This window comes from Bartonella sp. JB63, assembly GCF_002022665.1.
Taxonomy (GTDB): Bacteria; Pseudomonadota; Alphaproteobacteria; order Rhizobiales; family Rhizobiaceae; genus Bartonella.
In genome coordinates this window covers 1,424,748-1,482,418 of sequence record NZ_CP019788.1, presented here as the reverse complement: position 1 = coordinate 1,482,418, position 57,671 = coordinate 1,424,748, and the positions used below count along the sequence as shown (strand labels likewise).

At 35.8% G+C, this 57,671-nt stretch carries 40 protein-coding genes, 1 tRNA gene and 3 pseudogenes (1 of these 44 only partly in view); 22 read left to right on the top strand and 22 right to left on the bottom strand.

Translation table 11 applies throughout. From position 1 onward, the window contains the following. The first annotated feature begins 425 nt into the window (after window positions 1–425). Window positions 426–1,115, top strand: a complete 690-nt coding sequence (locus BJB63x_RS06425; protein ID WP_078719680.1) for a Fic/DOC family protein — start codon at window positions 426–428, stop codon at window positions 1,113–1,115. A gap of 54 nt (window positions 1,116–1,169) precedes the next feature. Here BJB63x_RS06425 and BJB63x_RS06420 read toward each other — a convergent pair. Then, window positions 1,170–1,732 (bottom strand): annotated as a pseudogene (locus tag BJB63x_RS06420) (Smr/MutS family protein). Between the two features lie 57 nt (window positions 1,733–1,789). Then, window positions 1,790–2,476, bottom strand: coding sequence for a Tim44/TimA family putative adaptor protein (locus tag BJB63x_RS06415; RefSeq protein ID WP_078719475.1), 687 nt, complete (start codon window positions 2,474–2,476; stop codon window positions 1,790–1,792). Window positions 2,477–2,650: 174 nt separating this feature from the next. Between BJB63x_RS06415 and BJB63x_RS06410 the strand changes: the two genes are divergently transcribed. After that, entirely contained in the window at window positions 2,651–3,139 is a 489-nt protein-coding gene (locus BJB63x_RS06410; protein WP_078719474.1) for an FxsA family protein, read from the top strand. A gap of 116 nt (window positions 3,140–3,255) precedes the next feature. Continuing rightward, window positions 3,256–3,732, top strand: a complete 477-nt coding sequence (gene secB / locus BJB63x_RS06405) for a protein-export chaperone SecB (protein WP_078719473.1) — start codon at window positions 3,256–3,258, stop codon at window positions 3,730–3,732. 67 nt (window positions 3,733–3,799) lie between these two features. Here the strand turns inward: secB and BJB63x_RS06400 are convergent, their stop codons facing one another. After that, the gene (locus tag BJB63x_RS06400) at window positions 3,800–6,118 is read right to left on the bottom strand and encodes an NADP-dependent malic enzyme (protein WP_078719472.1); all 2,319 of its coding nucleotides are present in this window, start codon (window positions 6,116–6,118) and stop codon (window positions 3,800–3,802) included. Between the two features lie 211 nt (window positions 6,119–6,329). On the opposite strand from BJB63x_RS06400, the gene mutS reads away from it, so the two are divergent. After that, entirely contained in the window at window positions 6,330–9,062 is a 2,733-nt protein-coding gene (gene mutS, locus BJB63x_RS06395; protein ID WP_078719471.1) for a DNA mismatch repair protein MutS, read from the top strand. 614 nt (window positions 9,063–9,676) lie between these two features. Here mutS and BJB63x_RS06390 read toward each other — a convergent pair. Together BJB63x_RS06390 and BJB63x_RS06385 are read right to left on the bottom strand one after the other, a co-directional pair. After that, window positions 9,677–9,752, bottom strand: a tRNA-Ala gene (locus BJB63x_RS06390). Window positions 9,753–9,856: 104 nt separating this feature from the next. Further along, window positions 9,857–10,234: a TIGR02300 family protein gene (locus BJB63x_RS06385; protein WP_078719470.1), complete on the bottom strand. Its 378-nt coding sequence runs from the start codon at window positions 10,232–10,234 to the stop codon at window positions 9,857–9,859. Window positions 10,235–10,470: 236 nt separating this feature from the next. On the opposite strand from BJB63x_RS06385, the pseudogene aroA reads away from it, so the two are divergent. The 5 genes and pseudogenes from aroA to pncB all read left to right on the top strand — a co-directional run bounded on the left by aroA (window position 10,471) and on the right by pncB (window position 24,336). Further along, window positions 10,471–11,744 (top strand): annotated as a pseudogene (gene aroA, locus BJB63x_RS06380) (3-phosphoshikimate 1-carboxyvinyltransferase). Beyond that, the gene (cmk, locus tag BJB63x_RS06375) at window positions 11,741–12,388 is read left to right on the top strand and encodes a (d)CMP kinase (RefSeq protein WP_078719468.1); all 648 of its coding nucleotides are present in this window, start codon (window positions 11,741–11,743) and stop codon (window positions 12,386–12,388) included. The pseudogene aroA and the gene cmk overlap by 4 nt, the downstream one beginning before the upstream one ends. 134 nt (window positions 12,389–12,522) lie before the next feature. After that, the gene (gene rpsA, locus BJB63x_RS06370; RefSeq protein ID WP_078719467.1) at window positions 12,523–14,223 is read left to right on the top strand and encodes a 30S ribosomal protein S1; all 1,701 of its coding nucleotides are present in this window, start codon (window positions 12,523–12,525) and stop codon (window positions 14,221–14,223) included. A 156-nt stretch (window positions 14,224–14,379) separates the two neighbouring features. Next, a complete protein-coding gene (locus tag BJB63x_RS06365; protein WP_078719466.1) occupies window positions 14,380–22,905 on the top strand; it encodes a GH36-type glycosyl hydrolase domain-containing protein in 8,526 nt (2,841 codons plus the stop codon). Window positions 22,906–23,031: 126 nt separating this feature from the next. Beyond that, window positions 23,032–24,336: a nicotinate phosphoribosyltransferase gene (gene pncB, locus BJB63x_RS06360; protein ID WP_078719465.1), complete on the top strand. Its 1,305-nt coding sequence runs from the start codon at window positions 23,032–23,034 to the stop codon at window positions 24,334–24,336. 285 nt (window positions 24,337–24,621) lie between these two features. On the opposite strand, the gene BJB63x_RS06355 is transcribed toward pncB, so the two are convergent. The 10 genes from BJB63x_RS06355 to nth form a co-directional block, all read right to left on the bottom strand. Next, window positions 24,622–25,008, bottom strand: a complete 387-nt coding sequence (locus tag BJB63x_RS06355; protein WP_078719464.1) for a YbaN family protein — start codon at window positions 25,006–25,008, stop codon at window positions 24,622–24,624. Between the two features lie 401 nt (window positions 25,009–25,409). Next, window positions 25,410–26,315 (bottom strand): metal ABC transporter permease, encoded by a 906-nt coding sequence (locus BJB63x_RS06350; RefSeq protein WP_078719463.1) that lies wholly within the window; start codon window positions 26,313–26,315, stop codon window positions 25,410–25,412. After that, on the bottom strand, window positions 26,312–27,175 hold the full coding sequence (locus tag BJB63x_RS06345; RefSeq protein WP_078719462.1) for a metal ABC transporter permease: 864 nt from the start codon (window positions 27,173–27,175) through the stop codon (window positions 26,312–26,314). The genes BJB63x_RS06350 and BJB63x_RS06345 overlap by 4 nt, the downstream gene beginning before the upstream one ends. After that, window positions 27,172–28,002 (bottom strand): manganese/iron ABC transporter ATP-binding protein, encoded by an 831-nt coding sequence (locus BJB63x_RS06340; RefSeq protein ID WP_078719461.1) that lies wholly within the window; start codon window positions 28,000–28,002, stop codon window positions 27,172–27,174. Before BJB63x_RS06340 ends, BJB63x_RS06345 begins: the two co-directional genes overlap by 4 nt. Next, a complete protein-coding gene (locus BJB63x_RS06335; protein ID WP_078719460.1) occupies window positions 27,999–28,907 on the bottom strand; it encodes a metal ABC transporter substrate-binding protein in 909 nt (302 codons plus the stop codon). The genes BJB63x_RS06340 and BJB63x_RS06335 overlap by 4 nt, the downstream gene beginning before the upstream one ends. A gap of 175 nt (window positions 28,908–29,082) precedes the next feature. Continuing rightward, window positions 29,083–31,497, bottom strand: a complete 2,415-nt coding sequence (gene pheT / locus BJB63x_RS06330) for a phenylalanine--tRNA ligase subunit beta (RefSeq protein ID WP_078719459.1) — start codon at window positions 31,495–31,497, stop codon at window positions 29,083–29,085. Between the two features lie 31 nt (window positions 31,498–31,528). After that, window positions 31,529–32,614, bottom strand: coding sequence for a phenylalanine--tRNA ligase subunit alpha (pheS, locus tag BJB63x_RS06325; protein WP_078719458.1), 1,086 nt, complete (start codon window positions 32,612–32,614; stop codon window positions 31,529–31,531). A 92-nt stretch (window positions 32,615–32,706) separates the two neighbouring features. Then, window positions 32,707–33,108: a 50S ribosomal protein L20 gene (gene rplT, locus BJB63x_RS06320; protein WP_078719457.1), complete on the bottom strand. Its 402-nt coding sequence runs from the start codon at window positions 33,106–33,108 to the stop codon at window positions 32,707–32,709. Window positions 33,109–33,141: 33 nt separating this feature from the next. Further along, entirely contained in the window at window positions 33,142–33,345 is a 204-nt protein-coding gene (rpmI, locus tag BJB63x_RS06315; RefSeq protein WP_078719456.1) for a 50S ribosomal protein L35, read from the bottom strand. A gap of 142 nt (window positions 33,346–33,487) precedes the next feature. Continuing rightward, window positions 33,488–34,228: an endonuclease III gene (gene nth, locus BJB63x_RS06310; RefSeq protein ID WP_078719679.1), complete on the bottom strand. Its 741-nt coding sequence runs from the start codon at window positions 34,226–34,228 to the stop codon at window positions 33,488–33,490. A 485-nt stretch (window positions 34,229–34,713) separates the two neighbouring features. Between nth and BJB63x_RS06305 the strand changes: the two genes are divergently transcribed. Beyond that, window positions 34,714–34,965 carry a DUF1150 family protein gene (locus BJB63x_RS06305; RefSeq protein ID WP_078719455.1) on the top strand — a complete coding sequence of 84 codons (252 nt, stop codon included), beginning with the start codon at window positions 34,714–34,716 and terminating at the stop codon, window positions 34,963–34,965. Window positions 34,966–35,192: 227 nt separating this feature from the next. Here BJB63x_RS06305 and BJB63x_RS06300 read toward each other — a convergent pair whose 3' ends face one another. Together BJB63x_RS06300 and BJB63x_RS06295 are read right to left on the bottom strand one after the other, a co-directional pair. Continuing rightward, window positions 35,193–35,780: a transglycosylase SLT domain-containing protein gene (locus tag BJB63x_RS06300; RefSeq protein WP_153300770.1), complete on the bottom strand. Its 588-nt coding sequence runs from the start codon at window positions 35,778–35,780 to the stop codon at window positions 35,193–35,195. 102 nt (window positions 35,781–35,882) lie between these two features. Beyond that, window positions 35,883–37,061 (bottom strand): DNA recombination protein RmuC, encoded by a 1,179-nt coding sequence (locus BJB63x_RS06295; protein ID WP_078719453.1) that lies wholly within the window; start codon window positions 37,059–37,061, stop codon window positions 35,883–35,885. Between the two features lie 109 nt (window positions 37,062–37,170). Between BJB63x_RS06295 and def the strand changes: the two genes are divergently transcribed. The 4 genes from def (at window position 37,171) to lepA (ending at window position 41,579) form a co-directional block, all read left to right on the top strand. After that, window positions 37,171–37,704 carry a peptide deformylase gene (def, locus tag BJB63x_RS06290; protein WP_078719452.1) on the top strand — a complete coding sequence of 178 codons (534 nt, stop codon included), beginning with the start codon at window positions 37,171–37,173 and terminating at the stop codon, window positions 37,702–37,704. Window positions 37,705–37,716: 12 nt separating this feature from the next. Further along, entirely contained in the window at window positions 37,717–38,646 is a 930-nt protein-coding gene (gene fmt / locus BJB63x_RS06285) for a methionyl-tRNA formyltransferase (protein WP_078719451.1), read from the top strand. Between the two features lies 1 nt (window position 38,647). Then, entirely contained in the window at window positions 38,648–39,391 is a 744-nt protein-coding gene (gene truA, locus BJB63x_RS06280) for a tRNA pseudouridine(38-40) synthase TruA (RefSeq protein WP_078719450.1), read from the top strand. A gap of 382 nt (window positions 39,392–39,773) precedes the next feature. After that, window positions 39,774–41,579: a translation elongation factor 4 gene (gene lepA, locus BJB63x_RS06270; protein ID WP_078719448.1), complete on the top strand. Its 1,806-nt coding sequence runs from the start codon at window positions 39,774–39,776 to the stop codon at window positions 41,577–41,579. A 60-nt stretch (window positions 41,580–41,639) separates the two neighbouring features. Here lepA and dapD read toward each other — a convergent pair whose 3' ends face one another. Further along, entirely contained in the window at window positions 41,640–42,488 is an 849-nt protein-coding gene (gene dapD / locus BJB63x_RS06265; protein ID WP_078719590.1) for a 2,3,4,5-tetrahydropyridine-2,6-dicarboxylate N-succinyltransferase, read from the bottom strand. Between the two features lie 836 nt (window positions 42,489–43,324). Here dapD and BJB63x_RS06260 point away from each other — a divergent pair. The 6 genes from BJB63x_RS06260 to BJB63x_RS06230 all read left to right on the top strand — a co-directional run bounded on the left by BJB63x_RS06260 (window position 43,325) and on the right by BJB63x_RS06230 (window position 49,678). Continuing rightward, window positions 43,325–43,639, top strand: a complete 315-nt coding sequence (locus BJB63x_RS06260; RefSeq protein ID WP_078718837.1) for a TrbC/VirB2 family protein — start codon at window positions 43,325–43,327, stop codon at window positions 43,637–43,639. After that, window positions 43,640–43,948, top strand: a complete 309-nt coding sequence (locus BJB63x_RS06255) for a type IV secretion system protein VirB3 (protein ID WP_078718838.1) — start codon at window positions 43,640–43,642, stop codon at window positions 43,946–43,948. A 9-nt stretch (window positions 43,949–43,957) separates the two neighbouring features. Further along, the gene (locus BJB63x_RS06250; RefSeq protein ID WP_078718839.1) at window positions 43,958–46,312 is read left to right on the top strand and encodes a VirB4 family type IV secretion/conjugal transfer ATPase; all 2,355 of its coding nucleotides are present in this window, start codon (window positions 43,958–43,960) and stop codon (window positions 46,310–46,312) included. Next, window positions 46,309–46,743 carry a type IV secretion system protein gene (locus BJB63x_RS06245; RefSeq protein WP_194284788.1) on the top strand — a complete coding sequence of 145 codons (435 nt, stop codon included), beginning with the start codon at window positions 46,309–46,311 and terminating at the stop codon, window positions 46,741–46,743. Before BJB63x_RS06250 ends, BJB63x_RS06245 begins: the two co-directional genes overlap by 4 nt. A gap of 5 nt (window positions 46,744–46,748) precedes the next feature. Further along, on the top strand, window positions 46,749–47,744 hold the full coding sequence (locus BJB63x_RS06240; RefSeq protein ID WP_078718841.1) for a type IV secretion system protein: 996 nt from the start codon (window positions 46,749–46,751) through the stop codon (window positions 47,742–47,744). A 260-nt stretch (window positions 47,745–48,004) separates the two neighbouring features. Then, complete coding sequence (locus BJB63x_RS06230) at window positions 48,005–49,678, top strand: BID domain-containing T4SS effector (RefSeq protein WP_078719446.1); 1,674 nt, start codon at window positions 48,005–48,007, stop codon at window positions 49,676–49,678. A 165-nt stretch (window positions 49,679–49,843) separates the two neighbouring features. Here the strand turns inward: BJB63x_RS06230 and BJB63x_RS06225 are convergent, their stop codons facing one another. From BJB63x_RS06225 to dnaK, 4 genes are all read right to left on the bottom strand, one after another. After that, entirely contained in the window at window positions 49,844–50,758 is a 915-nt protein-coding gene (locus BJB63x_RS06225; RefSeq protein ID WP_078719589.1) for a DMT family transporter, read from the bottom strand. Window positions 50,759–50,801: 43 nt separating this feature from the next. After that, window positions 50,802–51,707, bottom strand: coding sequence for an acetylglutamate kinase (argB, locus tag BJB63x_RS06220; RefSeq protein ID WP_078719445.1), 906 nt, complete (start codon window positions 51,705–51,707; stop codon window positions 50,802–50,804). A 238-nt stretch (window positions 51,708–51,945) separates the two neighbouring features. Then, on the bottom strand, window positions 51,946–53,073 hold the full coding sequence (gene dnaJ / locus BJB63x_RS06215; protein ID WP_078719678.1) for a molecular chaperone DnaJ: 1,128 nt from the start codon (window positions 53,071–53,073) through the stop codon (window positions 51,946–51,948). Between the two features lie 155 nt (window positions 53,074–53,228). After that, a complete protein-coding gene (dnaK, locus tag BJB63x_RS06210; protein ID WP_078719444.1) occupies window positions 53,229–55,118 on the bottom strand; it encodes a molecular chaperone DnaK in 1,890 nt (629 codons plus the stop codon). A gap of 815 nt (window positions 55,119–55,933) precedes the next feature. Between dnaK and BJB63x_RS06205 the strand changes: the two genes are divergently transcribed. Both BJB63x_RS06205 and BJB63x_RS06200 read left to right on the top strand, forming a co-directional pair. Continuing rightward, complete coding sequence (locus BJB63x_RS06205; protein ID WP_078719443.1) at window positions 55,934–56,476, top strand: copper chaperone PCu(A)C; 543 nt, start codon at window positions 55,934–55,936, stop codon at window positions 56,474–56,476. A 673-nt stretch (window positions 56,477–57,149) separates the two neighbouring features. Next, window positions 57,150–57,671: pseudogene (locus BJB63x_RS06200) on the top strand (response regulator transcription factor) (it continues 202 nt past the right edge of the window).

The window sequence follows — 57,671 nt, the reverse complement described above, 5'->3', positions numbered from 1 at the left end:
TCACTCAAAAAATTGGACATTATTTAGAACTGTAAAGTTTTCAGAAGATGAAATTAAGAAGTATTAAACAAAAAAAACAATACGTACAAGCAGTAAAAGTAATAAAAAATATAAATATTCTTTAAATTTTCAAAAAATATTTGGAAAGATACCTTTAAAAGCTCTTTTTTATTTCATAATGATCCCTATAGTCTACCATTTGTGAGTAATCACTTTATGAGAAAAACTTTATATTAACAAATCAGTAAATAAGGAAAAAGAAAATTATTAGACAGATATAATGAGAAAACAGTTTTGAATATTCAGAATGAAATTGCTCGAAAATGATAATTGTGGTTTCTAATTAAAAATTTAATATAGGGAATTATTTGTTAGAAGAATTTAATACGCTTGGGAATAGCGTCACATTATTTAAAGAGGTTATCATGAACGAAAATGAACTAGAAGAGATAAATCTAGTTGATAATTATAATTATAACTATCCAAATACTTGCACATTGAAAAATATATTGAATATAAAAGATCCTGTAGAACTTGAGAGGAGATGTGAATATCATTCAGCATACGCAGCTTATTGTCTGAGCAAAGAGCCTTTACCAAAAAAATTTGATTCCAATTATCTGAAATATATTCACAAGTCTTTGTTTAAAAAAGTGTTTGAATGGGCTGGACATACTCGTGATGTTCCATTTAGGTTTTCGGATGGAACAATTGCTGCCCAACCAAAACTGAAAAAAGTAATTTCGAATACTTTTTTTGCAATCGGTAACGAAATTCAAAAAAATTTAAAAGAAATCGAAAAGACACTTGTCAGGAAGAATAATTTACAAAACTTATCGCGTGAAGAATTTATCAATGAAATAACACCAATATTTGCCTCTCTCAGTTACATACGTCCTTTCAAAAAAGGTAACAACTTAACGCAACAGATATTTTGTGAAAGACTCGCCCAAATTGCAGGCTACAAGCTTTATTTTAGAAAAGTGACAGAAGACCATATGCTAAACGTTTGTGTTAGTGCAATGCGAGATAAGGATTTAAATCCTATGCGGTCTATGTTCGAAGAGATCTGCAGTTGCAAAAAAATACAAAAGAGTAAGAGCGTTTGTGTATAATCAAAATCACAACACAATTCATATATGCATTAACTGACCTATATTCCTTTTCCTTTATGGAAAACGGCGTAACTTAATATAAAGAGCACCACCCCCCCATGTTTATGAACTGCTTGCTCAAAAGTGTGAACATAATATTGAAAAATAGGTGTTGATAGCCAATAAGGAACAAATCGACACAAAATGCCATCGCTACCGTGCGAACGACCTTTTCCTGTTATCACCAGAACACAACGCAATCCGCGCTGGTGAGAGGATTTTAAGAATTCTTTTAAACAACGATACGCTTCATCTTGTATCAAACCATGAAGATCGATACGTGCTTCTATACGACAGAGACCTTTTGCAATTTTACGATGCACTGTACGATCAAAACACTGCATTTTCTTTGCTTTCATTATTCCTCTCTCTTGTTCTTTAAATACCGTTGACTTTTGCTTCTTTTGACCTTCTTGATAAGATGGAAGAATTTGTATAGCTTTTAGCTTTTTATTATCAACATTTTCCTGCATAAGAGAAAAGCGATCATGAAACGGCACTGTCGTACGACAGACCTGCTCCCATAAAAAATAGTCTTGTAGAACCAGTGGTTTTGCTTTTCCTTTATCCTTAACCATTATATCTTTTAATCTCATGTAATCTTATGAAAAATTCTCCATAAGACAAAAACAATTTTAATTTTCATCTTCGGTTGCAAAAAGCTTCCAATTCGGGCTTTGGGACATAGTATCGCGAACAAAAGTCCAGATATCTCTAATTTCTATAATAGCTTCAGGATCACCATCTATACATTTCTCTTGTTCATTATAAGTTGCGGAAATCATTTCACTAACAATACGTACTGTTAAAAACGCTTCTTTTTTCTGCATTTCTGCTACAATAAATTCAATCCTATTAATCCCTATAAAAGTAAATTGAACTCTTTCATTATTTTTTTCACGTTGCTCAATAGCTGCACAAAAACTCTCAAAAACATCAGATGAAAGGTGTTCTTTAAGCCGCAGACGATCACCTTGAGCAAAAGCTGTCATAATTATTTCGTAGACAATTTTAACACCATTCGTAAAAAATTGAGGAGAAAAAGAAGGATCAGACTGAAGAATAGCACGCAAACCACTATTCAGTTTGCTCCCTTCTGATGCAATAGCATCAATTTCGCTAAAATCACTCTTTTGTGAAGAAGACTGATCAGGTATGATATTATCGATTGTTTCCACTTTAATCTGCTTTTTAGGATAACCGGAATAAGAATCAAAGGGAGGTTTTTCAAAACCAATCCGTTTTCCCAACACATTCCGTAGTTGCACAAAAACGACAACTACGACAATAAGAGCTATTATCAGTACAATGTCAAGTTCCATGAGTGCTGTCAATCTCCAAGCCTTAAATGATTATCATTGCAGTCAATATCATTTATCAATAAACATGTAAAATAAGTAAATTTATTATTTAAATAATGTTTATGACTCCCCAATTTAAATTGAGATAAAGAGTAAATAATTTTCTCAACAAAAACTTAAGAAGGATATCTTCATTTGACAAAATTTTATCATATAAAATCTCGATTTTTTTTAACTATAGTTCTCAGCGCTCTCCTTTTTGAAATCGCTGGTTTTATTATTGTTGGAAAAGAGATTGGAGTTTTAGGAACTTTGAGCTTAATTCTTTTAACAATGATAAGTGGAATTGTTTTGTTGCGTATTAAAGGTATAAGTCTTATAAAAAATATACAAAATAAACTCATTCAAAGACATATACTAGAATATTACATAGCTAATGATGTGCTTACCGTTTTTGGTGCAGTTTTGCTTATTCTTCCTGGTTTTATAAGCGATATTTGTGGAATATTATTCCTTATAAAACCAATTCATACTTTTATCTGGAATCTTTTTTTATTCTTTATCAATAAAACAAATTCTAATACAAAAAATAAATCTGAAAAAATAATTGAACTTAACGCAGAAGATTATCAGAGCTATAATACCGAAAAATCTCCCTGGTATAAAAATAATGATAATCACTAAGATACAAAAAATAATTAAAGATAAGGAGAGCATTTCTTGCAACCCTTTGCAAGTCATGGTAATTTATTTTAAACTTACGATAGAAATATGTGTATTATTAATGAAAGGTTTTTAGTATGACCGAAGGTGAAATGCATAATAATAGTGGAGAACCGGTTTTTGCTGTTTTGACCCAATATTTAAAAGATTTTTCATTTGAAAATCCGAATGCACCTCGTTCATTGCGTCCACGAGAAAAAGCACCACAAATTGATGTTAACATTAATGTCAACGCTAATCCAATTGGTGATGACAATTATGATGTCATATTATCCCTTTCAGTCAAAACTAAAGATGATACTGAGATGCTATTTCACGTAGAGCTGATTTATGGTGGTATTTTCCATATTAAAAATATTCCACAGGAGCATATAATGCCGCTTGTTTTTATTGAATGTCCGCGTCTTTTGTTTCCTTTTGCTCGGCAAATTATATCTGATGCTACACAAAACGGTGGTTTTCCACCTTTGTGGATTGATCCAATTGATTTTGCAACTATGTTCCAAAAACGTGTTGCTGAAGAACAAAAAAATAATCAAACACAACCATCTTAAAAATTAGCTTGTAAAATTACATAAAATTTATTTTTATTTCTTTCACTATAAAAAAACCTTTGAAATCTCAAAGGTCTTTATTTTTTTTAGTAATTTTTTCTGCATGATAAGCAGCCAAAGTTGCGATATTAACAATATCTGTATCGCGCCCACTAAACGGTACAATTTGCACTGATCTCTTCAATCCAATCAGAACAGGACCAATAATGGTTGCTTCACCAAGTTCTTGTAACATTTTGCTAGAAATTGAAGATGAATGATATCCAGGCATCACTAAAACATTAGCCGGTTCAGTCAATCCCATAAAGGGATATTGTTGCATCAATTTCAAATTAAGAGCCACATCAGCACTTATTTCTCCATCAAATTCAAAATCAACTTTACGTTCATGTAAAATATCAATAGCTCTTTGAATACGTTGTGTAACTTGACCTTTTATATGACCAAAAGTAGAAAATGCTAAAAATGCTACCCGCGGTTGATACCCAAATCCACGAACAAAAAAAGCTGTCTGTTCAGCTATATCAGCAAGTTCTTCAGGATTAGGATGCTCATAAACTGCTGTATCCGCAATAAACACAGTACGTCCACGACAAATAGCTATTGAAATACCAATTAACCGTTCTTGTGGTTTTTCATCAATCACTCGGCATATATCTACCAAAGCCGTTTCATAATTCCGTGTTACTCCTGTAATCATTGCATCAGCATCACCCAAAGCTAACATACAAGAAGAAAAATAATTGCGATCATTATTAATAAGACGGTGACAATCACGCAATAGCCAGCCTTGGCGCTGCATCTTTTTATAAAAATATTGAGCATAAGCATCAGTGCGACAAGACAGCTTTGCATTTATAATGGAAATTCCTTCACGCTCAAGGTCAATTCCTGCAATAGCAGCAGTATCTTTAATCTGTTCTTCACGACCAACTAAAATTGCTTTCCCTAATTTTTGATGAACGTAAGATACAGCCGCTCGTATGACCGGCTCTTCTTCCCCTTCTGCAAAAACAATTTTCTTTGGTGCCTGACAAACATAATCATAAACACCACGCATCGTGGATGCAATGGGATCACGTCGAGCATTCAAATCACGTTCATACGCTTTTAAATCGTGAATATATTTTCTAGCAACACCGCTTTCCATTCCTGCTTTTGCCACCGCAATTGAAACAACTGTTAGTAAACGTGGATCAAATGGAACTGGAATAATATAATTGGGACCAAATTTCAGGCGGTTTCCACGATAAGCTTCTACAACACCATCAGGGACTTCCTCATGAGCCAATTTTGCAATAGCTTTTGCTGCAGCAATTTTCATGCTTTCATTGATAACCGTTGCACGAATATCAAGAGCACCGCGAAATATATAAGGAAAACAAAGAACATTATTAATTTGATTGGGATAATCTGATCGACCTGTTGCTATAATAACATCATCACGTATTTCTGCTACTTCTTCAGGTGTAATTTCCGGATCAGGATTAGCCATAGCAAAAATAATTGGTTTTGGTGCCATTGATTTTACCATCTCAGCGGTTAGTGCACCTTTTGCCGAAACCCCAAAAAACATATCAGCGCCTTCCATCGCCTCAGAAAGCGTGCGTTTATCTGTTTTAATAGCATGAGCGGCTTTCCACTGATTCATCCCTTCTTTGCGGCCTTCATAGACAACACCTTTTGTATCACACAACAAAATATTCTCAGATCGAAAACCCATTGCTTTAATGAGTTCAATACAAGCAATTCCTGCAGAACCTGCGCCATTACAGACTAATCGTGTATCTTGCATATTACGTCCCGTTAAATGCAAAGCGTTTATCACACCAGCAGCTACAATAATTGCTGTACCATGTTGATCATCATGAAAAACAGGAATATTCATAAGTTCGCGTAAACGACTTTCAATAATAAAACAATCAGGGGCTTTAATATCTTCAAGGTTAATGCCACCAAAAGATGGTTCCAAATACCGTACTAGATTAATAAAGCTTTCCGTATCGTTCGTATTAACTTCTAAATCAATTGAATCCACATCTGAAAATCGTTTAAAAAGAACTGCTTTTCCTTCCATCACTGGTTTAGATGCCAAGGCACCCAAATTACCCAAACCTAAAATAGCTGTCCCATTTGATATAACAGCGACAAGATTTCCTTTTGCCGTATAATCGTAAGCCATTAATGGATTTTCAGCAATTGCTTTAACTGGAACAGAAACACCCGGCGAATAAGCAAGTGCTAGATCATACTGCGTTGCCATAGGTTTTGTTGCAACAATTTCAAGCTTACCAGGACGATCACCGCTGTGAAAATCAAGGGCTTCTTGCTCACATACACTATACAATTTTTTATACGTTGTTTGATCTTTTCCATTTTTTTTCATTTTACTTACTTTCTTAAAAAAACAGCACAAATTTTTATTAACAACGAATATAATGATTAAATTTTAGAATTTGATTCGTATGCTAAAAATCGCTATGCTTACTCTATAAAGGCATCTTATCATGCGTTTCATTTAGGGGTAATGAAATATATCTCGAAGTAAATAAAAAAGGGCAAAAAAGTCTACATTTAAAGGGAAAAATCGTACTAAAATGGAAAAAGAGACTGAACATAAAGATTCATTCCAACATCCTACGATTCCACCCAATACTCATCAAGAACGTCTTACACCTATGATGGAGCAGTATATAGAAATCAAAGCTGTTAATAGTGATTGTCTTCTTTTTTATCGTATGGGTGATTTCTATGAATTATTTTTTAACGATGCGATTGAGGCTGCTCAATCCTTAGGGATTACACTTACAACACGCGGCAAACATTTAGGTAAAGATATCCCGATGTGTGGTGTTCCTGTTCACTCTGCAGATGATTATTTACAAAAACTTATTGCATGCGGTTATCGCGTTGCCGTATGTGAACAAATAGAAAATCCTGCAGAAGCAAAAAAGCGTGGTTCAAAATCAGTTGTTCAGCGCGATGTGGTCCGCCTTATAACACCCGGAACTATAACAGAAGAAAAACTTCTTGATCCAACGCGAGCAAATTATCTCATGACACTTGCTCGCACCACAACCACCAATAGAGAAGAATACGCTCTCTCGTGGATTGATATTTCTACTGGTATATTTCGAGTTACAGAAAGTCGTCACGAAAATCTCTTAACAGATATTATGCGTGTAGATCCACAAGAAGTGATTGTGGCAGATTCACTTTTCCATGATAAATCTCAAAAAGCTCTTTTCAATGTTCTCGGCCATATTATCTCACCTCAACCAGAAAATCTTTTTGATACCACCACTGCTGAAAGAGATATTTGTCATTATTTCAAACTTTCAACCCTTGAGGGAATTGCTGATTATTCTCGTTCGGAACTCTCAGCAATCGCCTCTGCCATTCGCTATATCGAAAAAACACAAATCACACACCGCCCCCCTCTCATGCGACCTGAGCGTCAAAATGAAAGCACGACTCTTTTCATTGATGCAGCTACAAGATTTAGTCTTGAACTCATTCGAACCACATCCGGTCAACGCGATGGGAGTCTACTAAAAGCGATTGATCGTACTGTCACAGGAGGTGGTTCACGCCTTCTCGTTGATCGCTTAATTTCTCCTCTAACCAGTCCAATAGCTATTGATAAACGTCTTGATTCAATAGATTTTTTTCTGCGTAATCCTTCTCTTGCAGAAGCTATCAAACTTACTCTGAAAGGAGGACCAGATATGCCACGCGCAGTATCGCGTTTAGCGCTTGGTCGAGGAGGACCACGTGATATGGGTACAATTCAGCGCGGCTTTGAAAGCATTAATGAAATTAATCAAATTCTTAATAATGAATTGCTCCCCCAGGAAATTAATGACGTACGAGAGGTATTTTCACACTTACCTACCACTCTGCATTTTCATCTAGAACAAGCACTGACTGACGATCTCCCTCTTTTCAAGCGGGATGGTGGTTTTATTCGTCCTCATTATCACCAAGAATTAGATGAAATGCGTAGTTTGCGAGATGAATCACGTTGTATTATTGCCGGACTCCAAGCACAATACGCTCAAGAAACAGATATTAAAACGCTCAAAATCAAACATAACAACATTTTAGGTTACTTTATTGAAGTCACGAACTTACAAGCATCGGCTCTTACAAACACTCCACAAGCAAAAGCCCGTTTTATCCACCGACAGACAATGGCAAATGCCATGCGCTTCACCACAACTGAGCTGGCCGAACTCGAAAGTCGTATTGTCCATGCAGCAAATCATGTCTTGACGCTTGAATTGGAAATTTTTGATACACTTGTCAATGAAATTACCGAACAAATTGATTTCATTCGTCAAGCTGCTGAAGCCCTTGCTATTTTAGATGTATCTGTTGCTTTGGCTCGCTTAGCTGAAGAACAAGGATATTGCCGTCCCAAAATTGATAATTCATTAGCCTTTCATATTACTGCTGGTCGTCATCCTGTTGTAGAACAAGCATTACGAAAACAAGCTGCAGAGCCATTTGTTGCTAATGACTGCGACCTTTCGGCACAAAACCAACATTCAAATGCAGACATTTGGTTGTTAACAGGCCCCAATATGGGAGGAAAATCAACTTTTTTACGACAAAACGCTCTCATTGCTATTATGGCGCAAATGGGCTCATTTGTCCCAGCCACTTCAGCTCATATCGGCATTGTTGATCGTTTATTTAGTCGTGTTGGTGCTTCTGATGATCTCGCTCGAGGACGCTCAACATTTATGACGGAAATGGTTGAAACAGCAACTATTCTCAATCATGCCAGTAGCCACTCCCTTGTCATCCTTGATGAAATAGGACGAGGAACGTCAACTTTTGATGGTCTTTCAATTGCTTGGGCGACCGTTGAACATCTCCATGAGATAAATCGCTGTCGTGCAATTCTTGCTACACATTTTCATGAAATGACAGCGTTAACCCGAAAACTTAATCGCCTTCATAATATGACAATAAAAGTTAAAAATTGGAATAGTGATGTAATTTTTCTCCATGAAGTCACTAAAGGCACTGCTGATCGCTCCTATGGTGTGCAAGTAGCAAAGCTGGCTGGATTACCTGCAACAGTTATTTCTCGTGCAACAGATGTTCTGCGCCAATTAGAACAAGGTGAAATGTCCGAAAAAGGACATAAATTAATTGATAATTTACCGCTATTTTCTCTTAAAGAAATGCCTTTCACAAATGAAAAAAAGGACAAATATTGCCCGATTAAAGATGCTTTAAAAAATATTAATCCTGATGAACTATCCCCTAAAGCTGCTTTAGAAGAACTCTACCGCCTCAAACAACTTGATAAGCAATAGACTAATGATATAAAATTAAAGAAAAATCTTACAATAATAAATTGTCATATTCCTGAAAGGCTTTTTTATATAGCTAAAAAATTATATTATAAAAGCTATAATTTGCACAAATGATTCAAAAAATGACTTAAAGTTATCTTTCACGCTTATAAAATTAAGCATTAAAAATATTATAAAACATATATTTAATGACAATCCAGCACCTTTTGATTATTTTTCATAATAGCGCTAGAATTTTAGTTATTGGAACCATAAATTTTCAAACCACTTTAGTGAAGCTCATTCGATAATTTTAGTTCACAACCAATAAAGCATTTCTATAACAAATACTCACACTCTTTCATTACCGATTCCAAACCTAACAGGATATTATAATTGTAAACATATAGTTTATGAAGGAGCTTTTAGTTTTTTATTATTACATCTGCTTATAAATGACAACAAAACTTAATGATATTTTTATAAAGCTTTTTGAATATCAAATAATAATGAAATGATTTTTATAGATAAAACAAAGGAGATGTGATCACATCACCATATCTTATCTCTAGATGAATACACAAACTTTATTTTCAAATGTTCTCATTTTATTTAAGAAAAATATTTGATTTTTTTGGTGGAGCTAAGCGGGATCGAACCGCTGACCTCTTGCATGCCATGCAAGCGCTCTCCCAGCTGAGCTATAGCCCCACACAGGAAAACAAATAACCTATAAGAGTTCTTAGAACGAGACAAACTGAAGATCAAGAAAAATTTATATTCAATAAATAGTACATAATATCTTCTTGTTTTTCTTAAACATCATCATCGTTAGAAACCCCGTTGCCAAGAATATCAGCTACATCATCATCTTCATCGCTTTCGTCATGAGACAAAAATGTATCATCATCGCCAAGATCTACATCGCCATCATCTAAATCAGGGAGCTCATCATCTTTAGATACATCGACATCTTCTTCAAGTAACATAAAGGCAGACTTCTCAAGTGCTGTATCAAGCTCTTCAGTATCCACCTCTTCTTCATTACTTGCTTCAGCCGCTGCAACCTCAAAATAAGAGCGTGGATAAGAAAGTCCTGTGTAAGGTGACACAATAGGGTCACGATTAAGATCATAAAATTTCTTTCCCGTTTCCGGGTCAACACGTTTGGTTCCAAGTTCTGGTTTTGCCATAGACCGTGCCTCTTTGTTTAGTTAAATTGAATTAAAACCGATTTCATGGTGCTTAAGCGAAAAACTATGCACTTGTCAAAGATAAAACATAATTCCACACGAATTTTCTCATGACGCCTATTAAAACATATGATAAAGGACACTTAATTTTTTAAAATTCATTTTTATTAAATAAAGATTCGATGCATAAAGCAATACCAGTAACTGCTAAAAAATCAACCAATCTTTCTGGCACAATTAAAATACCAGGAGACAAATTAATCTCCCACCGAGCACTTATATTAGGAGGACTGGCACATGGAGAATCACATATTCATGGACTTCTTGAAAGTGATGACGTTCTACGTACAGCCGCTATTATGCAAGCTATGGGAGCACAATGTTACAAGAAAAAAATTTTTGGGTTATTCGTGGAACCGGTAATGGTTGTTTACTGCAAGCACAAACACCTTTAAATTTTGCCAATTCTGGAACAAGTGTTCACCTGATTATGGGACTAGTTGGTTCTTATCATATGAAAACAACTTTTCTCGGCGATGTCTCACTGCCTAGACGTCCAATGGAACATATCCTCAATCCATTGCGTTTAATGGGAGTTGAAATTGAACAAAATCTTGGGAATCAATTATCTTTAACGCTTCACGGTCCTAAAATGGCTAACCCGATTCGGTACCGTGTACCTATGGCTTCTGCTCAAGTGAAATCAGCAGTCCTTCTTGCCAGTCTCAATATTGCTGGTACTACAACTGTTATTGAGCCAATCCTCACACAAGATCATACAGAAAGAATGCTTAAAGCATTTGGCGCTGAACTTGATATAGAAACAGATAAAGAAGGCACACGTTTCATCTCTCTAAAAGGCCAGCCACATCTTACTGGACAAATCATTAATGTTCCAGGAGACCCATCCTCAGCTGCTTTTCCAATTATCGCAGCTCTTCTTGTAGAAAATTCTAATATCACACTTGAGAATGTTCTCATAAACAAATCTAGAATGGGATTCATCCAAACATTGTGGGAAATGGGTGCCGAAATTGAACTTTTGAACCAACGCAAAATAGGCATAGAAAATGTTGCCGACATACGGGTTAGATCATCAGAATTAAAAGGTGTGACTGTACCAAGAGAACGAGCACCATCAATGATTGATGAATATCCTGCTTTAGCAATAACAGCAGCCTTTGCGAAGGGTACAACGATTATGTCAGGAATTGAAAAATTGCGTGTTAAGGAATCAGACTGGCTTTCCGCACTTGCTGAAGGATTCAAAATTAATCATGTTCATTGTGAGAAAGGAAACGATTTTCTTATTATTCATGGAAAAAACTCTATCAAAGGTCTAGGAGGTGGACGCGTTACCACATACCTTGATCATCGAATTGCAATGTGTTTTCTCATTTTTGGACTAGTTTCAGAAAAACCTGTTATTATTGATGATAAACGAATAATTGCTACCAGTTTTCCAGAATTTATTCCCTTAATGCGTCAACTTGGAGGTCAAATCTATTGAAACCTTTTATTATTGCAATTGATGGCCCAGCAGCTTCTGGAAAAGGGACTTTGGCAAATCAAATCGCTACCCATTACCATCTTCATCATTTAGATACTGGTCTAATTTATCGTAGTATTGGTTATTTTCTCTTAAAACAAAATTTGGCCTTAGATGATGAAATAAACGCTGTTGCATATGCTAAAAAACTTGATCTTAATGCTCTAAATTCAGATCTTCTTACTTCTCCTGATATCAGTGAAGCCGCATCAAAAATAGCGACTATACCAGCTATCCGTAAAATTCTTGTTAGCAAACAACGTGACTTTTCTCAAAAATTACCAGGAAGCGTGCTCGATGGCCGTGATATTGGTACTGTTGTCTGTCCTCATGCAGATATAAAATTTTATGTCTTAGCGAATGCTCAAACACGTGCAAAACGCCGCTACCAAGAAATTTTAAAAAAAGGAGGACGAGCAGATTATCGTGAAATTCTGATCAATCTTGAACAACGTGACAAACGTGATATGACTCGAAAACATAGTCCTTTAAAACCAGCTAAAAACGCCCACTTGCTTGACACATCAGAATTGAGTATAAAAGAAGTATTGGAAACTGCGTGCACCTTTATTGATCCTCTTATAAAAAACCATGCAGTTAAATAAAATCATCAAGGTGATTTCAAGCCTAGCGCTTATCTTTCTTTTTATCAAAAGAAAGAGGGTATGGAGTTACCTCATATCAACACTAACCTAGCGCTTATACCTTTGGTAATATAAGGTATGTATCAGGAGTTATTATGTCACAATACAATCCCACTACAGCAGATTTTGAAACCCTTTTAATGGAATCATTTCAAACTAATGACCTTAATGAAGGGTCTGTTGTTAAAGGCCGCATCATTGCAATCGAAAAAGATATGGCAATTATTGACGCTGGTCTTAAAGTAGAAGGACGTATTCCACTTAAGGAATTTGGTAGCAAAGGTAAAGACGGTTCCTTGCAAATCGGTGATGAAGTTGAAGTTTACATTGAACGTATTGAAAATGCGCTAGGTGAAGTTGTGCTATCACGTGAAAAAGCACGTCGTGAAGAAAGCTGGACTCGTCTTGAAGAAAAATTTAATGCTGGCACACGAGTAGAAGGTGTTATCTTTAACCAAGTGAAAGGTGGTTTTACAGTTGATCTCGATGGCGCTGTTGCTTTCTTGCCACGTAGTCAAGTTGATATTCGGCCTATTCGCGATGCCGCGCCTTTAATGCATAATTCACAACTCTTTGAGATTTTAAAAATGGATCGTCGTCGCGGCAATATTGTTGTTTCACGCCGTACTGTATTAGAAGAGAGTCGTGCTGAACAGCGTTCAGAAATTGTTCAAAATCTTGAAGAAAATCAAATTGTTGAAGGTATTGTCAAAAACATAACAGATTATGGAGCCTTTGTTGATCTTGGTGGCATTGATGGTCTTTTGCATGTTACTGATATGGCGTGGCGGCGTATTAACCATCCATCTGAAATTTTAACAATTGGCCAAAATATTAAAGTTCAGATTATTCGCATTAATCAAGAAACACATCGTATTTCGCTTGGAATAAAGCAACTTGAAAATGATCCATGGGATAGTATTAACACCAAATATCCAGTCGGTAAAAAAATTACTGGTTCTGTTACAAATATTACTGATTACGGTGGTTTTGTTGAAATCGAACCAGGAATCGAAGGACTCATTCATGTTTCTGAAATGAGTTGGACTAAGAAGAATGTGCATCCTGGAAAACTGCTTTCCACATCACAAGAAGTAGAAGTTGTTGTCCTTGAAATTGATTCTTCTAAACGCCGTATTTCTCTCGGTTTAAAGCAAACATCTGAAAATCCGTGGATAGCTTTTGCAAATAAATTTCCTGTAAATTCAAAAATTACAGGAGAAGTAAAAAACAAAACAGAATTCGGTCTTTTCGTAGGTCTTGAAGGTGACGTGGATGGTATGGTCCATCTTTCTGATCTTGATTGGAATCGTCCCGGTGAACAAGTTATCGACACCTATAACAAAGGTGACACCGTTCAAGCCATTGTTCTTGATATTGATGTTGAAAAAGAACGTATTTCTTTAGGAATTAAACAGCTTTCCAGTGACAAAGTGAAAGAAGCAGCAGCGTCTGGTGAATTACGTAAAGGTACTATTGTTACATGTGAAGTCATAGGAATTAATGAAAATGGCATTGATGTAAAACTTATTGAACACGATCTTGAAGTAACAATCCGCCGCACTGATTTGACACGTGATCGTGATGAACAACGTCCTGAGCGTTTTGCTATTGGACAAAGAGTTGATGCTCAAGTCACTGCATTTGATAAAAAAACCCGTAAGCTTTCAGTATCGATCAAAGCCTTAGAAATCGCAGAAGAAAAGGAAGCTGTTGCTCAATATGGCTCTACAGATTCAGGAGCTTCTCTTGGTGATATTCTTGGCGCAGCTTTAAAAAAGCAAGAACAAGATTAATAATTAAACAAAAAGCCACTAATTTTATAGTGGCTTTTTATTCTTCATTGGAAATTCTATTTTAGCTCTTTATTTTTTTTATGAAGTGTTCACTTATTGAGATAAAATACCAACAGTCTATTGAGTAATAACACATCATCGAATGGCAATAGAATTATGGTACCCATACTAAATCGTATAAAGTGTTTTTTTTCTCAAAAAACAAAAATTCACTATCTCAATGAAACTAATTTCCCTATCCGTTCAACCAGTAAATCACAAGAAGAGCTTTATAAGTTAGGCTATAACATAGCGTCTGGCCAGAAAATCTTTCTTCCTGAATATAAAGAAAAAGAAAATGATTTTCGTAAACGATTGATTGAAAATGCTAAACTTATTCTCCATGTCTTTCGCATCAACGATGTTGCCGCACGTAATAATGAAACAATTGCACCGTCCGCCCAGTGGCTTATTGATAATCATTATACCATTGACAAAACTATACAACAGCTACGCTGCAATTTTTCCAAGTCTTTTATCAAGCAACTACCCCCTTATGAACAAAATAAAGAAATTCCACGCATTTTCGCTTTAGCCTGGCTTTATGTCGCCCATACAGATAGCAGTTTTTCACAAGAAACACTTACAGCAATGGTTAATGGTTTTCAAAAAGTTTGTAATCTAAAAATTAGTGAATTGTGGGCGCTTCCTTTTGTTGTTCGTATGATCTTAATTGAAAATATCCGCCGTCTTTCATTACGTATTGAGCAAGCACGGTATATGCAATCTCTCGCTAATCAAGTAGCCGATAAAATTACCATTGCAAAAAATGAAACTCAATTAAATATTCTTACTCTTTATGAAAAACTAACCTCTCTTTCAACTTTTTCAGCTCATTTATTTTACCGTCTACGAGGTTCATCTGTTGATTCAACAATAGCATTAACCTGGCTTAAAGAACAGCTGTACCTTCATGGTAGTAACCCAGAAATGATAACAGCTGATGAACATACGCGTCTAACAACAGATGGTATAACCATGGGCAATATTATTCGTGCTCTCAAAACTATTGATGATGTTGATTGGACGGCATGGTTTGAAACAGTAAGTTGTGTAGACTTTATCCTGCGTGAAAATAGTGATTTTTCTGAAATTGACTCTCATTCACGCAATGTTTATCGACAAGTCATCGAAAAAATTGCACATCGTTCATCTCTTAGTGAATTAGAAATTGCACGTAAAGCTATAGAGATGACACAAACTTGCTCTCAAGATGTCACTTATAAAAATAATCTTTCTATTGGATGGTACTTTGTTGATGACGGACGTTCTATTTTTGAAGAAGCATGCGGATACAATCCATCACTTCTGACAAAATGGATACAAACCTATTATCGTTTAAAAATAGGAGCCATTGCAATTCCTGTCTTTTTTTTAATGCTTGTTATTTTGTTTGCGATCTATATTTCGTTACAAATATCTGGTCTGACACCATTAATGATACTCCTCTTCACCGCACTGGCGCTTTTTCCTACTATGGATGCTGCTTTTGCTTTTTTTAACACTGTTGTATCATGGTTTGTCCCACCAAATCAGCTCATTGGTTATGAATATAAAGAGGGTATTCCCGAAGATGCACGTACAATAGTTGTTATCCCCACTTTGATCACATCACGTAATGATATCGATGAACAAGTACGTAATCTTGAAGTGCACTATCTTTCTAACCCTCAAGGAGCCATTCATTTTGCTCTTATCACCGACTGGGCAGATGCTCCATTTGCAGAAACACAAAACGACCTTGATTTGTTGCACTATGCACAAAAAGGTATTGCTCAACTTAACCATCGTTATCATCGTGATAACATTCCCCTATTTTTTCTTCTTCACCGTAGACGCCTTTATAATGCTCATGAAAAATGCTGGATGGGATGGGAACGCAAACGTGGAAAACTTCATGAGCTTAATCTCTTACTCCGAGGAAATCAAAATACTAGTTTTTACACTCCAGATCCAAATCTTCCTATGGATTGTCGTTTTGTTATGACTTTGGACTCAGATACACGTCTAACTCCTGAAAGTGTTACTAAACTAGTTGGTAAGCTCAACCATCCACTTAATCGCCCTGTTTTTTCTAAAAAAAATGGAGCGGTTGTAAAAGGCTACAGCATTTTACAACCCCGTATCACACCTTCTCTCACAGCAGAAGAAGAAACATCAATTCTACAAAGAGTTTTCTCTACCAATCGTGGAATTGATCCTTATGTCTTTGCCGTATCTGATACCTATCAAGATCTCTTGGGAGAAGGAACTTTCACCGGAAAAGGTCTTTATAATATCGATGCCTTTGAACAAGCACTGAATAATAAAATCAAAGAGAATACTGTCCTCAGTCATGATCTTTTAGAAGGAAGTTATGCACGTGCCGCGCTCGTAAGCGACGTAGAAGTCATCGAAGATTATCCAACAGCTTATAACGTTGATATTGCTCGTCATCACCGTTGGATCCGTGGTGACTGGCAGTTATTGCCTTATCTTTTAAACCACCATAATGTGAGTCTCACAACGCGCTGGAAAATGCAAGACAATTTGCGCCGTTCTCTCACACCACTGATGTGGCTTATTGCAGCAATAGCAGGATGGTCTCTTTTACCGTTTAAAATAGCAATTTTTTGGCAAATATTTCTGCTTCTTAGTCCCTTTATTGCACCAATTTTAGGTGTCCTTCGCACATTTATTCCTTCCAGTAGCGATTATTCTTTACGCGGACAGTTACAATTAATTTCAAGTAGCATTTCCTCCACAATATTAGAAATACTTCTTAAAATCACATTTATAGCTCACTCAGCTTATTTTATGACTGATGCAATCATCCGTGCACTCTATCGCATGATGATCTCAAAACAGTATCTTCTTGAATGGAAAACTTCAGCCGCAACGAAATCAATTCCCAATAGTTTAAGCTTCTATATCATCACTATGTGGCCAGCAGTGTTTATTGGTATTATTGCTATAGGATTACCCCTATCCTTTAATAATTCAACAATCTTGATTGCTTTACCTTTTGTAGTTCTGTGGTTTTTCTCACCAATGATTGCATGGTTTGTCAGCAAACCAACAGCATTTCAAGATGTTCTTGATATATCTTCCGAAGATAAAAAAATACTGCGGTGCATTGCACGACGGACATGGCTTTATTATGCAACTTTTGTCAATAAACAAAGTAATTATTTGCCACCTGATAATTTTCAAGAAGAGCCTGAACCCCTTATTGCGCAGCGCACATCACCTACCAATATTGGAGTTTACCTACTTTCTATTATTGCTGCACGCGATTTTGGTTGGATTAGCTTTGAAGATGCCATTACGCGAATTAAGTGCACATTAAATACTATTGAAAAAATGGAAAAGTTTCGTGGTCATCTTTATAACTGGTATGAAACAGATACACTTAAACCTCTTCTGCCAACTTATATTTCAACAGTTGATTCAGGTAATCTTGCCGGCCATTTGATAACACTGGCTTCGGCTTTAAGCGAATGGGCTGAAACACCTAATACCTTTTTACAAAGCGATCTGGACAGTTTATTCGATGTCAACAATATTCTTGAAGAGATCTTACAGGAAACCCCTGACAATACCAATACTCTTCATCCATTATACCAACAGATCAAAGAGCATATTGCTAATTTTCATCACTCTGTTAGCGTACTTAAAACAAAATCAGAAACCGTTATGAATATTACTCGTCTTTCGATTGCTGCCCATAATATTGTACATTTGATCAACGAACTCAATAAAACAATCCAAACAAAAGAATCTGCTCACATGTTATCTTGGGCCAAATGTCTAGTAGAAACGTGTGAAGCTCATAACCACGATATTATGAGTAACTACGACACTAAAGAACTATGCAAAAAATTAAATACTTTATCGGAAAAAGCGCGACAAATAGCTTTCGATATGAAATTTGACTTTTTAGAACAGACTGAACGACAACTTTTATCTATTGGCTATCGTGTACAGGAAAATAAACTCGACGAAAGCTGCTATGATCTTCTAGCTTCAGAAGCACGTCTCGCAAGTTTATTTGCTATTGCTAAAGGTGATATTAAATTCAAACATTGGTTTCATCTTGGCCGATTACTTATCCCAATTGGTTGGAAAGGTGCTCTATTATCATGGTCAGGATCTATGTTTGAATATCTCATGCCTTCTCTTGTTATGCGTGAGCCCTTAGGATCCATACTTGATCAAACAAATCGGCTCATTATTCGTCATCAAATAAAATATGCACGTGGACGACGACTACCATGGGGTATTTCAGAAGCGGCATTTAATGCCCGTGATCATTTAATGAATTACCAATATTCTAGTTTTGGTGTTCCAAGCCTCGGACTTCAGCGTGGCTTATCACGCAATGCCGTTATTGCTCCTTATGCCAGTCTTTTAGCTGCACAATATATGCCAGCTCAAGCCATCTCTAATCTAAATCACCTGCGTAGTCTTGGTGCTTTAGGAACATATGGTTATTATGATTCTATTGATTTTACACCCTCACGTGTGCAAAAAGGAGAAAAATATGCCATCGTACGTAATTATTATGCGCATCATCATGGTATGTCGATTCTTGCTATCAATAACGTCATTTTCGAAGGACGGATGCGTAATCGCTTTCATCGTGATCCAGTTATAAAAGCTGCACAATTATTATTACAGGAAAGAGCTCCACGACAAATTCCTGTCATTCATACTAAAACTAACAACCCTATGCGCAATAACTCTAGAGGTTTTGATGATACCCCTGTGCGCATTATTACGAATCCTCTTTTTAAACCTCGAGAAACTTTACTTCTATCAAATGGCTGTTATTCTATAATGATGACAGCAAATGGTTCTGGTTATAGCCGTTGGCATAATTATGCTATAACACGTTTTATTCCTGATGCTTCAGAAGATCAACAAGGGACTTTGTTCTTCATCAAAGATACAGAAAGTAAACACTGGTGGTCTATCACAAATGAACCAACACGCGTGGCCGAAGAAGAAGTAGTCAGTATTTTTACAGATGAAAAAGCTGAATATACAAAAACAGTTGATGGTCTGAAATCAACACTCGAATGTCTTGTTGCTTCTAAAGGTGATGGTGAAGGTCGACGTATACAGTTAATCAACATAACGAACAAAGATCGAATAATTGAAATAATTTCTTATGGTGAATTAGCGCTTGCAACAATTGATAATGATTATGCTCATCCTGTCTTTTCACGAATGTTTATAGAAACAGAAATTCTTGATTCAGGTGGGACAATTTTAGCTAAAAGGCGCAAGCGTTCTCCTCATGATCCCAATATCCATATTGCCCATTTTGTTACTGATTCATCAGGAATTATTCCAGAAGCAGAAGCGGAAACTGATCGTCGCCTTTTTATTAGCCGTGGTCGCTCTATTTATCATCCAATTGCCTTTGATCAAAATAATTACAAAGGTAATCAAGGATGTGTCCTTGATCCAATTATTTCAATCCGCAGTCGTGTAAAAGTTCCGGCTCATGAAAAAACAGAACTTATTTTTTGGACTTTTGCAGCCGATTCAAAAGAAACATTACAAAACTACATTAAATATTATCGACAACCTCATATGTTCCAGAAAGAATTATCAAAAGCATGGACACATTCACAAATTTCACTGTATCAAAACAATATCAGTCCTAGAGAGGCTATTACTTATCAAAAATACATAACACCACTTATCTATCCTGATCGAAAATGGCGTCTTCCTCCCGAAACATTAGCAAAAACTATTGGAAAACAATCTGATTTATGGCCAATGTCCATTTCAGGAGATTATCCTATTTGCCTACTCAGACTAGATAATGAAACGGATATCACTGTACTGCGTGAGCTGCTTAAAGCATATGAGTATTGGCGTACGCGGGGTCTCATCGTTGATATAGTTATTTTAAATGAACAGACATTTTCCTATTTACAAGATACACAACGCGCCATTGAGTGGGCATGTGAATCTTATTGTCACCGTACAAAAGAAATGAATGGAAAAAATCATATTTTCACCCTCCAACGCGATCAAATAAGTGAACGAAGTTTCAAAACACTTCTCGCATCAGCCCGCATTATTCTTCATGCTCAAAATGGATCTTTATCTGAACAATTGAAACGTATAGAAAATATTGATTTCGATTTAGTTATTCACAATCATAGGCAAGAATCTAATAATAAATTAAACTACAAAAAATACAATAAAAAAACACAAAAAACAAAACAAAAAGCTTCTTATTTCCCTATACAGAGCGAAGATCTGCAATATTGGAATGGTTATGGTGGTTTTAATGAGCATAACCATTATGTGGTGCGTCTGAATGGATGCCAAACAACACCACATCCATGGATTAACATAATTGCAAACCATAGCTTTGGTTTTCACGTATCCGCTGAAGGAACAATCTTCACCTGGGCTAATAATAGCCGTAATTACCAATTAACTCCTTGGAGCAATGATCCTGTTACCAATCGTCCAGGGGAAGCGCTATATCTTGTTGACCGACTGACTTTAAAATGTTTTTCTCCAGTTTCTGCTGTTGAATGTGATAATAGCGTCATCTATGAGGCTTGCCATGGTTTTGGATTTTCAACTTTTAAATCTACACATTCAGATATTGCATTAGAACTTACCCACACACTTAATCGAGAAAAGCCAATTCGTTTTTCTCGCCTCATCATTAAAAATGAAGGAGAAAAACCACATAGCTTACGCCTTTATAATTATGTTGAATGGGTTTTAGGAAACATCCGCACAAAATACGCACCCTTTATTATTACCCATTACGATCCCAAACGTGGTGCACATTTTATCCAGAATCCCTATCACATCGAAAAATCTCAACAGGTTACTTTCTTATCAGCATCCGAAATGCCAACCAGTTTTACTACTGATCGCACTGAATTTATCGGCATAACAGGAACAGTTCAACATCCACAAGCTATTCGTGAAGCTGAAGCACTTTCAAATACAGTAGAATCAGGTCGTGATCCTTGTTCAGCATTTGCCTATGATATCGATTTGCAACCAGGGCAAACAAAAGAAATCACCTTTTATCTTGGTAGCGCTGAAAATATGCAAAAAGCTGAAAATCTGCTAGACCAAGTGCGTAAAGATGATTTTAAAGTTCTTCTTGTCCAACAAAAACAACAATGGAATGATTTTGTTTCTCCACTACAAGTAAAAACCCCTGATCTCTCTTTTGATATTATGGTCAATCATTGGCTACCTTATCAAATTTATGCGTGCCGCTTGATGGCACTCTCAGCTTTTTACCAAGCCAGTGGAGCATTCGGTTTCCGTGACCAATTGCAAGACAGTTTATCCTTATTATTGCTTGAACCACAATTAGCACGTGAGCACCTGTTAAATGCAGCAGCACACCAATTTCCCGAAGGAGATGTACAGCATTGGTGGCTTCCTGATACAAATGCTGGTGTCCGAACACTTATTTCTGATGATGTCGTTTGGCTTGCTTATGGAACAGCCCTATATGTTAATACCACTGGCGAAGAGACATTTCTTGATACTCAAGTCCCTTTCATTGAAGGTCCCCTCTTAGCTGCAGGGCAAAATGATTCTTATTTCCAGCCTACACAATCATCCAACATTACAACACTTTATGAACATTGTGCTTTAGCTTTAGATCTAGCCATCAAACGTTGTGGACCACATAATCTACCTCTTATTCTAGGTGGTGACTGGAACGATGGTATGAACTTAGTGGGTATTGAAGGAAAAGGTGAAAGTATTTGGTTGGGATGGTTTCTTGGTACCACTTTACAAGCGTTTATTCCTCTCGCTAAAAATCGTGGTGATCATAGCCGTGTTAAAGCCTGGAGTACATATTTGAAACGTCTAACTAAAGCTCTAGAACAAAATGGTTGGGATGGTGCTTGGTATCGACGTGGTTATTTTGACGATACAACTCCTCTTGGATCTAAAATAAATGCTGAATGTCAAATTGATTCTATTGCCCAATCTTGGGCTGTAATTTCCAAAATGGCACCTTATAACCATCAAAAACAAGCAATGGCATCACTGCTTGATCACCTTTATGATGAAAAAACTGGTCTCATACATCTTTTCTGGCCACCTTTCAACGAAAGTGCCCTTGAACCAGGTTATATTAAAGGTTATCCTCCAGGAATTCGAGAAAATGGTGGACAATATACTCACGGTGCTATTTGGAGCATTTTAGCACTTGCTGAAATAGGAGAAGAAGACAAAGCTTACACGCTGTTTTCGAGGATAAATCCTATTAATCATGGTAAAAACCCAGAAATTTATCGCGTTGAACCTTATGTTATGGCAGCAGATATTTACACCGTTGAGCCATATCGTGGACAAGGTGGCTGGACATGGTATACAGGTTCAGCAGGATGGTTTTATCGTGCAGCAACACAAACTATTCTTGGGCTTCATCTTAAAGGCGGAAAGTTATTTTTACGCCCACATTTACCTTCCTCCTGGCCTGAATATGAAGCAAAAATGAAATTCCATAATGCTGTTTATAAAATTAAAGTGAGACGAACAAATAAAAACACGCTCAGTATTGATGGAAAGGAGTATATTAAAATTGATAGAGGTATAAAATTAAAAAAAACAGGCAACCATGAAATTCTATATACTCTAGAATCATAAAAAATGAAAAGCTTTTTTATATTGCTCAAAACTACAAAATTGTTATAGTTTGTGCACCTATTGTAATGACCATATTTTGGGATACGTGGCAGTTTTAGATTTTACTCAACGAAAAGAAAAAATGTAATGAATTGTACAGATATTGCTGGGCGTGTTTATAACCATAAGTGGAAACTTGATCCAATCATTCGTTCCCTTCTTGATACAGATTTTTACAAGCTTCTTATGGTGCAGATGATCTGGGGACTATATCCAGATGTTAATGTCACTTTCTCTCTCATAAACCGTACAAAAACAATTTACCTTGCCAATGATATTGACGAAGGTGAATTGCGCGCTCAACTTGATCATGCCCTTAGCTTGCGCTTTACTAAAAAAGAAATGATCTGGCTTGCTGGCAATACATTTTATGGACGTAAACAGATTTTTGAACCAGATTTTCTACAGTGGCTTGAAAAGTTTCAGCTTCCAGAATATGAACTAACTTGTAAAGATGGTCAATATATCCTCCGTTTTGATGGACCATGGGCTTATAGCTCTATGTGGGAAATTCCTGCTCTTGCTATTATTAGTGAATTACGCTCACGTGCTGCTATGAAAAATTTTGGTCGTTTTGCACTTGATATGCTTTATGCCCGTGCCAAAACAAAAATGTGGAGTAAAATTGAACGACTTAAAAAACTACCTGATATTAAAATATCTGACTTTGGTACTAGACGTCGACACTCCTTTTTATGGCAACGCTGGTGTGTAGAGGCATTAAAAGAAGGAATTGGTAATTCTTTTACAGGCACCTCTAATGTCCTCTTAGCTATGGACACAGATTTAGAAGCTCTTGGCACAAATGCACATGAATTACCCATGGTAATCGCTGCTCTTGCAAATAATGACAGTGAGCTGTGTAAAGCACCTTATCAAGTTTTACAAGATTGGAATCGTTATTATGGTGGTAATCTTTTGATTGTTTTGCCTGATGCCTTTGGTACAGAAGCATTTTTACGCAACGCTCCAGAATGGGTAGCAGATTGGAAAGGTTTTAGACCGGACAGTGCTCCACCTATTGAAGGGGGCGAACGCATTATCAAGTGGTGGCAAGAAAAAGGAAAAAAACCACATGAGAAATTATTAATTTTTTCTGATGCCTTAGATATAGACACAATTGAAGAAACTTATCACTACTTTCACGGCAGAGTCCACATGAGTTTTGGGTGGGGAACTAATCTCACTAATGATTTTGAAAACTGTGCACCTCAAGATATTGCAAACCTTGAAGCTATCTCCCTTGTTTGTAAAGTTACTCATGCTAACGGCCGACCGGCTGTAAAACTTTCAGACAATCCTGAAAAAGCCATTGGCGATCCACAAGAAATACAACGTTATTTAAATTTTTTTGGAAATGAACAACGCATTACTAAACCTGTAAAAATTTAATCATTAATCAATTTGTATAAAAATAAACTTTTGAACAGTAAATTTACCCAACAAAATCTTTCTCTTAAAATATAAATAATACCCTAATCCGAATAATTCACCCTCGCCCGTCACAAATAATATTTGCTGGCATAGTATAGTAATCATCTTTAATGAACGCAGTATAATATTCTGAAAAATCTTATAAAGCGAGGGACTATTATGATATTCACAATTGCTTAACTTTTAAAAATAAGCGAAAGTTAAATTATTTTTTGTCAATCAAACCCTTCATTTCAGTCATGTTTAAGAAGATGAACGTGTTACAATATAGAAAGAAACTATCAATAAAATAATCGCAACTAATAAAGCAAACCACAAAGCAGGATGAATTATCACCAAAAACGATAAAAAACCACCAAACATACTTACCACCGCAAAAATCTTAACAAATGGCGGAATGGCTTTCTTTTCCTCCCATTTTTTTATAGGAGAACCGAAAATTCTGTGATTACGCAACCAATGATGAAAGCGTGGTGATGAACGCGCAAAACACCATGAAGCAACCAACAAAAAAGGCACTGTAGGCATAATAGGTAAAACAACACCAATAAAACCTAATACAATCATTGCCCACCCTAATATAGAATAGAAAATGCGTAAAGGAGGGGATATTTTAAAATCTTTCTTCATTATTTATCATTTATCTCTGTTTTTCTCACTCAGACACCATTATACAAAATGTTATTATTTACAAATTTTAGTACGTTGTCATCTCTCTATACAATACATCAATTAATGCATTTTCGTTGATAATTGTTTTCTAAAACGGAGAGCAATCTATATGATATGACGATAATTTTAAAATTTTCAAACAATAAAAATTAATTCTTTAGAGAATTGAAAAACAAAAAGGCTGCACGATAAATCAATGCAGCCTTTTAATTACGAATGCAGTGTTGGGAGGAGGAATACTGCATTCATCCACTAGACATTAGGAGGAAAATGATCTAGCTCTCTTTATAACTAATAAAAACACATGCTAGAGACAATATACAAAAATGCATAGCTGCTATGCATAAGTTCTATTACGCTTAAATTTCTTGAGCTGTACTCTGAAGAAAGAAAGTTGATATAAAAACAGCAATAAAAATGAGTGTTAAAATCAATACAATTGTGGCAGCAGAATCAGAACCAATAAATAAGCTAAGATAAATTCCTAGAAAACTCGAACAAACTGCAATAAATACAGCAATTAACAGCATAGAAAAAAAACGCTTAGTAATAAGATAAGCAATAGCACCCGGTGCTATTAACAAAGAAATAACTAAAATAATTCCAACCGCTTGCAAAGCAGCAACAATTGTGAGAGAAATCATTGTTAAAAGAGTATAATGGAGCACCGATATTTGTAATCCTATTGCACGCGCTTGAACTGAATCAAAAATGTACAACATAAAATCACGCCATTTTATACCTAAAACCATTGCAACAATAATAGAAATTATTGTTGTTTGTGTAATATTAAGCCAATTAACACCTAAAAGATTACCGAATAAAATGTGATTTAAATCCAAATCACTATATATTGCTGTTGCCAAAACAAGTCCCAAACCAAACATAGATGAAAAAACAACACCCATAATCGTGTCCTGTTTAATACGACTGTTATTCCCCAAAAAACCTGTTACAATGGCACAAATCATACCTGCTAAAAAAGCACCACAAGCAATCAAAGTCATTGTAACATTAGCAGGGCGCACATTATGAAACCAAAGAAACGGCATAGAAGATAAAAATGTCATCGCCCAGGGGGTTGTCATGTACCCAATAACTACCCCAGGAAAAACTGCGTGAGAAATCGCATCTCCTAAAAGGGACCATCCCTTTAAAATAAGAAAACAAGAAAGCATAGCCATTGGAACAGCCAGAACGATGGTAATGATCATACCCTTAATCATAAAAGAAAACTGAAAAGGAAGCAGCAATTGATGAATCATATATTTCCACACCTTTTTGCTGCTCTTACACGTAAGCGTGCAGCAATGTAACCGTATTTAGGAGCAAAAGTAAACGCTATTATAAATAAAAATGTTTGAAAAAGCACAACAACACCACCGGTTTGTGCGTTCAAAAAATAACTCATATAAACACCCAAGATACTTGTAAGAGTTCCAATCATAACTGAAATGATCAAAAGATTTACAAAACGATCACTTAAAAGATAAGCCGTTGCTCCCGGTGTAATCACAAGACAAATAACTAAAAAAGCTCCTACTGTCTGCATAGCCGCAACAGTACAAGCAGCAAGAAGTGTAAAAAAGAGAATTTTTAATAACGTAACATTTAATCCAATAGCACGTGCATGACTCTCATCAAATAAAAAGACCAATAAATCTTTCCATTTCATACACAATATGAAAAGGGAAAAGAATCCAATACAAGCCAACTGCATAATATCTGATGAACTAACTGCTAAAATATTTCCCAGAACAATTGTATCAATATTAACAGACATTGGTCTTAATGATTTCAGAAATAATCCAAAAGCAAAAAAGGAAGAAAAAATTAAACCAATAATTGTATCTTCTTTTAGTTTTGTTCTGTAATTCAAAAATAACATTGCTGCAGCAGCGAGCCCACCAGAAAAAAAAGCTCCAAACGAAAAAGGTAGTCCCAAAAGATAAGCACCAGCAACTCCAGGCACAATCGAATGCGAAAGCGCATCACCAATCAACGACCAACCTTTTAACATTAAAAAAGCAGAAAGAAAGGCACAAACACAGCCAACTAAACCTGAAACCCACATTGCATTAATCATATATTGATAAGTAAAAGGCTCAAGTAACCAAACAATCATAAACTATGCTCCAGTTTTTGATTGTAATCATGCAATAAAGACTTATTGTCATTTTTGGTAACATCATTTTTTTGCGCATTTTGAAAACTCAAATAATGATGACGTAGAGCCCCACCAAAAATTTGTTCAAGATTTTTTTGTGTAAAAACCACTTCTGTTAACCCAGAAGCTACAACTGTTCCCTTGATTAAAATCGTACGATCACAAAATTCAGCAACGGAATCTAAATTGTGGGTAGAGACTAATATGATAGCACCTTCTTTACGTAGATCTTTTAACAAAGTAATAATTCTATCCTCTGTTTTGACATCAATTCCTGTAAAGGGCTCATCTAGTAAAATGGCTTTTGCTTTCTGCGCAAGAGCTCGCGCCAAAAAAACGCGTTTTTTTTGTCCGCCAGACAGTTCACCAATCTGACGTTTAGCAAATGGCAACATATTGACGCGTTCTAATGCAACACGAACAGCTTCATGATCTTGCGCTCGAACATAGCGAAAGAAATTCATATGGCCATACCTTCCCATCAAAACAACATCCTCAACAAGAACAGGAAAATTCCAATCAACATCCTCATTTTGGGGAACATATGCAACAAGATTTTGTTTTAAAGCCTTTTTAACTGATAAACCTAAAATGCGAATTTTTCCTTTTGAAGGTTTTACAAATCCCATAATAGCTTTAAATAGTGTAGACTTACCTGACCCATTAACCCCAATCAATGCAGAGATAGAACCGATAGGACTTTCAAAACTCACTTCTCGCAAAGCTGTATATCCATTACGATAAGTCACAGCTACATCTCGAGCAAATATTCCAGACTCAGTCATCGACCTTTTACCTCATCTGACAAAGCCTTAGCAATACGCGTACTGGTAACACGTAACAAATCAATATAAGTAGGAACTTCACCATCTTTATCACTCAGTGAATCAACATAAAGTACCCCCCCATATTTAGCCCCTGTTTCTCTTACCACTTGCTTGGCAGGTGCAGCAGAAACAGTACTCTCAGAAAAAACAACTGGAATATGATATTTCCGAACCATATCAATGACATGCTTAATCTGTTGGGGTGTTCCTTGCTGATCAGCATTAATAGGCCACAAATAGAGTTCTTTTAAATCGAAATCACGAGCTAAATAACTAAATGCACCTTCACTTGTCACAAGCCAACGTTTGTCTTCTGGTATTGCTTTTAGCTCAGCTTTAATTGGATCAATGTTCAAACGAATCTTTTGTTTATAAACTTCAGCATTTTTATTATAAACATCAGCATGCTTAGGATCATATTTTACAAAAGCATCACGAATATTATCAACATAAATCAAGGCAGAGACTGGTGACATCCACGCATGAGGATTTGGCTTACCACTAAAAGGCCCATCTCCAATTTTAATAGTCAAAATACCTTCTGAAACGACTACACTTGGAACATCCTTGACATTTTGAAAAAACTTTTCAAACCAAAGCTCTAACTCCAATCCATTCCATAAGATAAGGTTAGCTCCCTGAGCACGCATAAGATCTCGTGGCGTAGGCTGATATTCATGAATTTCAGCACCTGGTTTAGTAATTGATTCAACATCGGCAACATCACCTGCAACATTACGAGCCATATCAGCAATGATAGTAAAAGTTGTAACAGCTTTAAATTTACTAGCACTCAAAACTGTACTAGGAGTTAAAAGAGTTATACCCAAAAAATATGAGATAAAAAACGCCTTCAGTTGCATTGATTTTCTTTCTATTGCTAATGATTTGCATTACTATATTACAGATAACAGTTAATTTCTAAATTTGCAATAATTTTAAAATAATACCTTATTTTAGATATATTTAAGATAAAGAATATTTAAATATTTTTCTCATATCCCAAAAAGCAAAAACCATTTTTGTAAAACATAATAATTAACGACGCAAATAGGCACCAGTTGTTTTAGTAACATTCTCAATTATTTTTAAAGCCAGTTTTTCAAGATCTTCATCAGTTAAAGTACGTTCAAAAGGTTGAATAGCAACTTCAATTGCAATAGATTTCTTATCTTGACCAAGACTTGGATCTTCAAAAAGATCAAAAACCTGTACTGAATAAATAAGTTTTTTATCCGTTCTACTCGCAGCACGAACAATAAGAGAGGATGGAGTTTCTTTATCAACAACAAATGCAAAATCGCGCCGCACCATTTGAAAAGGCGATAAATTTAAAGGGGTACGGATTTTGGTAACCTTTTTTTTGGGTTCTGGAATTCGATCAAGGAAAATTTCAAAACCGCATATAGGACCACTTACGTCTAACTTTTCTAAAGTAATAGGATGAAAAACACCAAAAAAACCAAGAATAATCTTTGGTCCAAGTTTGATAACACCTGAACAACCAGGATGATACCAATTAGGAGCTCCAACTTCAATTTGCACTTTACTGCTATCAATACCACATGCTTCCAAAACAGCTAATGCATCCGCTTTAGCATCAAAAACATCAACTACCTTTGTATTTCCGGTCCAAAAGCGTCCAGCTCCTTCAAATTTTTCCGTACCACAACGAATACCACTAGCAACATTCTGCTGCTTATCAGGTGTATCACCTTCATAAACATTTGAAACTTCAAATAAAGCAAAATCTGAAAAACCACGATCAATATTTCCCTGTGCCGCAACAAGTAAACCAGGTAGAAGAGAAGGACGCATTACTGACATATTAGAAGCAATAGGATTCACTAATTTAAGCTGTGCCTGACCGCCTCCAAAAGCTAATGCCTGATTTTCAGAAATAAATGACCAAGTTATAGCTTCCATCATACCTCGACACGCTAAAATCCAACGAGCAGTGTGTGAGAAAATCTGCAAAAATGTTAAAGTTTTCTGTTTAACCTCAGCAAAATTTTTCAACGGTATAGGCTGAATCTTATCTAATCCATAAATTCGCATGATTTCTTCTACTAAATCAGCTTTACCAAAAACATCATGACGCCAGGTTGGTACTTTAACCGTCACTACATTCCCTTTTCCTTCAATGCCAAATCCAAGCTTTGTCAAAATAGCAAAAGCTTGCTCTGATTCCATCTCTAAATTCGTTAAACGTTTGAGTTCAGAAAACGGAAAAACAATTTCTTTAATTTCTGGCTTTTGATATCCAATAACTTGTGTTATTGATGCCTCACCACCGCAAAGACGTAAAACTAATTCTATGGCAATCTCAAGACCCGATTCCATAAAAGCTGGATCAACACCTCGCTCAAATCGGTAACGCGCATCACTAATAAGCTCCAATGAACGACCCGTCTGAGCAATATTCTTTGAATCCCAAAGCGCTGACTCAATAATAACACGATGCGTCTTTTCGTCACAGCGTGTTCTTTCACCACCCATAATACCGGCAATGGCAATAATACCCTCTTCATCTGCAATAACACAATTTTCAAAGCCTAAACTGTAAACTTTACCATTCAATGCCTGAAATTGTTCACCCTCACGACCACGACGTACACTCAATGTTCCTTTAAGCTTATCCGCATCAAAAACATGAAGGGGACGACCAAGATCGAAACTGATATAATTTGTTACATCAACCAACGCATTCATTGATCGAACACCAATTGCATTCAAACGCCGTTGCATCCATTGCGGCGATGTACCATTTTGTACATTGCGAATTTCACACCAAGAAAAACCTAAGCATAATGACGAGTCCTGCGAATAATCCAAAGAAACTTTGACCGATGTTTCAAAAGAAAAAGACAATTGTGGTAAAGACAATTCTTTTAATTTCCCAATTCCAGCTGCAGCCAAATCACGAGCAATTCCTCTAACACCTGTACAATCAGAACGATTAGGAGTTAAACCAATATCAATAACGGGATCATCTAATCCTGCATAAGTTACAAATGACATTCCAATGGGTGCATCTTTTGAAAGTTCAATAATCCCGCAATTCTCATCTGAGAGGTCAAGCTCTGCTTGTGAGCACATCATACCAAAACTTTCAACACCACGAATTTTTCCTACTGATAACGTCATATTAAGTCCAGGAACATAAGTGCCTGGCAACGCAAGAACACCAACAAGCCCAGGGCGTGCATTTGATGCGCCACATACAACTTGGATAGGCGTACCAGACCCTATATCTACTGACAAAACCTGTAATTTATCCGCATCAGGATGTTTAATAGCAGTTAAAATCTTTGCGATTAAAAAACCTGTTAAACAAGAACGATCTTCGACATGATCAACCTCAAGGCCAATAGCTGTCAGTTTATCACAAATTTCATTCAAAGACTCATTTGTCTCTAAGTGATCCTTTAACCAGGACAATGTAAATTTCATCTTCAAACCTCACATGACAACTGTTATAAGATCACATATTGTTCAAACCAGAAAATAAAAGAGAGATGTCAAAACAGCGAAAACCGTAATGATTTAACCAACGAATATCAGCATCAAAAAAAGCTCGTAAATCAGACATACCATATTTTAACATAGCAATACGATCAATGCCCATCCCCCATGCAAAACCTTGATATTCATCCGGATCAAAACCAGCATTCTTCAAAACATGAGGATGCACCATTCCACATCCTAAAATTTCCAACCAATCACAACCTTCACCAAATTTTACTTCTAAACCAGAACGATCACATTGAATATCGACTTCCATAGAAGGCTCAGTAAAAGGAAAGAAAGAGGGACGAAAACGCATCTTTACTGAATGCACCTCAAAAAAGGATTTACAAAAAGTTTCATGAAGCCACATCATATGTGCAATATTAGAAACTTTATCAATCACCAATCCTTCCACTTGATGAAACATTGGTGAATGAGTTGCATCAGAATCCATACGATAAGTTTTTCCAGGAATAATGATACGTATCGGAACCTGTTTCTTTTCCATCACACGAATTTGCACTGGTGATGTATGCGTGCGCAACAATTTCCGATTTCCCATTTCATCAACACCAAAAAAGAAAGTATCATGCATTTCTCGTGCTGGATGATCTTCAGGAAAATTTAACGCTGTAAAATTATAATAATCCGTTTCAATATCTGGCCCTTCTGCAATAGAAAAACCCATATCAGTATAAATGGCTACGATTTCATCAATTACCTGAGAGATAGGATGAATACGACCCCGTTCTATGGGTGACGAACGAACAGGTAAAGTCACATCAACAGTTTCGTTAGAAAGGCTCATAGCCATTGCTTGGTACTTGAGAGCATCACGCTTTTGCATCCATAACTCTAGAACACGTTTTTTTAATCCGTTAAGTACCGGGCCTATTTTACGCCGTTCATCAGCAGTCATCTTGCCTAATGCTTTTAATTTTTCAGAAATGCTTCCCTTCTTCCCTAAGGCTCCAATACGCACTGTTTCAAGTTCTTGTTCATCATTCGCCGCTTCTAAAGCAAAACAAATTTCTTGCTCCAAATACTCAATATCGTTCATAATTTCTGCCTATTTTTTCAATAAAAAAACCGCCCTAGTAACAACCAGCGCGGAATCCGGAATAAATGAATGCCTGAAGAGAACGCAGCTGGCTATTTGACAGCGCTTTCAAAAGCATTAGGTGTTGTGTCTTTCAAATATTCTAAAGCTTTCTTTGCGGAAACTACTAAAGCAGTAAATACCGTTGGCTCATTAATAGCTATATCAGAAAGAATCTTGCGATCGATCTCAATACCAGCCTTTGACAGACCATCAATAAAACGCCCATAAGTCAAACCTTCCATACGAACAGCAGCATTGATTCTTTGTATCCACAAGGCGCGAAAAGTGCGTTTTTTGTTCTTACGATCACGATAAGCATATTGCTTTGAACGATCAACTGCTGCCTTAGCTGCACGAATGGTATTCTTACGACGACCATAAAAACCTTCAGCTTGTTTTAGAACTTTCTTGTGCTTAGCGTGAGCTGTAACACCTCTTTTTACACGTGCCATGGATAATCTCCTACAAAATCAAAAGTAAAAGGCTTAAAGGCCATTTGGTAAATAACACTGAATAACTTTTTTAGCATCTGGTTCAGCCAATACCATCATTCTCCGTGCATTACGAATAAATTTATTAGAACGCTTAATCATGCCATGCCGTTTACCTGCAGCAGCTGCTTTAACTTTACCTATCGCAGTGACCTTAAATCGCTTTTTAGCGGATGATTTTGTCTTCATCTTGGGCATTTTGTTACTCCATACGTTATACGTTTAAATTCAATAAAGCTGACCAAAGCTCGAGTAAACATTTGAACAGCCACGGCATGCCCTGCCAGGCAGTTTTGATTGCAATTTCATAAGCCAGTATGCATAAAATAGCAAGTCCGTGTTAAAAAAAAACTGGCGTCCCATTGTCTTTAACTTCCACTAAAGGAGCTGGAATCGTATTCGTTTTGATCGTTGCTTTGCAGAGATCAGCAATGATACACTGCTTGCATTCTAGTTTACGTGCTTTGCAAACATAACGTCCATGTAAAATAAGCCAATGATGAGCATACTGTAAGTAACAATCCGGAATAATTTTTACTAATTTTTCTTCAACCTCTTCCGGTGTTTTTCCCGATGCCAAACCAAGACGATTTCCAAGACGCAGAATATGCGTATCCACTGCTATAGTAGGCTGTCCAAAAGCAATGTTCAAAACAACATTAGCAGTTTTACGTCCTACACCAGGAAGCGTCATAAGTGCTTCACGACTATCAGGAACTTGACCACCATATTGATCAATCAAACGACAACAAAGCTCATAAATATTATGTGCTTTTGCACGCCAAAGACCAATTGCACGGATATGATGTTCAATTCCCTCTTTTCCTAAAGTAATCATTTTTTCTGGTCGATCAGCAAGATAAAATAATTTCTTTGTAACTTTATTAACGCTAACATCCGTAGTCTGAGCAGAAAGAATAACTGCGACCAAAAGAGTGAAAACATTAGTATAGTTAAGATCACTTTTAGGTGTAGGACGTTGAATGGAAAAACGACGAAATATTTCTGCAATTTCGTCTACCCCATAAATTGTCTCAGTATTTTTGTACACTTTTAATGATTTAATCGCTTTTTCAGTCATTGCACTCTGTTGGATCTTCTTTTTTGAAGTTTTTGTTTAATTTTAATAAATGGCTGCTTTGCAAAACTAATACAATGGTATATATTTACTATATTTATTTATTCTAAAATTCGAAACAATCAAAAAAACATTGAAACATATTCTCAAATTGCTGATACTATTCTTAGTGGTAAGGTTCGTCGTCTTCATAAAAATGGTTATGAAATGAGAATTGTATGCGTGTCTTTTTGTTTGTTCTTAAATTTAAGATTAATAATCTCAAAAAAGTCATCGACTGATCATTTATTGAAACACAAAAAGAGTCAAAATATTATTATTTATGTTATATTGTATTCTTTGAACCAATTTCACTTTTCTATAAAAGTAATCGATGTCACAAATGCTGAGTTGAAAAATTTTTTTTATCCATTAATCTTCAACACTAAAAATTAAATCAAAACCAGTAGTAAAAAATAATAGAAGGTAATGCATAAAGGATCAATACAATGAAAGAGCGTAAACAAATCTTACCGTTACAAGATACGGTCTTTCCTGATGCACGACAAATCGCTTATTTAAAAGAAGTTTGTACAGATGATCTAGCTAAAAACTTTCCAGATCTTCCACCTATGATCCCAGGAATTACAATATGGGCTCTTTTCGGAGAAACGGGATATCCAATTATTTTATCCGATGAACGTTCTATCGCCCTCGCGGGTGCTAATGAGCATGAACTACAAATTGTAACACTTCAATAAACTGGTTCAAAATTCCTGAAAAACTCCTAAGCAACATGCCAAAATTCGATAAAGGTGTGCCGTGTGTTTTGTATCGGCAAGGACAGCAAAAGAAATAATTATTCTAAAACTTAGAAATAGAGATTAGAAACAATTCATATCTATTCTAAGCATTCATTCAATAATAGCTGCGCATCTCAGCAATCATTTATAATATCGCGATAATTTAAAGAGCTGTATGGTTATTTCTAGCGTTGCCCACATGCTTTTAACTGCTGATCATAAAGCTTAGATAACTCTTCTACACGCTGCGCTGTCTTAGCAACAACAGCAGACGAAGAGCCTTTGTTCCGTGCATAAGCACTATGCCCCATATGATAATTTAAATAGAGATTATATGCATCATTGGGGCTAATACCATTACGTCGAACACTTTGGCGATGATACCAAGCAATAAAATCGACTGTATCTGCAAAATTGGTACGCCACGCAACAACTTTTCCTGTAGAGCGCATATAATTATTCCATGTACTCTCAAGTGCTTGAGAATAACCGTAAGCGGTCGAACGACGCTCCCATGGAATAAAACCAAAAAGTTTTTTACGTGGAGGGCTTGCATTATGACGAAAACTCGACTCTACACGAATGGTTGCAAGAATAATAGGCATAGGAATTCCATGAAGTAACTCCGCATTTTTAGTAGCCTTTCTCCAATTATTAAAAAAACCGTCTTTTTGAGCTAAAATAGCACAAGCGTTATTAATATGTATAGGAGGCTTTGTAGCACAACTTCCTAATAAAAGCACACATCCGCCTAATAAAAAAAAGCGCCGTATCACCTGTTTTACCTGACCCTAAAAATCAAATGAAGCATCATTAAGAAATACTTACTAAATTTACAAATAGAAAAAATCAATACGGTATTTGATATTCTTCTTTTAATCCTTATCATCTAAATGCAAAGTTTGTGATTGAATATGTGTTGCTATCGGCTCTGATATAGAATCATTTTTTTGTAATTCTAAAGATTCAATGCGATTAGCCCGTTTCATAATTTTAGAGGACGACGTCAAAATTGCTTCGATATCTTCACCTGTTTTGTAAAAATGTTTCTGTAAAGCGCGAACACGTATATCCATTCGTTCAAAATCTTCCATTAATTTTACTACTTCTGATTGGATTAAATGCGCTTGTTCACGCATTTTCGCATCTTTCATAATAGTTTGTACAACTTGAACAGATAACATTAATAAAGAAGGTGATACAATCATCACATGTGCTCGATTGGCTTTTTGTACTAATGACTCAAAATCCTCATAGATTGTTGCAAAAATCGATTCCGATGGCACAAAGAGAAAAGCTGTATCATGTGTTTCTCCAGGAATTAAATATTTCTGCGTAATATCTCGAATATGAACATCCATATCATTGCGAAATTGGCGTTCAGCCTTCTGACGTTCTTGAGATGATGATGCCTCACGCATTGCATTCCAAGCCTCCAAAGGAAATTTAGCATCAACAACAAGAGCAGGTGCCTTATTAGGCATATGAATAAGACAATCCGGTCGTTTTCCATTTGAAAGAATTGCTTGGAAAACATAAGCATTAGATGGCAAAGCATCAGCAATAATTGCTTCCATTCGTCCCTGACCAAAAGCACCTCGTGTCTGCTTATTGTTTAAAATAGCTTGTAATTGAACAACCTGTCCAGTGAGCGACTGAATATTATTTTGCGCTGCATCTATCACTGCCAAACGTTCTTGTAAACGGTTCAAATTTTCGTAAGTAGACTTAGTTTGTACCTGAAGAGTTTGGCCTAAACTGGTTCTCATTCCATTGAGTTGCTCGCAAATAGATTGGTTCAATTCAAACTGCCTTTGACCAAAAATCTCTGCCATTTTTTGCATACGCCCTTGCATTTCAATTTGTGTTTGTAGCAACGTAGCCATCTGCATTTGTGCTTCGCGAGAATGTTCAGCTAATTCACGTTCGCAAATAGCTCTTTTCCGGTTATTATGCATAATGATTAAAAACACTACACCAACTAGAACAAAGAAAATCATTCGTTGACTAAAATGCTCCCCAAAGGGCATTATTAAAAAAAGCGAATCAAACATAAAAAGAAATATAGCGGTTTTGTCGCAAAAAAATACATGCGATTATTTAATGTTTACCTGTAATTAAGTTCAATATTGATTTATAAAATCATTTATTATTATATTTACTATGTCAATAAAGCCTTTAGTTATTTTACCTGATCCTATTTTACGTGAAGTTTCAAAACCAGTTGAGAATATTGATTCAATTATTCAAAAATTAGCTGATGATATGCTAGAAACTATGTACGATGCCCAAGGTATTGGACTTGCGGCTGTTCAGGTTGGTGTGCCACTGCGAATGTTAGTTTTAGATATCTCCCCAAGATTAGAAATCTCCTCAAAAGATGCTCCTAAAAATCCGCTTGTTGTTATTAATCCAGAAATTTTATGGATATCAGATGAACGTAATATTTACCAAGAAGGTTGTCTTTCTATTCCTGAATATTTTGCAGAAGTTGAACGTCCCAAATACCTCCGTATTTGCTATAGAGATCGCGAAGGAAAAAAGGCAGAGATTGAAGTAGGTGGTCTTTTAGCTACTTGCTTGCAACATGAAATTGATCACTTGAATGGTTATCTTTTTATTGACCATATTTCAAAAATCAAACGTGATATGGTAATACGAAAATTTAAAAAACGTGCAAAAAAGCAAAACACATAGAAAGTAGTTTGAATGGTATTACGACTAAGCTTTATGGGAACCCCGAGTTTTTCTGTACCCATTTTACATGCTTTATTAGAAGCTGGTCATAACATTGTAGCAGTTTATAGTCAGCCTCCTCGTCCAGCAGGACGACGTGGTCTCAAATTGTCTCCTTCTCCTATTCAAATTGCAGCAAAAGAGAAATCAATTCCCGTTTTTACTCCTCAAACTCTTAAAACAGCTGAAGAACAAATCCAATTTGCAAAACTTGCTGTTGATGTCGCTGTTGTTGTCGCTTATGGGTTATTATTACCCAAGCCTATTCTTGAATCACCACGCTTTGGTTGTTTTAATGCTCATGCTTCATTGTTACCACGCTGGCGTGGCGCTGCACCTATTCAACGTGCAATTATGGCTGGTGACAAAGAAACAGGAATGATGATTATGAAAATGGATGAAGGATTAGATACAGGACCTATTGCTTTATCGCGTTCAATTACTATCACTGATAACATGACAGCTTATGAACTTTCAGATAAGCTATCACATATAGGAGCAAAACTCATTGTAGAAGCTTTATCAGCTCTTGAAAAAAATCAACTTAAACTTACTCCACAATCGTCAAAAGGAGTGACCTATGCTGCTAAAATTAGAAAAGAAGAAACTCAAATTGATTGGACTAAATCTGCCAAATTTATTCATAAGCACATCTGCGCTCTTTCTCCGGTTCCTGGTTGTTGGTGCATCATGAATATCAATGGTAAACACGAACGAGTGAAAATTCTCGGAAGCCGCTTAATAGAAAGGTGTTCTCTCGAAATTGGACGAATAGAACCAGAGAAACTGATTGTTCATTGTGGACAAGGATGTATAGAAATAACTCATCTCCAAAGATCTGGTGGTAAACTTCTCGATCGCGCAACATTTTTACAAGGAGCTAATATTTCTGCAGTTTTTTAATATGCCACGCTTTAAACTTACTCTTGAATATGATGGATCAAATTATGCTGGTTGGCAACGTCAAGCGAATCTCCGTACGATACAAGGTGCCATTGAGCAGGCTATTTTTCAATTTAGCGGACAAAAACTAACCATCACTACAGCAGGAAGAACCGATGCTGGTGTCCATGCTATGGGACAAGTTGCTCATATTGATTTTGAGAAAAATTGGAATACTTATACTATACGTGATGCACTCAATGCTTATTTGCAAAAACAAGGTGAAGATATTGCTGTTCTAAATGTTCAGAATGTTCCTGATAACTTTGATGCACGATTTTGTGCAACTAAACGCTACTATCTTTTTAAAATTCTCAATCGCCGCTCACCACCAGCTCTCAATGCCAAGCGTGTTTGGTGGTTACCAAAACCACTAAATGCTGATGCTATGCATAAAGCAGCTCAAAGACTTGTAGGACAGCATGATTTTACCACTTTTCGATCAACTCATTGTCAAGCTAAAAGTCCTATCCGCACCCTTGAACGCTTGGATATCCGAAGAAAAGGAGAAGAAATTTTCCTTTATGCACAGGCTCGTTCTTTTCTTCATCATCAGATTCGTTCATTTGCAGGAAGCCTGATGGAAGTTGGTATTGGACGCTGGACAGCTGAAGATCTTGAAGCAGCTCTTCATGCAAAAAATCGTGCCCGTTGCGGTGTAGTTGCACCTCCCTCAGGTCTTTATCTGATAAAAGTTGACTATTAATTTAATTGCTCTATTAAAGTTTTTTCCATAAAATAATAGTGATAACTAGGAACCTCATTAAAAAATCTAGACATTGCCATTAGTGAAGATTATTTATCGAATTGGGAAACCATTACATTATGATAAGAGAATATTAATACGTTTTTGATATTTTTTTCTTTAGCTTTTAAGTTACACCAGTATTTTGAAATTGTTTGTAAAATTGCTTTAGCTTTAATATGCTCAGAATATTTAAACATTTTAAAGAATTTTGTAGCGTTATTTTTAGTTAATAGAGAATTTACAATTTTTAAAACTAAAATTTTTTCTAGTAGCATTTTTTATTTATCAAAATCTGTATTGGTCTTTGCGTTTTGTATTATTCTTTGCTAAATCGCATTGTATGACAATAGATCGTAATTATATTCGTAATTTCTCCATTGTAGCTCATATTGACCATGGAAAGTCGACTTTAGCCGATCGTTTAATCCAAACAACAGGTGGTCTTGAAACACGAGAAATGAAAGACCAAGTGCTTGATTCTATGGATATTGAGCGCGAACGTGGAATCACTATTAAAGCCCAAACGGTACGTCTACGTTATAAAGCAAAAAATGGTGAAACTTATATCTTAAATCTTATCGATACACCTGGCCATGTTGATTTTGCTTACGAGGTATCGCGTTCATTGGCAGCTTGTGAAGGATCACTCTTAGTGGTAGACGCTAGTCAAGGAGTAGAAGCACAAACATTAGCAAATGTTTACCAAGCCATTGATAATTCTCATGAATTGGTTGTAGTGCTTAATAAAGTTGATCTTCCAGCTGCAGAGCCTGAGCGTGTGAAAGAGCAAATTGAAGATGTGATCGGTATTGATACATCTAGAGCAGTGGAAATATCAGCGAAAACAGGCTTGGGTATTACTGACGTTTTAGAAGAAATTATTACGCAATTACCACCTCCACATACTGGCAACGTTATAGACCCTTTAAAGGTAATGCTGGTTGATAGTTGGTACGATTCTTATCTTGGTGTTATCGTTCTGGTGCGTGTCATTGATGGTGTTTTGAAAAAAGGTCAAACTATTCGCATGATGGGTACAGGAGCCAAATATCCAGTTGAACGAGTTGGAGTGTTCACTCCCAAAATGGTTCCAGTTGATAAATTAGGCCCAGGGGAAATTGGCTTTATAACTGCTTCTATTAAAGAAGTCGCTGATACACGAGTAGGGGATACTATTACTGAAGATCGCCGGCCTTGTGAAAAAGCCTTACCTGGTTTTAAACCTGCTCAACCAGTTGTTTTTTGTGGTATTTTTCCAGTTGATGCAGCCGATTTTGAAAATTTGCGCGCAGCTATAGGTAAATTACGTTTAAATGATGCAAGTTTTTCTTTTGAGATGGAAACATCAGCCGCTTTAGGTTTTGGTTTTCGTTGTGGCTTTTTAGGACTCCTTCATCTTGAAATTATTCAAGAACGTCTAGAACGCGAATTTAATTTAGATTTAATTGCAACCGCACCTTCTGTTATTTATCGCATGAATATGAATGATGGTTCTGTTAAGGAATTACATAATCCAGCGGATATGCCTGATATTGTTAAAATTATTTCTATTGAAGAACCATGGATTCGGGCAACAATTATGACACCTGACAATTATCTCGGAGCTATTTTAGAACTTTGTCAAGAACGGCGTGGATTACAAATTGGTTTATCCTATGTTGGTACCCGAACTATGGTAACATACGAATTACCTTTGAACGAGGTGATTTTTGATTTTTATGACCGTTTGAAATCCATCTCAAAAGGATATGCTTCTTTTGATTATCAAGTAACCGATTATTCTGAAAGCGATTTGGTCAAAATGTCCATTTTGGTTAATGGAGAGTCTATTGACGCATTATCAATGCTTGTGCACCGTAGCATAGCTGAAAAGCGTGGGCGTTCTATGTGTGAAAAACTTAAAGATCTTATTCCTCAACATATGTTTCAGATCCCAATTCAAGCAGCAATTGGTGGTAAAATTATTGCTCGTGAAACAATTCGTGCTTTACGAAAAGATGTAACAGCTAAGTGTTATGGTGGTGATATTACCCGTAAACGTAAGCTACTGGAAAAGCAAAAGGCAGGTAAAAAACGGATGCGTCAATTTGGAAAAGTAGAAATTCCCCAATTAGCCTTTATTCAAGCACTTAAAATGAGTAAGTAACTCTATTTTATTCTTTGTTGTTGATTTAATTATCAATTAATAATTTTTAGAAAATACTCTTTAATCACGCAACAAATCATTAATTGATGTTTTCTCTCGTGTTTTTTGATTAACGCGTTTAATGATAACGGCACAGTAGAGATTGGGACCCATTTCACCATTTGGTAATTGTTTTCCACAGCATGAACCTGGAACAACAACTGAGTAAGCAGGTACTTCACCGATAAAAACTTCACCTGTTGTACGATCAATAATTTTAGTCGACTTTCCAATAAAAACTCCCATGCCTAAAACAGCACCTTCACGGATAATACAACCCTCAACAATTTCAGAGCGTGCACCAATAAAACAATGATCTTCAATAATTGTCGGACCTGCTTGCAGTGGTTCTAAAACGCCTCCGATACCTACACCACCAGACAGATGAACATATCGACCAATTTGCGCACATGAACCAACAGAAGCCCATGTATCAATCATCGTCCCTTCACCCACATAGGCACCAATATTAACAAAAGAAGGCATTAATATCACATGAGGAGCAATATAAGCAGAATGGCGTACAATTGCTCCCGGAACTGAACGAAAATTTGCTCTTTTAAAATCAACTTCTCGCCAACAAGAAAATTTTGATGGCATTTTATCCCACCAATGTGATTCATTTGCACCACCAGAAATAATACGCATAGAATAAAGTCGAAAGGATAAAAGAACAGCTTTTTTTAACCATTGATGAACATACCATTGACCATCATCCTGACGTTGAGCTACACGAATCTCACCTTTATCCAGAAGATTTAATATGTGCTCAACACTCTCGCGAATTTCACCCTTTGTAGCAGAATTGATAGAATCTCGATTATCAAAAGCTTTTTCAATAATTTCTTCAAGTTGTATGAGGTTAGTCATTATCAAAAATCCATTAAAAAAATCAAAAGCACCAAGATTTATTACTGATGATTTACGTGAAGAAATATGCGCAGTCAATAAAACTGCTAAAAAAGAGTACGACATAGCTATAGAAGAAAATTATAGAAAATAGAAAAACACTAAGAAATTTTCACGTTTATGCTCATATATTATTTTTCTATGTCTAAATATTTTGAGTTTTTTGTTACTTCAGTCTGGAGTAATTAAAATAGGTAAGCTTAGTTCCTTGATATTCGTATAATTTTCATACTGTTTTATCACATGAGTAAATGCTTATAATTTAAATGATTTGTATGTAATTTTCTCCAAATTGGCATCAATTATATCCTAGCCCTCTTAAAAATATTTTGCGGATATTTAACCGGAAAATACTTAAAGCAATTTCATCTTCCTTGCGATCTATATTTACAATAAAAAACACACGACTTAGACAAAAATAACCAATTTAAATCGTCTTTATCAAAAACCCTATTGTTTCTACAGGGTATAAAATTTTCTACATCATTTCTTCGCTTTTGAAGAGAGAATTTCAATAATACCTGTTATATATTAAATACATTTTACAAAGAAAAACATTATTTTTACGTTCTTGATAATGACACAATTAGAATTATCTATATTAAATGAAAAAATTAAAAATCTCCTTAGGTAGAAAATTTTGAGAGCGAATAAAGTTCAATGTTAAAAATTTTTAACAGAACGAAAACAATCCCAAAGGATTAAGCTGTAAATATAAGATGGCAAAAATCCCTGACTTTAGAGGCAATAAATAGGATGTCAATATATAATCAATATTCTTTTTGAAGAGAGGTTAAATGACAAACGATGTATCTAAGATCTGTTTTATTATCACTACGCTATTTTTTACAATGCTTGTTATGTTAAATCCAGCTTATGCTGATACTGCTGTTAGTGGTCTGGGGACGCTTGATACTGTTTTGCAAGCTATTGTTGGTATGATAACAGGTAATACAGCGAAGCTCATTGCAACTATATGTGTTGCTATTGTGGGTATTGGCTGGATGTATGGTGTTATTGATTTACGCAAAGCAGCATACTGTGTTCTTGGTATTGGCATTGTTTTTGGTGCTTCTGCCTTTGTTACTTTATTAAAAGGAACGACATCATAAATGAATGAAGATACCCTTTTTCTTGCCTGCACAAGACCAGCTATGTTTGCTGGAGTTACGGTGGAAGCTATGGCATTGAATGTCATGACAATATCTACACTTTTTATCATTACAAGCAGTTTCTCAATGATTGGTTTTGGCGTTGGTTTGCACTTTATCTTACGTGAAATCATAAAACGCGATCATAACCAATTTCGTGTTTTATTTGCTTGGCTCAATACTCGAGGTAAACAAAAGAACCTGACAAGATGGGGTGGAGGGTCTACATCTCCTTTACGCCTTATCCGAACTTATAAGGAATTAAATTAAGTGAGACAGATGTCAGTGATGAAGATGGAATCTTTGCCGGAGGAATATATTCCCTATGTTCGTCATGTCAATCAACATGTAATTGCGTTGAATTCCCGCTGCTTAATGATGGTGATTGCCATTGAAGGCATCAACTTTGATACTGCAGATATTAGCCAATTAAATTCGTTACACATCCAATTAAACACGCTGTTGAAAAATATTGCAGATGAACGTGTTGCTTTATATTCTCATATTATCCGCCGACGGGAAACGATTTATCCAGAGAGCCAATTTTCTTCGTCTTTTGCAACAACCTTAGATAAACACTACAAACAGAAGATGGTTTTGAAAGATCTTTATCGGAATGATCTGTATCTTTCGGTACTCTGGAATCCTTCAGCAGATAAAACTGAACAGCTAGCTACTTTTTTTCATCGCTTAACACGAGCCAAGAAGACACAAACGGAACCAGATTCTGAATCTATTCGGAAACTTGAAGAGTTAGGCCAAGATCTTATACAAGGTCTTGAGAGCTATGAAGCACGACTTTTGTCAACCTACGAGCATGATGGCATTTTATTTTCTGAGCAAAGCGAATTTCTTCATCAGTTGGTTGGAGGAAGGCGTGAACGCATCCCTCTTACATTTGGCACTATAGCCTCAACGATTTATTCAGATCGTGTTCTTTTTGGAAAAGAAATTATTGAAATTCGTCATGAAAGCAATGAACGCTTTGTAGGTATGTTTGGATGGAAGGAATATCCCTCTAAAACACGTCCAGGTATGACAGATGGTTTGTTGACAGCACCCTTTGAATTGATCTTAACGCAATCCTTTGTTTTTAAAAGTAAAGCAGTTGCAAGTGCTATTATGAGCCGTAAACAAAATCAAATGATCAATGTGGCTGATCGAGCCAGCTCGCAAATTAGTGCACTTGATGATGCACTTGATGATTTAGAGTCTAATCGTTTTGTTTTGGGAGAACATCATCTCTCTTTAGCAGTTTTTTCTGATCGTCCACAAGAATTGGCAGAATACCTCTCCAAAGCCCGTTCGTACCTGACGAATGGTGGAGCAGTTATAGCCAGAGAAGATCTAGGATTAGAGGCAGCATGGTGGGCACAACTTCCTGGAAACTTTAGCTATCGAGCACGCTCTGGAGCCATTAGCAGCAGAAATTTTGCAGCCTTATCGCCCTTTCATTCCTTCCCGATTGGCAAATTGAAAGGTAATATTTGGGGCTCTGCAGTTGCCTTACTGCAAACACAAGCGAGTTCGCCTTACTATTTTAATTTTCATTATGGTGATGTTGGAAATACCTTTGTTTGTGGTCCATCAGGTTCTGGAAAAACAGTCATTGTTAATTTTCTTCTTGCACAATCGCAAAAATATAACCCAACAATAGTCTTTTTCGATAAAGATCAGGGAGCAGAAATCTTTGTCCGCGCTGGAGGTGGAAAATATAAGCCTTTGAAAAACGGCAAACCTACTAATATTGCGCCATTAAAAGGTATGGAATACACCGAAAAGAATAAACTCTTCCTTCAGCACTGGGTCTTAAAACTGGTCACCTCCGAAGGCCAAACAGTAACAGAACAAGAAAGGCAAGATATTGCTAGAGCAATTAATTCCTTAGAAAGCCTTCCCCTAGCACAACGCTCTCTCGGTGCACTTCAACTGTTTTTTGATAATACATCCACAGAAGGTATTGCCATGCGTTTAAAACGTTGGACTAAAGGTAATCCTTTAGGGTGGGTCTTTGATAATGACCAAGATGATCTCAATTTAGATGCCCAATTCATAGGTTATGATATGACGGATTTCCTAGATAATGAAGAAATTCGTCGGCCTCTGATGATGTATCTGTTTAACCGCATTCTCGATCTTATTGATGGTCGACGTATCATTATTGTTATCGATGAATTCTGGAAAGCGCTTGAGGATGATTCATTTAAAGCTTTTACTCAAGATCGTCTGAAAACAATTCGTAAACAAAATGGCATGATGCTCTTTGCAACACAAAGCCCTAGAGATGCTTTGAATTCAACCATTGCCCACACAATTATTGAACAATGCCCCACGCAAATATTTTTTCCAAATCAAAAAGCTAATTATAACGACTATGTTGAAAATTTTAAACTGACTGAACGTGAATTTGAGCTAATCCAATCAGAATTAAGTAGAGAATCTCGGCGTTTTCTCATTAAACAAGGACAGAACTCCATTGTTGCAGAACTGAACTTACGTGGAATGGACAATGAAATTGCTGTCTTAAGCGGGACAACCAGAAATATTGAACTCATGAATCAAATTATAGATGAGTATGGAACAAACCCCGATATATGGTTGCCTATATTTCATCAAAGGAGACAAGTTCAATGAAAAAATTTATAATTATGCTTTTATCTTCAAGTTTCATCTCTCATGGAGTATCGGGAGCTACAGAAGATAGTGAGCGATATTATAAAAGTGTCATAGAAGATACAACATCAGAAGAGACAAAATTAAAAATAGCTGAATCTATTTATGCTTCAGCTACTAAAAATGAAAAAGAGATTCAGGAAATCAGTCAGAAAATTTTATCAGAAACTGATGAAAAAAAAAGAAAAGATCTTGAATCCAAGCTGGCTATTCTTCAAGCTAAGCTTCAAGTAGACATTCTAAAACTTCAGGCTCTTTCTATTATTAAATCAGAAAATTCTCAATCAAAAGAAAAAAAACGTGAAGAGGAACAAGAAAAAAAACATGAAATTGTTCACAACACACTAAAAGAAGAGTTGGAGAAAGCTAAAAATAATATCAAAATCAGATAAAAATAATGCCAAAGCCAGATTTTAAATTTACTCCATTCGAAAGTGTTTCTTCATATATTTTAGTGCCGCTCAATGGTGTGGTGGATTCAACAGTTAGTAGCTTGTCTTCTGCTATTGCAACACCATTAAACCTGGCAGCTATCATTTTTATCTTTTTATATGGCTACAATGTTATGACTGGCCGCGCTGCCCTTTCAATGCATAGCCTTATTAATAATGTCGTCAAAATCGTTATCGTGACAACAATGGCAACAAATGCAGATACATTTAATATTTACGTTAAAGACATATTCTTTGGTAATTTAGCAAATGCTATCGGAAATGCGTTCAATAGTAATCCCGTTGATTCCAATGTCTTCGATTATATTTTGTTAGTGGCCAATACTCGTTATCAAGAATTTGTAGCTAGAGCGTATTTTTTTGAAAAGATTGTAGTTGGACTGATTGGTGCTTTAATGTTTTTGGCAATTATTATTTTTTGTACAATTGGTTTTATTATCCAAATGTTTGCCAGAGTCACATTGGTCATGGTCATAAGTCTCGGACCTGTTTTCATTAGTTTATATTTGTTCAATGTAACCAGAAGATACGCCGATGCATGGATTACAACATTAGTTAACTTTACAGTTTTACAAGTTCTTGTGATGTTTCTGGGAACAATGATGTGCAAAATTACTTTGTATGTTTTCGACAGCCAATATGATTCAATCTATTTCTTACTTCCCCCTGTCCTGGTAGTCTCAATAGTAGGAAGTTTTCTCTTTCAAGGACTTCCCACCATTGCTTCTGCACTCTCTAGTGGAGGACCATATTATCATGCCGGAGTATCTGCAGGAGTACAAATGTTGTCGATGGCTTCTAACGCCTTCAGAAGTGGCTTTAACCTCGGTGGAGGCATAGCAAGAAATACGGCTTCAGGAGTTTCTCGAAGCGCTAGTGCTGCGCATGCTGCACATGCTGCACAAATGATGCGTGGAGGGGGTGCGCGTGGCCGATTTTAATGTCAAATTTTTCAACAAAATCATGGTTAATGCCTTTAAACAAAAGGCGTTAGCCATATGTAAAGTGCATGAAAAATCTGCTCTGCTTTCTCAAAAGGCCAATTTTCATGCTTTGCTCCATAATTTTGTAAAATCGTGCACTGCAAAACAACAATTTATCTTTCAAGATGTTTGTGAGTTCAAATCGTCATTCCACCAGCCGTAGAAAAAGAAATTAATTAAACATTTCATGAAAAAAATTTCACTATAAGGAAATAATTATGGAAAAAATACTATCAAATGAAGTAGTAGTAACAGAATCAGCATCTAACCTACCTTCACCTAATAGTTATAACTATCCCAATAGTCTTACACTGAAGAATAAATATGGAATAACAAACCATAAAGACTTTATTAATAAATGTGCACATGATACAGCAAAAGCAGCTATCAACTTGCGTCAAGAAAAACCACCCGAAAAATTTGATTCTTCCTATTTAAAATATCTTCATAAAGAATTATTTAAAAAAACGTTTGAATGGGCCGGACATACTCGCGAAATTCCTTTTTCATTTGAGGATGGTACAGTTGGTATTATGCCAGAAATGATGAGATCAAATTGGAAAACAGATCAACCAATCGTTTTTGCAATCGGCAATAAAGTGCAAGATGGTTTAAAAAATATTGATAGAATAATTATCAAAAACAATAATTTACAAAGCTTATCGCGTAAAGAATTTATTCATAATATGGCGGAAATATTTTCTCTCCTTAACTATACGCATCCTTTTAGAGAAGGTAATGGACGTACACAACGTCTATTTTGTGAAAAACTTGCTCAAGTTGCAAATTATTATCTTGATTTTTCAGTTGTAACAAAAGAACGCATGTCTTACGCCAGTATTGCAGCAGCACAAGATAGTAATTTAGAACCTATGAAAAAGCTTTTTGATGATATCTCCAACCCTGAAAAAACAGCTGTTTTGAAGGAATGCATGAAAAACATAAAAAATATTGATCACAAAAATATTAATGATTGTATTATTGTAGCAGCAGATAAAGGTTTCACCTATACCGGAACCTATAAAGGTGATAGTCCAGATAGTATTATACTCAAAACAGGTGATAATATCTACTCCATCTTTAGTAAAGATAATTGTACACCAGAACAACTAAAAGTATTAAAAATTGGTGATGACTGTATCCTTACAGTTCCAATAAAAAAAAATGTTGAAGACACTCTCATTCCAAAAGAAAAAATACCCCCTTTAACAAAGAGTGCAATAACTGAAAATATTCAAAAAGATGCCCTTATCCAACAAAACCTAACACAAATTACATATTTATCAAAACTTGTTTATGGTAGCTCAAAAGCATTAAGTAATCAAATAAGTTTGATTAATACAAATCCAAAGGCAGGTGAACAACTTTCTAGACAAATTATGTTGTCTCCTCAATCTATTTCTAAGCTTGCAGGTATAAAAATATTGGGTGTAAAAAACTCGATGCGTAAAAAAGCTGAAGATAATGTTATCAAACTTGCTAACTCAGTTGAAAATTATATGTCTTCTGTAAAAAATGCTGAAACAACAATACTTCAACAGCACCAATTAGAACAAAAACGCTGTCAAAAAATGGTAAAACCACCCAGCGAAGAATTGAAAAACATTCTTAACTTACCAGAAGAAAAGCGGAAAGAAGTTTTATTAGAGGGAAAATTTTCTGCTTCGATTGCCAAAGAGCTCACTGAGCTTATAAATGCACTTAATGCTCGTCTCTCACCAAACGAGCGCAAAATGGTCAAGGAAAATGATAAAAACTTTGCTAAAAGTGTTGGTATATCAGAAACTAAAGCAGAAATAATCATTAAAATTACTCAAGAAGCTAAAAAAGTATACCAACAAATGCAAAAACTAACAGTTGATATTGCAAAAAACTCCATTGTATCAGGATAAAAATGTAAAAATTTTGCCTTTCATTTGAACATCTGTAGGTGAGAGTTATTTCGAAAATATCTCACCTATAGCAGATTTTAACACTATACTGAAATGTATAGACTTTATAGAACATCAACATAATGATTTCTTTTACAAAATAACCATATCAAGATTTAAATATTATCAAAGCAAACTAATTATTTTTCCAGTTGTTTTATTTTTTTTACGCCCTTGTGAAGGTTTTAATTCAGCGACTACAATTCCTATCATAATAAACAAACCACCCAACAAAGTTGAGGGAGATAAATATTCTCCAGCCAAACGTCCAACAATACCAGCCCACACAGGCTCACCAGCATAAATAAGTGTTGCCCGAGTGGGCGAAACAGATTTCTGTGCCCAATTCATAGTCAATTGGATCACCGCACTCATCAGTGCCAATCCCACACCTATATTAAACCAAACCCATGAAAATTCAGGAATGCTCTCACCCATTAAAGGCATACAACAAAATGCAAAAAAGCTACCAAAAAATAACTGTATAATTGTTATACGTCGGCTATCAACTTTATTTGCAAAAAACCCAATCAGCATAATTTCTCCAGCAATCGCTAAAGCTCCCAGCAAAGTAAGAATTTCACCTTTTGAAAAACGAATACCTTTGAGATCTTGTCCAGAAACCAATATGAGTCCAATAAAAGCGAAAATAATACCAATCCAACTATATAAATGGGGTAGTTTTTTAAAAAAAATCCATTGTAAAACTGGAACTATCGGAACATATATTGCCGTAATAAAAGCTGACTGACTACTAATAATAGTCTGAAGCCCTGCAGTTTGAAAAGTGTAGCCAAGAAATATTCCAAAACCTATAGCCATTCCAGCAAAAACTTCATAAACATTTATATCTTTCATAGATCGCCAAAAAACCACCGTAGATATGAGTGCTGCAACAATAAAACGAAATCCTACAAAAAAAAGAGGCCCACTATAACGTACAGCAATATGAATAATTAAAAACGTAATACCCCATAGCACTGTCGCAAAAAACAACGCCAATTCTTGCTTACTAAATAAGGAATATCTCAACTGTTTCATTCTAGCTATAAAAGCCCCATCCTTCAAATTAATTTCATCTCTCTTACGAAACAATGAGCGTTCCCGCCCCATGCTCAGTAAAGAGTTCAAGCAAAATAGAATGGGGAGTTTTTCCATTCAAAATAACAACACCTTCTACACCCTCTTGAATAGCTTTAATACAAGTTTCTACTTTTGGAATCATACCACCTGAAATTGTTCCATCTTTGATAAATTTTTTAGCCTTAGGAATAGTCAATTCCTTTAAGAGTTTCTTTTCTCTATCCAAAACACCAGAAACATCAGTTAAAAATAAAAGACGTTTTGCTTTTACAGCGCCAGCAAGAGCTCCAGCAAAAATATCAGCATTAATATTATAGGTTTTACCATCGCGTCCTGGAGCAACAGGAGCAATGACTGGGATCATTTCAGAACACGCCAAAAGATCAAGCAACGTTCGATCAATCTCGATAGGTTCACCAACAAATCCCAAATCTACAACACGTTCAATATGTGAATCAGGATCAATAACGGTCTTATAAGACTTTTCAGCAAAAACCATATTACCATCTTTGCCACAAAGTCCAATTGCCCATTCACCTTCAGCATTGATAAGAGCTACAATTTTCTTATTTATTGAGCCTGCTAAAACCATTTCAACAACTTCAACGATTTTTTCATCGGTTACACGTAAACCATCTTCAAATCGTGATTCAACCCCCATTTTAGTCAAGATTTCAGCAATTTGAGGACCTCCACCATGAACAACAATAGGATTAATACCGGACTGCTTTAATAAAGCAATATCACGAGCAAATGCCCGTCCTAAAGCAGGATCACCCATAGCATGCCCACCGTACTTCACAACAATTGTTTCATTTTCATACTTTTGCATATAAGGTAAAGCAGATGACAAAAACGCTGCCTGTTTTTCAAAAGACTTTTCATCATTGTTCTCGATATTATCCATTAAAGAGTCTCCGCATCATCTTTACCTCTTCTTAATGGAATTTAAGAAAAGTGAAAACAAGTTTTAACGACTCAATCCATTAAAATACCATCTCATTATTAGAGCTGCCCCAAACAAAAATAAAAGCAAAATAAGAGTAACTTGTTTCAAATAATTAAATATTAAAATATACAATTAATAAACTCTGAATTAGTAAAGATTATTATGTTAGTCTTTAAGTTTCCCCTACACTTATTTATTAATCTTGACCAGCAATATTATCAAAAAACTCCTTCATACGTGCAAAAAAACCATGTGATTGTGGTGAATTTTCATGATTTGAAAGTTTATCAAATTCTTGTAATAATGTGCGTTGTTCTTGAGTCAATTTTTGTGGTGTTTCAATAGTGATGTGGATATAAAGATCACCCTTAGCTTGTTGACGCAACATGGGCATTCCTTTACCTTTTAGGCGAAATTGGCGTCCATTTTGTGTACCTTCAGGAACTTTAACCCGTGCCTTAATCCCATCAAGGGCAGAGACCTCAAATTCACCCCCTAAAGCAGCTGTAACCATTGAAATAGGCACACGACAATGAAGATCGGCACCATCTCTTTGAAAAAATTCATGTGCTTTAATGGAAAGAAAAATATAAAGATCACCTGCAGGACCACCACTAATCCCTGCATCTCCCTCACCAGAAAGACGAATACGCGTACCATCTTCAATACCTGCTGGAATATTGACGCGCAATGAACGATTTTCTTCAACTCTTCTTGTCCCATGACATTTTAAACACGGATCTGTAATGATTTCACCACGACCATGACAAACTGGACATGTCCGCTCAATCGAAAAAAAGCCCTGTGTAGCACGTACACGTCCAGTTCCATGACAAGTCCCACAAGCTTTTGGTTTAGAGCCTTTCTTTGTACCTAATCCCTCACAAGCATCACAAATAATGGAACTTGGAATATTAATTTGTGCAGTTTTTCCGGCAAATGCCTCTTCCAATGTCACTTCCATATTATAGCTTAAATCAGCTCCACGTTCACGGCCATCACTACGCTTACGATGCCCACCCCCCATAATTTCGCCAAAAAAATCTTCAAAAATATCAGCAAATCCACCACCAAATGGATTAGATCCTTCGCGACCATTATTTTCAAAAGCCGCATGACCAAACCGGTCATAAGCAGCCCGTTTTTGAGGATCTTTAAGCACTTCATAGGCTTCGCCAATTTCCTTAAATTTCCGTTCTGCCTCTTTATCCCCCGCATTACGATCCGGATGATATTGCATCGCTAACTTACGAAAAGCAGATTTCAACTTTTTATCATCGCATCCACGGGTTACGCCAAGAATTTCATAATAATCAACCTTCATCATGTATTCCCGATAAATTTTCTGCCATCTATTCCAGATAACACTTATTTTAATTTAGTTTTAAAAAAAACACAGAAAAACTGCCTCTAAACAACAAAGCCCAGCCTTATATCTTGCAGGCCGGGTTTAATAATTCATAAACACATTTGCTTTAACTATTTCTTCTTATCATTAACTTCTTCAAAGTCAGCATCAACAACATCATCATTTTTCGTATCTGACTCAGTATTAGCTTTTGCTGACGAATCTTCATACATAGCCTGCCCAAGCTTCATACTAGCCTCTGCTAATTTCTGCATCTTTGTTGCTACTTCTTCAGCATCACTACCCTCAAGAGCCGTCTTCAAATCAGCTATTGCTTTTTCAATTTGGCCTTTATCTTCAGCTGAAAGCTTATCGCCATATTCATTCAATGACTTCTCAGTTGAATGGACAAGAGATTCTGCCCTATTTCTAGTTTCAACATTTTCACGACGCTTTTTATCCTCAGCAGCATGCGCTTCTGCATCTTGAACCATTTTTTCAATATCAGTATCACTCAAACCACCTGATGCTTGAATACGAATTTGATGTTCTTTACCAGTCCCTTTATCTTTAGCAGAAACATTTACAATACCATTCGCATCAATATCAAAAGTAACCTCAATTTGAGGAACGCCACGCGGTGCTGGCGGAATACCAACAAGATCAAATTGAGCCAACAACTTATTATCATTAGCCATTTCACGTTCACCTTGGAAAACACGAATAGTTACAGCATTTTGATTATCATCAGCCGTTGAAAAAGTTTGCGACTTTTTAGTAGGAATAGTAGTATTGCGTTCAATTAAACGTGTAAATACCCCACCCAATGTTTCAATACCTAAAGATAAAGGAGTCACATCTAGAAGTAACACATCTTTTACGTCACCTTGTAACACTCCACCTTGAATAGCTGCACCCATAGCAACAACTTCATCAGGATTAACACCTTTATGTGGATCCTTACCGAAGAAGCTTTGTACAACTTCTTGTATCTTAGGCATACGGGTCATACCACCCACCAAAACAACTTCATCAATCTCACCTGCACTCAGGCCTGCATCTTTTAATGCGGCTTTACAAGGTTCAATAGTCCGTTGTACTAAATCTTCAACTAAAGATTCAAACTTCGCTCGTGTCAATTTCATCGTTAAGTGCTTAGGACCAGACTGATCAGCTGTAATAAACGGCAAATTGATCTCTGTTTGCTGTGAAGAAGAAAGTTCAATCTTTGCTTTTTCTGCGGCTTCCTTTAAACGCTGCAACGCTAATTTATCATTTTTTAGATCAATTCCTTGCTCTTTTTTGAATTCCTCTGCAAAATAACTAACTAGGCGCATATCAAAATCTTCACCACCTAAGAATGTATCTCCGTTGGTTGATTTAACTTCAAAAACACCATCTCCAATTTCAAGGACAGAAATATCAAATGTACCACCCCCAAGATCATAAACAGCTATCGTTTTTCCGTCTTTCTTATCTAAACCATAAGCCAAAGCTGCTGCTGTAGGCTCATTGATAATCCGTAAAACCTCAAGTCCGGCAATTTTACCAGCGTCTTTGGTAGCTTGACGCTGTGCATCATTAAAGTAAGCAGGAACAGTAATGACGGCTTTCTCAACTTTTTCCCCTAAATAAGACTCTGCAGTTTCTTTCATCTTTTGAAGAATCATTGCTGAAATTTGTGATGGGGAATATTTTTTACCTGCTTCCTCAACCCACGCATCACCATTGTCACCTTTAACAATTTTATAAGGTACAAGCTTCTTATCTTTTTCAACCATAGGGTCATCAAAACGACGCCCAATTAAACGTTTAACTGCAAAAACTGTTCCTTCAGGATTTGTAACCGCTTGTCGTTTAGCAGGTTGTCCAACAAGCCGTTCTCCACTATCAGTAAAAGCGACAACCGAAGGTGTTGTCCGTGCTCCTTCTGAATTTTCAATGACCTTTGAATTTGTGCCATCCATAACAGAAACACAGGAGTTGGTCGTCCCCAAATCAATACCAATTACTTTTGCCATATTTTAATCTCCACTCAGCAAGCCGTCTAAATCTTTAATCAAGCATTTTCCTTGGACAGCTCCTCATCACATTCTATAGCTTACATTAATTTAAATTAAACAAACAATAAATTGAAAATCATAACAAGCCTTGTTCCTTGGTATATAAGAACATCTTTTTATCCCTACAAGAGAATAACGAGAGAAACATTATTAAAATAAAAATTTTATCCCTAATATCTTCACCACAAGACCATCTTTACAGCATAAACGAATAGAATAACACACCCTTCTTCCAATTCTTATAAAAATATAAATTGTACAAAAAAATTATAAATAATAAAACGAATTCTTAGCTTTTTCTTTTGTACTTTATCTCTCACATCTATAGAAAATATCAAGTAAACTTTTTATGTATACAAGCTTATCATACAATATTGTATAATAATCATATCTAATTACATTTTGATATTCCTTACAAATTAATTTACTTATATTTAGATAAATTTTTTTTCGCCTTACTTCCACTTTATAAAGCTATTTTCAAAAAATATCTGTCAGGAAATTATATGTGAGTTTATTCCTCAATAGCTCTTTTCATGCCTGTATATTTTTAAGTTTGCAAACACATATTAAAGTAAATTTTTTATGTTTATGGTTTTTTTTTATGATTATCTCAGTTTTTATTTGCTTAACCAACATGTGCATACTTTTCGTTCTCTCATAAATCAAATCAATATAATGTAAACAACACTCTCTTTATTTTGAATAAAGTTCTTGCTTTCAATAAAATAAAGCATTTATAAAATGAATACGGAAAAGAGGATCAATTCACCATGATATTTGTTGCCAAAAAAATAAAAGATTTCATGTCTCTATACATTCTCTCTGCAAAATACTTATTTAAAAATAATATTATGAATATCTTGTGTGTCTTTATTTTTGTGTTTATAGTCTTGCCTTCAACTATAAATGCCCATCAATACAGACTTGGTGACTTAGAAATCATTCATCCTTGGACTCGTACAACGCCTAAAGGTTCAAAAGTGAGTAGTGGTTATCTTTATATTATCAATCATAGCGATACTCCTGACCGATTGATTGCTGTTTCAACAAATAGGGCACAAGAGACAGAAATTCATTCTATGACAATAACTACTGATATTATGCAAATGAAAAAGATATCGAATGGTATTGAAATTCCAGGAAAAGGTGAAATTACACTTAAACCTGGTGGTCATCATATTATGTTTATGGGGATTTCGCAGCCATTTCAGCAAAATGAAAAAATCAATGCAAAATTAATCTTTGAAAAAGCAGGAACAATTGATGTCGACTTTTTTGTCAACGCAATGGGAGTAAAATCACCTTCTAAATAAGTTTTTTTTGTAATCATTTAATTTTTATCAATACAAAATGCTAAAGATTTTCAACACTTTACTTTTTTCTGAAGCATATGCTTATGTAAAAAATTTTGTAATTTTTTCTTGTTACCGTAAATTGAAGCAATATCCTGGAAATAATTAATGACCTTTGCCTTTTGAATCTGGATATTGCTTTTTCTATTTCAAATTGAGATTTATTAAGTATATCTTCACAATCATTTTCTTCTTTTTCATAATTGTTTTACTGAGCATTTCATATCTTTATTTTAACAAAATTTAAATACTATTATATTTTCTTTTTTGTGATAAAAGCCCATTTTTTTAATATCATTATATATTTTTACTTTTAAAATAGATAGATAAATTGAATAAACTTTATCGATCAAAATTTGATCTGTTTATTTTTTAGACGCAAATCAATGTGAAATTTGATAAAAACACTTTAATAAAAATTTTATATTTAAGAGAAGGGATCCTAATACGCAAAAAAGCATTACAAAATCGAAAAGACAAATAATCTTTCCATAAAAACAAAAGGTTTTTGTCTTCGTTACAACTTGTTCAATGTTTATTACAATTTGTTCCATATTTGTTTTGCAAAAAAAATGTGAACTCCCATATAATGCATGGATAGTTTGCTTCTACAGCGAGAAAGGTTTAAGAAACCATGAAGGATACTCCAACCGTCACCCAAACTATTGTACTGGTTGACGACGATAGTAATATTTTAACGTCCTTATCTTTTGCCCTTGAAACAGAAGGTTATCGGGTTGAAAGTTATACAGATGGATCAGCTGCCCTTAAAAATTTAACAGTTCATCCCCCACATTTAGCTATTTTTGATATTAAAATTGCCACGAATGGATGGGATGGAACTTTTGCGTCGTCTGCGTCAAAAATCTGATATTCCAGTTATTTTTCTAACCTCTAAAGACGATGAAATTGATGAACTTTTTGGCCTCAAAATGGGAGCTGATGATTTTATTACCAAACCTTTTTCTCAACGTCTTCTTATTGAGCGAGTAAAGGCTGTTTTACGTCGTTCCAATGCCCGCAATCAACCGCTTCCGACAGGAACAACATCGGCCTCTTCTCTCAGACGTGGTGATCTCGTTATGGATCAAGAACGTCATATCTGTACATGGAAAAATAAACCTGTTATATTAACTGTAACAGAGTTTTTGATTCT

Coding starts and splice junctions, on each gene's coding strand:
- nth (WP_078719679.1), bottom strand. CDS start 34,228: ATGACTGAAAAAGCGATTAAATCATTAAAAGTGTACAAAAATACTGAG.
- BJB63x_RS06345 (WP_078719462.1), bottom strand. CDS start 27,175: ATGATTGTTTGGTTACTTGAGCCTTTTACTTATCAATATATGATTAAT.
- mutS (WP_078719471.1), top strand. CDS start 6,330: ATGGAAAAAGAGACTGAACATAAAGATTCATTCCAACATCCTACGATT.
- BJB63x_RS06260 (WP_078718837.1), top strand. CDS start 43,325: ATGACAAACGATGTATCTAAGATCTGTTTTATTATCACTACGCTATTT.
- BJB63x_RS06205 (WP_078719443.1), top strand. CDS start 55,934: ATGATATTTGTTGCCAAAAAAATAAAAGATTTCATGTCTCTATACATT.
- dnaK (WP_078719444.1), bottom strand. CDS start 55,118: ATGGCAAAAGTAATTGGTATTGATTTGGGGACGACCAACTCCTGTGTT.
- pheS (WP_078719458.1), bottom strand. CDS start 32,614: ATGAACGATATTGAGTATTTGGAGCAAGAAATTTGTTTTGCTTTAGAA.
- BJB63x_RS06240 (WP_078718841.1), top strand. CDS start 46,749: ATGCCAAAGCCAGATTTTAAATTTACTCCATTCGAAAGTGTTTCTTCA.
- secB (WP_078719473.1), top strand. CDS start 3,256: ATGACCGAAGGTGAAATGCATAATAATAGTGGAGAACCGGTTTTTGCT.
- rplT (WP_078719457.1), bottom strand. CDS start 33,108: ATGGCACGTGTAAAAAGAGGTGTTACAGCTCACGCTAAGCACAAGAAA.
- pncB (WP_078719465.1), top strand. CDS start 23,032: ATGAATTGTACAGATATTGCTGGGCGTGTTTATAACCATAAGTGGAAA.
- BJB63x_RS06295 (WP_078719453.1), bottom strand. CDS start 37,061: ATGTTTGATTCGCTTTTTTTAATAATGCCCTTTGGGGAGCATTTTAGT.
- rpsA (WP_078719467.1), top strand. CDS start 12,523: ATGTCACAATACAATCCCACTACAGCAGATTTTGAAACCCTTTTAATG.
- BJB63x_RS06305 (WP_078719455.1), top strand. CDS start 34,714: ATGAAAGAGCGTAAACAAATCTTACCGTTACAAGATACGGTCTTTCCT.
- BJB63x_RS06255 (WP_078718838.1), top strand. CDS start 43,640: ATGAATGAAGATACCCTTTTTCTTGCCTGCACAAGACCAGCTATGTTT.
- pheT (WP_078719459.1), bottom strand. CDS start 31,497: ATGAAATTTACATTGTCCTGGTTAAAGGATCACTTAGAGACAAATGAG.
- def (WP_078719452.1), top strand. CDS start 37,171: ATGTCAATAAAGCCTTTAGTTATTTTACCTGATCCTATTTTACGTGAA.
- BJB63x_RS06385 (WP_078719470.1), bottom strand. CDS start 10,234: ATGGCAAAACCAGAACTTGGAACCAAACGTGTTGACCCGGAAACGGGA.
- BJB63x_RS06340 (WP_078719461.1), bottom strand. CDS start 28,002: ATGACTGAGTCTGGAATATTTGCTCGAGATGTAGCTGTGACTTATCGT.
- BJB63x_RS06335 (WP_078719460.1), bottom strand. CDS start 28,907: ATGCAACTGAAGGCGTTTTTTATCTCATATTTTTTGGGTATAACTCTT.
- fmt (WP_078719451.1), top strand. CDS start 37,717: ATGGTATTACGACTAAGCTTTATGGGAACCCCGAGTTTTTCTGTACCC.
- rpmI (WP_078719456.1), bottom strand. CDS start 33,345: ATGCCCAAGATGAAGACAAAATCATCCGCTAAAAAGCGATTTAAGGTC.
- BJB63x_RS06415 (WP_078719475.1), bottom strand. CDS start 2,476: ATGGAACTTGACATTGTACTGATAATAGCTCTTATTGTCGTAGTTGTC.
- BJB63x_RS06400 (WP_078719472.1), bottom strand. CDS start 6,118: ATGAAAAAAAATGGAAAAGATCAAACAACGTATAAAAAATTGTATAGT.
- lepA (WP_078719448.1), top strand. CDS start 39,774: ATGACAATAGATCGTAATTATATTCGTAATTTCTCCATTGTAGCTCAT.
- BJB63x_RS06365 (WP_078719466.1), top strand. CDS start 14,380: ATGGTACCCATACTAAATCGTATAAAGTGTTTTTTTTCTCAAAAAACA.
- argB (WP_078719445.1), bottom strand. CDS start 51,707: ATGGATAATATCGAGAACAATGATGAAAAGTCTTTTGAAAAACAGGCA.
- BJB63x_RS06425 (WP_078719680.1), top strand. CDS start 426: ATGAACGAAAATGAACTAGAAGAGATAAATCTAGTTGATAATTATAAT.
- dapD (WP_078719590.1), bottom strand. CDS start 42,488: ATGACTAACCTCATACAACTTGAAGAAATTATTGAAAAAGCTTTTGAT.
- BJB63x_RS06230 (WP_078719446.1), top strand. CDS start 48,005: ATGGAAAAAATACTATCAAATGAAGTAGTAGTAACAGAATCAGCATCT.
- truA (WP_078719450.1), top strand. CDS start 38,648: ATGCCACGCTTTAAACTTACTCTTGAATATGATGGATCAAATTATGCT.
- BJB63x_RS06355 (WP_078719464.1), bottom strand. CDS start 25,008: ATGAAGAAAGATTTTAAAATATCCCCTCCTTTACGCATTTTCTATTCT.
- BJB63x_RS06245 (WP_194284788.1), top strand. CDS start 46,309: ATGAAAAAATTTATAATTATGCTTTTATCTTCAAGTTTCATCTCTCAT.
- BJB63x_RS06350 (WP_078719463.1), bottom strand. CDS start 26,315: ATGATTCATCAATTGCTGCTTCCTTTTCAGTTTTCTTTTATGATTAAG.
- BJB63x_RS06250 (WP_078718839.1), top strand. CDS start 43,958: ATGTCAGTGATGAAGATGGAATCTTTGCCGGAGGAATATATTCCCTAT.
- BJB63x_RS06225 (WP_078719589.1), bottom strand. CDS start 50,758: ATGAAACAGTTGAGATATTCCTTATTTAGTAAGCAAGAATTGGCGTTG.
- dnaJ (WP_078719678.1), bottom strand. CDS start 53,073: ATGAAGGTTGATTATTATGAAATTCTTGGCGTAACCCGTGGATGCGAT.